Origin of the sequence: Pseudomonas sp. K2I15 (assembly GCF_002204795.1) — a bacterium.
Classification (GTDB): Bacteria; Pseudomonadota; Gammaproteobacteria; order Pseudomonadales; family Pseudomonadaceae; genus Aquipseudomonas.
Genome location: NZ_NIXO01000041.1, coordinates 1 through 56,937, shown reverse-complemented (window position 1 = coordinate 56,937; position 56,937 = coordinate 1). Strand labels below are relative to the sequence as shown.

The 56,937-nt window shown below is 59.8% G+C and carries 51 protein-coding genes and 1 pseudogene (1 of these 52 only partly in view); 15 read left to right on the top strand and 37 right to left on the bottom strand.

Going from position 1 to position 56,937, the window contains the following annotated elements:
- The 3 genes from CEC48_RS21890 to CEC48_RS32245 form a co-directional block, all read left to right on the top strand.
- Positions 1 to 335, top strand: part of the annotated coding region (locus CEC48_RS21890) for an RHS repeat domain-containing protein (RefSeq protein ID WP_141099707.1) (this coding region is incomplete at its 5' end). The annotated region extends 1,077 nt beyond the left edge of the window; 335 of its 1,412 annotated nt are in view.
- Complete coding sequence (locus tag CEC48_RS21885; RefSeq protein WP_088425643.1) at positions 332 to 976, top strand: hypothetical protein; 645 nt, start codon at positions 332 to 334, stop codon at positions 974 to 976. The genes CEC48_RS21890 and CEC48_RS21885, both read left to right, overlap by 4 nt.
- 242 nt (positions 977 to 1,218) lie before the next feature.
- Positions 1,219 to 1,629 carry a hypothetical protein gene (locus CEC48_RS32245; protein ID WP_088425642.1) on the top strand — a complete coding sequence of 137 codons (411 nt, stop codon included), beginning with the start codon at positions 1,219 to 1,221 and terminating at the stop codon, positions 1,627 to 1,629.
- Between the two features lie 82 nt (positions 1,630 to 1,711).
- Here the strand turns inward: CEC48_RS32245 and CEC48_RS21875 are convergent, their stop codons facing one another.
- Positions 1,712 to 2,149, bottom strand: coding sequence for a DUF3995 domain-containing protein (locus tag CEC48_RS21875; RefSeq protein WP_088425641.1), 438 nt, complete (start codon positions 2,147 to 2,149; stop codon positions 1,712 to 1,714).
- A 93-nt stretch (positions 2,150 to 2,242) separates the two neighbouring features.
- On the opposite strand from CEC48_RS21875, the gene CEC48_RS21870 reads away from it, so the two are divergent.
- A complete protein-coding gene (locus CEC48_RS21870) occupies positions 2,243 to 2,632 on the top strand; it encodes a DUF2946 domain-containing protein (protein ID WP_088425640.1) in 390 nt (129 codons plus the stop codon).
- Between the two features lie 95 nt (positions 2,633 to 2,727).
- Positions 2,728 to 4,854, top strand: coding sequence for a TonB-dependent siderophore receptor (locus CEC48_RS21865; RefSeq protein ID WP_088425639.1), 2,127 nt, complete (start codon positions 2,728 to 2,730; stop codon positions 4,852 to 4,854).
- A gap of 154 nt (positions 4,855 to 5,008) precedes the next feature.
- On the opposite strand, the gene CEC48_RS21860 is transcribed toward CEC48_RS21865, so the two are convergent.
- The 3 genes from CEC48_RS21860 to CEC48_RS21850 form a co-directional block, all read right to left on the bottom strand.
- Entirely contained in the window at positions 5,009 to 6,025 is a 1,017-nt protein-coding gene (locus CEC48_RS21860; protein WP_088425638.1) for an ABC transporter substrate-binding protein, read from the bottom strand.
- Between the two features lie 122 nt (positions 6,026 to 6,147).
- Entirely contained in the window at positions 6,148 to 6,345 is a 198-nt protein-coding gene (locus tag CEC48_RS21855) for a hypothetical protein (protein WP_088425637.1), read from the bottom strand.
- On the bottom strand, positions 6,345 to 6,794 hold the full coding sequence (locus CEC48_RS21850) for a hypothetical protein (RefSeq protein ID WP_176438758.1): 450 nt from the start codon (positions 6,792 to 6,794) through the stop codon (positions 6,345 to 6,347). The genes CEC48_RS21855 and CEC48_RS21850 overlap by 1 nt, the downstream gene beginning before the upstream one ends.
- Before the next feature lie 415 nt (positions 6,795 to 7,209).
- On the opposite strand from CEC48_RS21850, the gene CEC48_RS21845 reads away from it, so the two are divergent.
- The 3 genes from CEC48_RS21845 (at position 7,210) to CEC48_RS21835 (ending at position 8,158) form a co-directional block, all read left to right on the top strand.
- Positions 7,210 to 7,464 (top strand): hypothetical protein, encoded by a 255-nt coding sequence (locus CEC48_RS21845; protein ID WP_088425635.1) that lies wholly within the window; start codon positions 7,210 to 7,212, stop codon positions 7,462 to 7,464.
- A 143-nt stretch (positions 7,465 to 7,607) separates the two neighbouring features.
- The gene (locus CEC48_RS21840; RefSeq protein ID WP_088425634.1) at positions 7,608 to 7,838 is read left to right on the top strand and encodes a hypothetical protein; all 231 of its coding nucleotides are present in this window, start codon (positions 7,608 to 7,610) and stop codon (positions 7,836 to 7,838) included.
- Positions 7,839 to 7,921: 83 nt separating this feature from the next.
- Entirely contained in the window at positions 7,922 to 8,158 is a 237-nt protein-coding gene (locus CEC48_RS21835) for a DUF2789 domain-containing protein (protein ID WP_084250787.1), read from the top strand.
- Positions 8,159 to 8,162: 4 nt separating this feature from the next.
- Here CEC48_RS21835 and CEC48_RS21830 read toward each other — a convergent pair whose 3' ends face one another.
- From CEC48_RS21830 to CEC48_RS21820, 3 genes are all read right to left on the bottom strand, one after another.
- Positions 8,163 to 8,366, bottom strand: a complete 204-nt coding sequence (locus CEC48_RS21830; protein ID WP_088425633.1) for a hypothetical protein — start codon at positions 8,364 to 8,366, stop codon at positions 8,163 to 8,165.
- A 126-nt stretch (positions 8,367 to 8,492) separates the two neighbouring features.
- Positions 8,493 to 9,713 carry a methyl-accepting chemotaxis protein gene (locus CEC48_RS21825; protein WP_371917780.1) on the bottom strand — a complete coding sequence of 407 codons (1,221 nt, stop codon included), beginning with the start codon at positions 9,711 to 9,713 and terminating at the stop codon, positions 8,493 to 8,495.
- Positions 9,714 to 10,333: 620 nt separating this feature from the next.
- Entirely contained in the window at positions 10,334 to 10,738 is a 405-nt protein-coding gene (locus CEC48_RS21820) for a TraR/DksA C4-type zinc finger protein (RefSeq protein WP_010173153.1), read from the bottom strand.
- 382 nt (positions 10,739 to 11,120) lie between these two features.
- Here CEC48_RS21820 and CEC48_RS21815 point away from each other — a divergent pair, with 382 nt between their 5' ends.
- Positions 11,121 to 15,803, top strand: coding sequence for a dermonecrotic toxin domain-containing protein (locus CEC48_RS21815; protein ID WP_088425631.1), 4,683 nt, complete (start codon positions 11,121 to 11,123; stop codon positions 15,801 to 15,803).
- Between the two features lie 48 nt (positions 15,804 to 15,851).
- Here CEC48_RS21815 and CEC48_RS21810 read toward each other — a convergent pair whose 3' ends face one another.
- The 12 genes from CEC48_RS21810 to iolC form a co-directional block, all read right to left on the bottom strand.
- Positions 15,852 to 16,889: an ABC transporter permease gene (locus CEC48_RS21810; RefSeq protein WP_088425630.1), complete on the bottom strand. Its 1,038-nt coding sequence runs from the start codon at positions 16,887 to 16,889 to the stop codon at positions 15,852 to 15,854.
- Positions 16,890 to 16,949: 60 nt separating this feature from the next.
- Positions 16,950 to 18,509 (bottom strand): sugar ABC transporter ATP-binding protein, encoded by a 1,560-nt coding sequence (locus CEC48_RS21805; RefSeq protein WP_088425629.1) that lies wholly within the window; start codon positions 18,507 to 18,509, stop codon positions 16,950 to 16,952.
- A gap of 63 nt (positions 18,510 to 18,572) precedes the next feature.
- On the bottom strand, positions 18,573 to 19,508 hold the full coding sequence (locus CEC48_RS21800) for a sugar ABC transporter substrate-binding protein (RefSeq protein ID WP_088425628.1): 936 nt from the start codon (positions 19,506 to 19,508) through the stop codon (positions 18,573 to 18,575).
- A gap of 365 nt (positions 19,509 to 19,873) precedes the next feature.
- Positions 19,874 to 20,914: a Gfo/Idh/MocA family oxidoreductase gene (locus tag CEC48_RS21790; RefSeq protein ID WP_088425626.1), complete on the bottom strand. Its 1,041-nt coding sequence runs from the start codon at positions 20,912 to 20,914 to the stop codon at positions 19,874 to 19,876.
- Positions 20,915 to 21,045: 131 nt separating this feature from the next.
- Entirely contained in the window at positions 21,046 to 21,906 is an 861-nt protein-coding gene (locus CEC48_RS21785; RefSeq protein WP_088425625.1) for a sugar phosphate isomerase/epimerase family protein, read from the bottom strand.
- 142 nt (positions 21,907 to 22,048) lie between these two features.
- Entirely contained in the window at positions 22,049 to 23,059 is a 1,011-nt protein-coding gene (locus tag CEC48_RS21780; protein ID WP_088425624.1) for a Gfo/Idh/MocA family protein, read from the bottom strand.
- Positions 23,060 to 23,078: 19 nt separating this feature from the next.
- Complete coding sequence (gene iolD / locus CEC48_RS21775; protein ID WP_088425623.1) at positions 23,079 to 25,010, bottom strand: 3D-(3,5/4)-trihydroxycyclohexane-1,2-dione acylhydrolase (decyclizing); 1,932 nt, start codon at positions 25,008 to 25,010, stop codon at positions 23,079 to 23,081.
- Positions 25,011 to 25,020: 10 nt separating this feature from the next.
- Positions 25,021 to 25,836: a TIM barrel protein gene (locus tag CEC48_RS21770; protein WP_088425622.1), complete on the bottom strand. Its 816-nt coding sequence runs from the start codon at positions 25,834 to 25,836 to the stop codon at positions 25,021 to 25,023.
- A 25-nt stretch (positions 25,837 to 25,861) separates the two neighbouring features.
- Entirely contained in the window at positions 25,862 to 27,364 is a 1,503-nt protein-coding gene (locus CEC48_RS21765; RefSeq protein WP_088425621.1) for a CoA-acylating methylmalonate-semialdehyde dehydrogenase, read from the bottom strand.
- Positions 27,365 to 27,389: 25 nt separating this feature from the next.
- Positions 27,390 to 28,184: a 5-deoxy-glucuronate isomerase gene (iolB, locus tag CEC48_RS21760; RefSeq protein WP_088425620.1), complete on the bottom strand. Its 795-nt coding sequence runs from the start codon at positions 28,182 to 28,184 to the stop codon at positions 27,390 to 27,392.
- Positions 28,181 to 29,074, bottom strand: coding sequence for a myo-inosose-2 dehydratase (gene iolE / locus CEC48_RS21755; protein ID WP_088425619.1), 894 nt, complete (start codon positions 29,072 to 29,074; stop codon positions 28,181 to 28,183). Before iolE ends, iolB begins: the two co-directional genes overlap by 4 nt.
- A 163-nt stretch (positions 29,075 to 29,237) precedes the next feature.
- Positions 29,238 to 31,175, bottom strand: coding sequence for a 5-dehydro-2-deoxygluconokinase (gene iolC, locus CEC48_RS21750; RefSeq protein ID WP_088425618.1), 1,938 nt, complete (start codon positions 31,173 to 31,175; stop codon positions 29,238 to 29,240).
- Positions 31,176 to 31,478: 303 nt separating this feature from the next.
- Here iolC and CEC48_RS21745 point away from each other — a divergent pair, with 303 nt between their 5' ends.
- On the top strand, positions 31,479 to 32,375 hold the full coding sequence (locus CEC48_RS21745; RefSeq protein ID WP_076016234.1) for a MurR/RpiR family transcriptional regulator: 897 nt from the start codon (positions 31,479 to 31,481) through the stop codon (positions 32,373 to 32,375).
- A 139-nt stretch (positions 32,376 to 32,514) separates the two neighbouring features.
- Here the strand turns inward: CEC48_RS21745 and CEC48_RS21740 are convergent, their stop codons facing one another.
- The 12 genes and pseudogenes from CEC48_RS21740 to CEC48_RS21695 all read right to left on the bottom strand — a co-directional run bounded on the left by CEC48_RS21740 (position 32,515) and on the right by CEC48_RS21695 (position 46,753).
- A complete protein-coding gene (locus tag CEC48_RS21740; protein ID WP_088425617.1) occupies positions 32,515 to 34,218 on the bottom strand; it encodes an AMP-binding protein in 1,704 nt (567 codons plus the stop codon).
- 32 nt (positions 34,219 to 34,250) lie between these two features.
- Complete coding sequence (locus tag CEC48_RS21735) at positions 34,251 to 35,549, bottom strand: acetyl-CoA C-acetyltransferase (RefSeq protein ID WP_088425616.1); 1,299 nt, start codon at positions 35,547 to 35,549, stop codon at positions 34,251 to 34,253.
- Positions 35,546 to 36,436 (bottom strand): MaoC/PaaZ C-terminal domain-containing protein, encoded by an 891-nt coding sequence (locus CEC48_RS21730; protein ID WP_088425615.1) that lies wholly within the window; start codon positions 36,434 to 36,436, stop codon positions 35,546 to 35,548. The genes CEC48_RS21735 and CEC48_RS21730 overlap by 4 nt, the downstream gene beginning before the upstream one ends.
- Before the next feature lie 2 nt (positions 36,437 to 36,438).
- Complete coding sequence (locus tag CEC48_RS21725) at positions 36,439 to 37,782, bottom strand: 3-oxoacyl-ACP reductase (protein WP_088425614.1); 1,344 nt, start codon at positions 37,780 to 37,782, stop codon at positions 36,439 to 36,441.
- 23 nt (positions 37,783 to 37,805) lie between these two features.
- Positions 37,806 to 37,904: pseudogene (locus CEC48_RS32240) on the bottom strand (outer membrane lipoprotein carrier protein LolA); the annotation flags it as partial.
- A gap of 6 nt (positions 37,905 to 37,910) precedes the next feature.
- A complete protein-coding gene (locus CEC48_RS21720; protein ID WP_088425613.1) occupies positions 37,911 to 40,448 on the bottom strand; it encodes an acyl-CoA dehydrogenase in 2,538 nt (845 codons plus the stop codon).
- A gap of 285 nt (positions 40,449 to 40,733) precedes the next feature.
- Positions 40,734 to 42,149, bottom strand: coding sequence for an outer membrane protein transport protein (locus tag CEC48_RS21715; protein WP_088425612.1), 1,416 nt, complete (start codon positions 42,147 to 42,149; stop codon positions 40,734 to 40,736).
- A 93-nt stretch (positions 42,150 to 42,242) separates the two neighbouring features.
- Positions 42,243 to 42,746: a hypothetical protein gene (locus CEC48_RS31235; protein WP_141099706.1), complete on the bottom strand. Its 504-nt coding sequence runs from the start codon at positions 42,744 to 42,746 to the stop codon at positions 42,243 to 42,245.
- 112 nt (positions 42,747 to 42,858) lie between these two features.
- Positions 42,859 to 43,383, bottom strand: coding sequence for an alkane oxidation protein activator PraB (gene praB / locus CEC48_RS21710; protein WP_088425611.1), 525 nt, complete (start codon positions 43,381 to 43,383; stop codon positions 42,859 to 42,861).
- A 131-nt stretch (positions 43,384 to 43,514) separates the two neighbouring features.
- Positions 43,515 to 44,009: an alkane oxidation protein activator PraA gene (praA, locus tag CEC48_RS21705; RefSeq protein WP_088425610.1), complete on the bottom strand. Its 495-nt coding sequence runs from the start codon at positions 44,007 to 44,009 to the stop codon at positions 43,515 to 43,517.
- A gap of 147 nt (positions 44,010 to 44,156) precedes the next feature.
- On the bottom strand, positions 44,157 to 45,437 hold the full coding sequence (locus tag CEC48_RS21700; RefSeq protein ID WP_088425609.1) for an alkane 1-monooxygenase: 1,281 nt from the start codon (positions 45,435 to 45,437) through the stop codon (positions 44,157 to 44,159).
- A gap of 317 nt (positions 45,438 to 45,754) precedes the next feature.
- Positions 45,755 to 46,753 carry an alpha/beta fold hydrolase gene (locus CEC48_RS21695; protein ID WP_088425608.1) on the bottom strand — a complete coding sequence of 333 codons (999 nt, stop codon included), beginning with the start codon at positions 46,751 to 46,753 and terminating at the stop codon, positions 45,755 to 45,757.
- Between the two features lie 305 nt (positions 46,754 to 47,058).
- Between CEC48_RS21695 and CEC48_RS21690 the strand changes: the two genes are divergently transcribed.
- Genes CEC48_RS21690 through CEC48_RS21680 form a run of 3 tightly spaced genes read left to right on the top strand, consistent with a single transcriptional unit; the run spans position 47,059 to position 50,351 of the window.
- The gene (locus CEC48_RS21690) at positions 47,059 to 48,597 is read left to right on the top strand and encodes an NAD(P)/FAD-dependent oxidoreductase (protein ID WP_088425607.1); all 1,539 of its coding nucleotides are present in this window, start codon (positions 47,059 to 47,061) and stop codon (positions 48,595 to 48,597) included.
- Complete coding sequence (locus CEC48_RS21685; RefSeq protein WP_088425606.1) at positions 48,594 to 49,493, top strand: SDR family oxidoreductase; 900 nt, start codon at positions 48,594 to 48,596, stop codon at positions 49,491 to 49,493. The genes CEC48_RS21690 and CEC48_RS21685 overlap by 4 nt, the downstream gene beginning before the upstream one ends.
- A gap of 15 nt (positions 49,494 to 49,508) precedes the next feature.
- Positions 49,509 to 50,351: a metal-dependent hydrolase gene (locus CEC48_RS21680; protein ID WP_088425605.1), complete on the top strand. Its 843-nt coding sequence runs from the start codon at positions 49,509 to 49,511 to the stop codon at positions 50,349 to 50,351.
- 6 nt (positions 50,352 to 50,357) lie between these two features.
- On the opposite strand, the gene CEC48_RS21675 is transcribed toward CEC48_RS21680, so the two are convergent.
- Entirely contained in the window at positions 50,358 to 50,996 is a 639-nt protein-coding gene (locus tag CEC48_RS21675; RefSeq protein WP_088425604.1) for a ribonuclease T2, read from the bottom strand.
- Positions 50,997 to 51,032: 36 nt separating this feature from the next.
- Positions 51,033 to 52,013 carry a Gfo/Idh/MocA family protein gene (locus tag CEC48_RS21670; RefSeq protein ID WP_088425603.1) on the bottom strand — a complete coding sequence of 327 codons (981 nt, stop codon included), beginning with the start codon at positions 52,011 to 52,013 and terminating at the stop codon, positions 51,033 to 51,035.
- Positions 52,014 to 52,154: 141 nt separating this feature from the next.
- Here CEC48_RS21670 and CEC48_RS21665 point away from each other — a divergent pair, with 141 nt between their 5' ends.
- Positions 52,155 to 52,517 (top strand): NUDIX hydrolase, encoded by a 363-nt coding sequence (locus tag CEC48_RS21665; protein WP_088425602.1) that lies wholly within the window; start codon positions 52,155 to 52,157, stop codon positions 52,515 to 52,517.
- Here CEC48_RS21665 and CEC48_RS21660 read toward each other — a convergent pair.
- From CEC48_RS21660 to CEC48_RS21645, 4 genes are read right to left on the bottom strand one after another with little or no spacing between them, the layout of a single operon-like run.
- The gene (locus tag CEC48_RS21660; protein ID WP_088425601.1) at positions 52,514 to 53,227 is read right to left on the bottom strand and encodes a transporter substrate-binding domain-containing protein; all 714 of its coding nucleotides are present in this window, start codon (positions 53,225 to 53,227) and stop codon (positions 52,514 to 52,516) included. The genes CEC48_RS21665 and CEC48_RS21660 overlap by 4 nt on opposite strands.
- Before the next feature lie 59 nt (positions 53,228 to 53,286).
- A complete protein-coding gene (gene nadE, locus CEC48_RS21655; RefSeq protein WP_088425600.1) occupies positions 53,287 to 54,099 on the bottom strand; it encodes an ammonia-dependent NAD(+) synthetase in 813 nt (270 codons plus the stop codon).
- Position 54,100: 1 nt separating this feature from the next.
- Positions 54,101 to 55,327, bottom strand: a complete 1,227-nt coding sequence (pncB, locus tag CEC48_RS21650) for a nicotinate phosphoribosyltransferase (protein ID WP_088425599.1) — start codon at positions 55,325 to 55,327, stop codon at positions 54,101 to 54,103.
- Positions 55,328 to 55,337: 10 nt separating this feature from the next.
- Positions 55,338 to 55,985 carry a nicotinamidase gene (locus CEC48_RS21645; protein ID WP_088425598.1) on the bottom strand — a complete coding sequence of 216 codons (648 nt, stop codon included), beginning with the start codon at positions 55,983 to 55,985 and terminating at the stop codon, positions 55,338 to 55,340.
- Between the two features lie 147 nt (positions 55,986 to 56,132).
- Between CEC48_RS21645 and CEC48_RS21640 the strand changes: the two genes are divergently transcribed.
- Positions 56,133 to 56,840: an NUDIX hydrolase gene (locus CEC48_RS21640; protein WP_088425597.1), complete on the top strand. Its 708-nt coding sequence runs from the start codon at positions 56,133 to 56,135 to the stop codon at positions 56,838 to 56,840.
- Positions 56,841 to 56,937: the final 97 nt, after the last annotated feature.

Here is a 56,937-nt window from a genome sequence, read left to right as displayed (position 1 = left end):
ACGAAGGCGACGTAGAGCCTCCTAAAGGCTCCGATAGTAAGCTCTCAAGAAATGCAGCCTTTAGAAAAGCTAAAGAGATTGGCGGTATTCCACAAAGTACGCAGCCTATAGCGGTTCAGCGGGACAAGATTCGTGATCAAGATAAATATATTTCGGGAAGAATATACGTTTTCAGCCTTAGAAAAAATCATATCACCAAAATTTATGAACACTCCCTAGGTCATATAGAGGGCAATCACGGACCACACTTCAACACGAAAAATACAGTCAACGGATTAAAGGTACCGTTGAGGATTGGTGACGACTCACATACATATTTTAAGGGAAAACCATGAAAACAGCATATATTATTGAGACCGGAATAAAGCCTTGGGACCAGATAGAACAAATAGGCGACGCACAGTTTTCCACGCTAACCTTAATCGACCATGACTTTCGCTGCGTTTGGGATTCCTGGTGCAACGTGGCGGAGTGCTTAGTAGAAGAATGGCCGATCAAGCGGGAATGGCGGTCGATAGGATGGGGAGATTTTTGCTCCAAGACCGAGGAGTACCTACTAAAAAAAGAATTGGCTGGCCAGATAAAAAATGGAGACCTATTCGGAAAAAATGATAGCACCAACATATATTCCATAATAAAAAACATTCCAAACTGCCCCAGAAATATAATAAATTCCGCACTGGAAGGTTCAAGCGAAACAATTTTGATTATGCAAAAATCAGTCCCTTTAATAGAACAGCTTTGGACCGACATGACTATTTTCGAAAAAAAAGTGACCACCGAAAATATAAAAACCTTCCTTGAGATTCATCCACAAACCGTGGTTTGCAGGTTCTTTGATTCAGAAACGCATGCCGCCTCACAATTTATAAGCATGATTGATTTTCAAGAGAAATTAGTGAGCACAGTCAAAAAAAATGAAATCCGAGAAATTACCCAACAGGATGTCTACAAGTACATTCACACCAAATCATAAACCAACACCTGAATCCGCTATAAACGTAACAATAAAAAACGTTCCAACAAAGGAAATTTTCTCTGTAAAAATAATAAAAGATAGCGGGAACTTCGTATTTCAAGCCATTGCCAAAAAACCCCTAATAACGTTCAAAGTAAGATTCATATCTTTATCTGGCCATTCAGTCTACGTGAACGGACCATAGGATAATAAAATTTTCAAAAAATGAAATAGCCACACACAGTCAAAAGGTCAAGACAATGAAAAATAAAAACTTGGACAGTTTAATCCATGAATATCCAGGCCAAGTAAATAAGACGACCGATTTACTTGAGCACACATTCGGAACAAAAAACATTCTCCGGCTATGGCGTAGCGACAAACTCCCGCAACGCGGGAGGATCACTGATAATATCTCCTACGAACTACACGGAATTGGCTGCAGAGTCGATTTTTCCGGAATATGTATCGATTTCGACTACGGTCCACATGAAAGAGTGGACGGCTTCGATCCATGGCGGCTTTACATATACGCATGCGAAGTACCACATAGATATAAAAAATACACTAACCAGAACACACCAAAACTAGAATTCAATAATTATATAGCGCAAGGGAAAGCCGAAAGGCTCACCGACTCCATGTCCAACTTATACTTCCTAAAGCCTTGACTTCCTGCATGCCCCCTGACTTTTCGCTGTCAGGCGGGCTATCAGTTCGTACAGTTCAAGCCTTCATTCAGTTGCGGCCCGGTCAATTCCACGCCACCACCAACAACCCCGCCCCCAACACCAGACACAACGGCGAATAAAAAAACGTATCCAGTCGCGCAAACCGCGACCCGCCGACCTTCTTGAAAAACCCCACCAACTCCGAATCCCCAATCGCCCGGGCAAACATCACCAGGGCCACCGCGCTGATCCCCCATTGCAACGCATGATTGGACACCGGCTCGAAATACAACCCCGCCCGCAAACACACCAGCACCGCAATCGCCACCAACCCCACACCCACCAGCAATGTCCCCAACGCCGATGGCTTGAACGCCGGGCGTGGCCCGCTGGCGAACTCACCCGGCAGCTGCGGAATGGCCGCTGCCACACCCAATTTGCCACCGGCGGCCCAGTACAAATGCACCAGGCTGATAAAACCAAACACCCCGACAATCCATCGCGCGACTAAAAAGCTCATGACCGGATATCCTTGGAAAAGTCCGGGAGAGGATAGACCTCTTGAGATTTTTTGCAGGCAATTCGTCGGCGGCTGATGGTAAAGTGCCGCCCCATGAAACTCGCCCGTACCGACCGCTCGCTCATTGCCTGGATGCTCTACTGCTGCGTCCTGTTCAATGTGTTCGCCTGCAGCATCGGTCACGGGCAGATGGTCGGGATGCAGCTCAACGGCATCGGCGGCCAGTTCTGTACGGTGGACCCGCGCACCCAGGCCCCGGCGCCTTACAAGTCCACCGATGAATCCCTGCCCACGCTCTCAAAAGCCTTCGGCTGCCCACTGTGTTCCACCGGTGGCATGGGCCCGGCGCTCAGCTCCAGCCTTAATGTGGCCGTGCTGCCGCAACCCCCTGCGCCGCCGCCGGCAATCGTTGCCAGTGCCGACATTCCTGCCCGCTTCACCTGGCCTGCGGCTAATCCGCGCGCCCCACCTGCCTTCACCTGATACCTGCGCTTTTTTGATCTGCACCTGTTGCCGTCTCCCTCGGGAGTACGGGCGGCTGTGCGTTGTTTTCAAGCCATGTTTTTCAGGATTCAACCATGAAACATTTACCCCTTTTGGCGGGCCTGTTCGGCTGCGTGCCTGTCAGTGCCTGGGCGATTGAGTTGGCACCGACCACCATTGATGGCGAGCAAACCGGCGAACCCGGCCTGGCTTTGGATCAATCCAGCGGCATGGCTTCGCGCCTCGGGCTGAGCGTGCGGGAAACCCCGGCGTCCATCGCCATTGCCAATCGCAACGACATCGAGCGCCGAGGCGCCAAGACGTTTCAGGAGGCAGCCAATACCTTGCCCGGGGTCAACGCCAGTGCGCCGCCGGGGTTTGGCGGGTTTATTTCCTATCGGGGTTTTACCAGCAGCCAGATCACCCAGATGTTCAATGGCGTCGCCGTCGCCGGCGGCCTTGCTCGCCCAGTGGACGCGTGGATTTATGATCGGGTCGAATTGGTCGGTGGCCCCTCCTCCCTGATCAACGGCGCCGGTTCTGTCGGTGGCTCGCTGAACTACGTGACCAAGCTGGCCACCCGTGAGGAACAGGCCGCCGAAGGGCAACTGACGTATGGCAGCTACGACACCGCCGGCATGGCCTTCGGCCTGAACCACGCGCTGACCGAACCGGGCGCCGAGGTGCAGCATTACGCGCGCCTGGACGTAAGCCGCAACACCAACCACACCTACATCGATCGCCAGCAGCGCGATGCCTGGAGCGTGGCGTTTTCCCTGCTGAGTGATTTCACGCCCAACCTGTCCCATACCCTGGCGCTGGAATATCAGGACGAACACGAAGACAGCCCCTACTGGGGCACGCCGGTGCTCAACCCGAAGTCGGGCGAGTTGAAGATCGACAAGCACAACCGCTTCAACAACTACAACGTGGCTGACGGCCGTTATGAGCAACGCACGATCTGGGTACGCTCGATCATCGACTACCGGATCAATGACAGCACCACCCTGAAAAACACCCTCTATCACCTCGACAGCCAGCGCGACTATCGCAACCTGGAAACCTACCAGTACAACGCCGATAACAGCGCGGTGAATCGTTCAACGGCCTACCAGGTGCGCCATCAGGGCGAGCAGAACGGCAACCAGTTCGAGCTGCGCCATGAAGACACGTTCTTCGGCTTAAACACTACGTGGTCGGGCGGCTTTGAGTACAAGGTCAACAGCACCACCAGCAACCCACTGAACGTACCGGGCAAAAACACGGTGGACCCGAACAACTACGATCCGGGGCATTTCTATGATCTTCCCGGCACCAAACCCGGCTTCGACCCGGACAAGACCAACGCCGTCACCACCAAGGCGCTGTTCGTGGAAAACCGCCTGGGCCTGACCGACAAACTGTCGCTGCTCACCGGCCTGCGCTACGACGCGATTGACCTTGAGGTCACCAACCACCGGGACATCACCGCCAGCAACCCGCGGCACGTCAAACGCAGTTGGGAGCCGGTGACCGGGCGTATTGGCCTGACCTATCAGTTCATTCCCCAAGCCAATGTGTACGTGCAATACAGCACCGCCGCCGAACAGCCGACCAGCACCACCCAGGTGTTCGACGTGTCCACCGGCAAGCAGTGGGAAGTGGGTAGCAAGTTTGATTACCTGGATGGGCGTGGTTCGGCCACCGTCGCCGCCTACAAGATCGAGCGCAAGGACTTCGCCGTCACCGACCCACAGGACCCGACCAACAGCATTCCGGTGGGCGCGCAGTCGTCCAAAGGGATCGAGTTGGCCAGTTCGTTGCGGGTCACGCCCAAGCTATTGGTGGAGGGTAACTACGCCTGGGTCGATGCCGAGTACGAAGACTTCAACGAGAAAATCGCCAGCGGTGCCGTGGTGTCGCGCAAGGGCAATACGCCGACCAATGTGCCCAAGCAGGTGGGTAATCTGTGGCTGACGTATGACTTTGCAGAAGATTGGCAAGGGGGCGTGGATGCGCGGTATGTGGCGTCGGTGTATGCCGATAATGCCAACACGCTGACGGTGCCGGCGTATACCTTGTTCGGCACATTCTTGACCTACAAGGTGGATAAGCACACCTCCGTGACGGGCCGGGTGCGCAACCTGACGAATGAGGTGTATGCCGAATTTGCCCACGTGTCGCCGGCGTATTACCTCGGGTCGCCGAGGACGTTTGAGCTGGCGGTGCAGACGAAGTTCTAAAGTCAGCAAGTTTCAAGGTAGGAATGAGACCAGTGTGAGAGCAGCTTGCTCGCGAACGCGGTGCGTCAGTCAATATATCAGGCGACTGATCCACCGCGTTCGCGAGCAAGCCCGCTCCCACATTTTTGATCTCAATCGGGCAGTTAGATGGGGGTTACTTCAGGCTCGCTTGCACCTTCTGCGCCACATCCTCAGTCAACCACGCCTTCCAGATCTCAGGATGATCCTTGAGGAATGCCTGGGCGACTTCTCGCGGCTCGCTGTGTTTTTCGCTCATCTGCGCCAGCGCCTTGTTCAGCGGCTCGATCGGAAAGTCGACCTTGGCAAAGAATTCGGCGATCTGTGGGTGTTCCTTCTGGAACGGTGTGGACACACCAATGCTCAGCTTGGAGGCGAGGGAGCGCGTGGGTTTCGGATCAGGATTGTCCGCATCCGTCAGCGTCTTCCAGGCCTCTGCATCAAACGGCGGCTCTTCCAGCTGGATCAGCTTGTAGCGCCCCATCAGCGGCGTAGGCGACCAGTAGTAGAACAGCACCGGCTTGCCACGGCGGATCGACGAGGCAATCTCGGCGTCCAGCGCGGCACCTGAACCACTGCGGAAATTCACATAGCTGTCGTCAAGCCCGTAGGCCTTGAGCTTTTGCTTGTTGACGACTTCCGAGGTCCAGCCAATCGGGCTGTTAAGGAAACGGCCCTTGGTCGGTGCTTCCGGGTCCTTGAACACGTCCTTGTAGCGCGCCAGGTCCTTCACGCTGCGCAGTTCCGGTGCCAGGGGCTTGATGCCTTTGGCCGGGTCGCCCTTGACCACGTATTCCGGCACCCACCAGCCTTCAGTGGCGCCCTTGACGATATCCCCCAGGCCCGCCACTTTGCCTTCAGCCTCGGCCTTGACCCACACCGGGCTGCGGCCGGCCCATTCTTCGCCGATCACCTGGATGTCGTTTTTCGCCAGGGCGGTTTCCAGGGTGATGGTGGTGCCGGGCAAGGTGTCGGTGGGCAAGTCATAGCCCTTTTCGACAATCACCCGCAGCACCTCGGTGATCAGGCTGCCACTTTCCCAGTTCAGGTCCGCAAAATGAATCGGCGCCTGGGCGGCCGATACCGGCAGCGACGCCACCGACAGACTCAGGGTCGTCAGTGAGGCCGCCAACAGCGTTCGAATTCCTTTCATGCTTTGCACCTCATGCCTACAGCAATAGCGGACGGCTTTGCTGTAACACCGCGAAGCCTCTGAATACTTAAGTCAACTCAACTGTAGTAGAGGTTCCGGGGAACAGGGCATGTCGCCTGTTTTTACGGCGGATTGTTCAGGCGCTGCAACTCGCGGCGCACCATGCTGGCGTACTCGGCGGGCTTGAGTTCATACAACTGGCCGGCGACCCAGTTTAACCAGGCGCCCTGCAACTCGGACTTGCGGGCAAACAATTGAGCCGCCATGGCTTGGGCATCGAACAGGTGCTGCTCGTGGAACTGCGCCCTACCCTGGCTCATTACTCGCTGGCCTTGAAGGTCACGAGTTCACCCTTGCGCCATTTGGCGGCCTTGCCGGTGACGGCCTTCAGGGTTTTGGTCAGGCCTTCTACCAGTTGCTCATTGGCGGCGAACACCAACATCACGCTGTGGCCTTCCTTGAACACGATGCCCTGGCCTTCGGTCGAAGAAACAAAGGCGTAATCGCCCAGGCCATACACCGTCAACTTGATATCGCGAAACTTCAGCTCGAACTTGCCGCCTTCGCGACTGGGCAATACAGCAGCCCGGAAATGATCACCCACCTTGAGTTCCAGTCGTGGCTTGTCATCCACGACCAGAGCGGTTTCGGTATCGATCTCGGCGATGTAGATACCTTCTGGCGTCTGCTCAGTGATGTAGACGAAACGGGATTGAAACTGCTTGACCAACTTTGCGCGCAAATCACCCAGCACGAACAACGCGTGCATATCCAGATTACTGACTGCCAAGGAAACGCCCCCACATCAAAAGGGTGCTGTCCGCCCAAGCGGGCAGCACAAAAAAACGGCCGAAACGGCACGATCACACAACCAATCCACTGAAAAAAACTGAAGAAGATCACGCTGCCAAGCCATAAGACTAGTACAGGCGTGCCCGACGCACCTTACGCAGGTCGCCAGGCATTGCAGGAAATCACAGGTTTAACGGCCAGAGAATACTGGCCGACCTACTTCAGACAATAACCCTTTAAAAAATGCAGTTTTCCGACATCCAACACAGAAGCTAATGCTTTGGATGGAACCGGACGCCGGATACCGACGACAATACTAAAACAGCAACACGGGTTAAAACCACCCGAAATACTGCAAGCGGGTCCGCAAGATCGATCGACAGGAGCAGATTATGCAACGACCTCAACCGATTGCCACACCGTCCAACACGGGTTCATCTTTTCTGGATGACGGCCAATTCTACTCCCTATACACCCACGGCGGTTGCCTGCATTCGGTTCTGTACCGGGTGGTACCTGCCGGAAAGAACTTCTTCCATATCCTGGAAGTGCCCAGCGGGCGGATCAAAGGCTTTCGTAGTGGCCATAGCCAGGCTTGCGAACTGGCCAGACAATTGGAAGCGATCCTGTACGCAACCCAAGGGTGAACCCCGGCGTTGTCGTTTCGTCATCTGGTTGACTTTACTGCGCCGCCAGCGCGTAACAACTGCCATACTGGTCCGTCCATTGAGATTTGTCCCCTTGCGGTTCAGGTTTCATCAGCGCAATCACCTCCAAGGGAAGGCTATACGTGACGGAATTTGATATTGGCGAATTTTTCATCCATGGCGAAGCCAGGGAAGTAGACGGTGAGTTCCAGGCCGTGATTGTGATGCGGGCCAAGCCCCCCCTGACCACCGTGACGACCCACCAAGTAGAGAAGGACCGCTGGTTCAAAACCGTAGACGCCGCCAACACGGCTGCCAAAGATGCCGCAAAAGCCCTTAAAGCCGCCGTCGATTCAGGCGCGCTGACCTCCTGAGCACCCGGCGCGATAATCCGATCGAACTCTGCCCCGCCACAACCCTCCCATGCATACGATGATCAGCCTGCATGGAGAACGATATGGACGCGCCGACTTACACCCTCGAAGACTTGTTTGAACAACTTGGACTGGAGTCCTCCCCGGAGGCGATTGACGCCTTCATCGGCGAACACACCTTGGCCAATGACGTAAAGCTGATCGATGCGGATTTCTGGTCGCCGCAACAAGCCCAATTCCTTAAAGATGAACTGCGTGAAGACGCGGTTTGGGCGATCGCGGTCGACGAACTGAACCAGCGCCTGCACCAGCCACGCTGATCCCTCAATGCAGGCTGTCTGATTGCTCCAGGCGCAACAACGCCTCCCAGGCAGCCCTGCACTCTTCGGCTTCATTGCGACTGGCGAACGCCGTGCCGCGCTGCTCGCCGTTAAGCAACACCACCCAACAGGCCTTGCGCCCCAGCGCGCGCAGGGTGGGCGGTACGCCACTGCCAATCATCACGGCGACATCGACTTTGGTTTGCATGGTGAGCCTCCAGAGAATTAGTTAGCTGGCTAACTATGTTCGCCATGCTACGGTTTTCCTCCAGTTGGAAAAAGCTATCCCCGGAATAGCTCCCTTGCATAACCTGCAACAATCGCCCTCGATAAATCAGCGGCCCTCGGGTTTGTAGCCCAGGCGCAAGCCCCCCCAATGCCGGCCCTTGACCGTAATCGGCACCGACAAGTCATGCATCAGCTCGCCAGTATCGCGAGTGTAGGTTTGCAGCAACACCGCCTGCTGGTGGCTGCCACACCGAATGCCGGTGCGGTCTTCGAACTTACGCTTGGTGCGGTTTTGTACCGCGTCCACCTGGGCATCGCCGGTCAATGTTTGGGAAAACACCTTGTTGTGGGTCGGCACATAACCCTGTTGCGTGCAGGCAATTGCGAACACCAGCCCCTCATGTCGGGGCAATAAAGCTTCCTGAATGGCCGGCAGCACCTGGTCGGTGTAGCCGTCGAAACGCGTGTGATATTTGCTCGGCCGAGTGTTGGGAATGGGTGTGTAGCTGCGGTCGAACAGGTCATCGAGGCTGATTCGGTTTTGCAGCACGTCGGCTTCAAACTGCGCGGCGATACGGCTCGCCCCTTCGCGGGCCAGGTCATAGATGCGCTGGTGGTAGTCGTCCAGGCCGACTTCGGCGAGGCGCTCGCTGATGGTTTCGGCCTGCCCTTCCATTTGTATCGCGGCGGCGGCCAGCTGTTGGGTCTGCTGGTCACTGATAGTCAAATCACTGCGCATCTGCTCCACGGCATGGAACAGGCTGTCGAGTTGGGTGCGGTTGGTGTCGGCGCCTTGGGCGATTTCATGGACTTGCCCTTCCACATCCGCCGCCAGGGTGGCAATGCTCTCCAGTTGCTCACCGGCGTGCTCCACCTGTTCTACACCGGATTGCAAATCCACCGACAGTTGGCGGATCTGCTCCACCACCTGTGCGGTACGCTGTTGAATGTCCGCCACCATCACCCCGACTTCATCGGTGGCCGTGGCGGTTCGCCCGGCCAGGCCGCGCACTTCGTCGGCGACGACCGCAAACCCGCGACCATGCTCACCGGCCCGCGCCGCTTCAATCGCTGCGTTCAAGGCCAGCAGGTTGGTCTGGCTGGCGATCGACTGGATCACCAGGGTGACGCGCTGGATTTCTTCGCTGCGCTGGCTCAAGGCCTCGATCAATTGGCGGCTGTCGTTGGCACGCTGGCTGAGCTGATGCATGCGGGTGATCGATTGCGCCAGTACCTCACGCCCTTCGGTACTGCGCTGATGCGCCTGGCTGGCAGCGCCGAGGGCCTGGCGGCTCAGTTGCGAGGTGACCTTCTCGGTGCCAATCATCACTTCTGCACTGCTGACGATCTGCCTGGCCGCGCTTAATTGTGATTGCAACCTGGCCGCCAGCTGCTTGACCGAATAGGCCACGCCTGCGGCAGACAGCGCGTTATGGCTGGTGGTGTATGAGAGGTCGCGGGTCAGCTCGCCGATGGCATCGGTGGCTTCGGACGGTGCAACGCTTTGGGTGCGATATTTCAGGCGGGGCAGCCAGATCAGCAGCAAAGCCACCGGCAGGCACAGGTAAATCGAGAGTTGGGCGAACGCCAGGCCCAGCAGCAACAGCACCAGGGCGGTACTTTGCAGGAGCGGCGTCAACCAGCCGGGCAACTGTCGCGTCACCGTTGGTGGTGACACTGCTGCACCCATGAGAGATCCGTCTCCAGCCATGTTCGTTACCCCGCTGCTTGTCGTTATTTTGACTGCATTAGACGCCACTACGTAGCCATTATCCATGGGCCTTTAGTGGGGGGCTTGCAGCAGATCAATAGACAGGGGTAATACGGGCGAAATCTTATGTAGGAGCAAGCTTGCTCGCGAAGAACCTGAGAGCACCGTTGGGTATCAGGTTTCCCGCGTTATCGTTAACGACCTTCGCGAGCAAGCTCGCTCCTACAAGGACGGCATCAGGCTTGACGCTGGTGCTTGTCGATTTGCTCGTGGCGCTCTTGCGCTTCGATGCAGTACTTGGTGGTAGGGCTGATCAGCAGGCGCTTGAGGCCGATAGGCTCGCCGCTGTCATCGCACCAGCCGAAGGAGTCTTCCTTGATACGACCCAGGGCCTGCTCAAGTTGCGGCAGCATGCGCTGGTCGCGGTCGATGGCATTGACCAGCCAGGTACGCTCTTCTTCGACAGAAGCAGCGTCAGCCGGGTCAGCCGGGGTGTCCAGGCTTTCAATGGCGATGCGGTTCTGCTCGATGCGCTCGTGGTGTTCCACCTTCATGTCTTGCAACAACTGCTCAAAAAAAGCGTGCTGCTCGGCATTCATGTAGTCATCCGCCGGCATGGCCAGCAACTTTTCCTTTGTCATTGATTTCTCTATAAAAAATACGTGCATTAAGGCGAATAAGGGAGCGTTCCGGTAAGCCCTTGCAGGTCTCGGAAAGGCGCCGTCCATTTCAAGCGCCACCCGGCACTCAATTTACGAGGGGCGGCAGTCTAAGGCCGAGTTGAGGGCTCAGCAACTGAAATGACAGGCATTTTTTCCAAGATAACCCCCAAAAGCACCAGGACGGGCTCGGCGAACGGTCATCGGAGTGCGTTTATAGCAAGAAATTCAGTGTTGTGGAGCTATATAGAAGACAAACGGTTGAATCAGGCCATCAATTAGCCGGCAATAGGTAAGTACCCCCTGGCAGGAATCAGCACCGGTATAGATAGAGGCACCCCGTTTTTTGAAATAAGGATGCTTCATGCCTATCAACCTTAGCGCTGCTGCCAGAACGGTCAGCGCACAATTCGCCTCAAGACCGACGCTGGAAATCATCACCCGGCAACACCTCGCCGAGTTGATCAAGCAACGCTATCCAACGCTCTCAATCGACCTGTCCCACACCCAAGTGGCCACGCCCCATCCGGAGGGTGGCTGGACATTGCGCCCCCTGATGCCCGGCGTGCTGGGCTTTCTCGGCACCGGCACCGCGCTGGACCTGAGTGACCGTCACGGCCAGTCGTGCTTCTTGAGCGACGCCCCACCGGCCCGTCTCAAGCTGCCAGCGTCCGACGCCAACCACCTTGAGATGAGCGTCATCGACGGCTTGATCCAGGCGCTGCCGCTGACCTTGCCCCTCGCGCTGCAAGATGCCCTGGCCACTTACTGGTGGGAAGCGGCCGATACCGGCGTCACACGTTGGCGCTGGCTTGCCGATGTGCTGGCGGACAACCTCAGAATCGCTGCCATCAGCCAGCCGCTCCTGGAGGCGCCAGCGCGGGAAATGCTGGAGCAGCTTCTCAACTGCCCCGACCGCGACGAACGACTCAGCCGCTACGGTGCCGACACGGTGCATGCCTATTGCCCACAGGTGACGCTCAAGGGTGCAGCACAGACGCACACCGTACTGAGCCCGCAACTGCTCCTGGCGCAAGCAACCAATGGCAGCACACGGGTTTTATCGTGCAGGCCTGGCGGTCGCGTTGAGCGCTTTTCCTCTATGGACAGTTGCCTCGACACCTGGGGCCATCAGATCGCGCGGCCTTACCTGATTGAACAGGTCACCGCCCAACGCGTAGAGCCGGACGGCAACATTTTCGACACCCTCGCGGCGCTGATACTCAACCAGCAATTGGAAGACCTCGGCGCCCTCACCCTGCCCGCCCGTACGGGTTTGAATACACTGCGAGCGCTGTGCCTGGAGATCAGCGACCCCTCCGGCTATTTTCTGAATGCATCACCGCCGCCCTCCGACGCCCTGAACTCACTGCGCGGGCAAATGCCCGTGTGGTTGCAGAACGCGCCTGCCACCGACCGGATAAGCTACGGCCGCTACAGCCTCGCACTGGCCAGCGCAAAAAAGCGCAGCAACGGCCGTACCTACCTCAGCGACATTCCCGACATCCGCACCTTCACCACCGATGCACTGCTGCAACAGCTCAAGCGCGACGAAATCAGGTTCGATAACGTAACGCCCGGGCAGTCCAAAGCCGCGCAGTTTCATCCCGACGACCTGCAACTCACGTTCACCGTGGCCGCCGGCTACCCGGGAGGCGCGGGTTTCGTGGAACAGGTTCCAATGAGCCTCACCGACCTGGCAATCAAAAACCTGCAAGGCCAGCCCCACGGCCAGCTCACGGTAAAACACCGCCACGCCCATGCCCTGCCTACCTGGCTGACGCCCGACTACATCAACGCTCGGGGAGGCCTGATCGAACAGGTCGACATCGGTAAAAACTATCCCGCCTTGCTCAATACGCAGCTACTGGGTGACAGCGACCAGGCACGCCTGCGCGCCATACGTTTTGCCGAGCAAACCGTCGTGCAGTTGCCGCTGCTGGCACTTGAGCTGAGCCTTAAGGGTGAAAACGGCGTGTCCCACCTCGGCGCTCGCTACATCGCCGCGTTAATGGGCGAGCAGGCCAGGGACCGCCAGGTCGATGGCCAAGTGATCGTGATTCGCCCGTTGGCCCTGCGGCGTAAACCGCAGGCCACCCCGGATGTGGTGAACAGCATGTACATCATTGAACCGGAGAATGCCCTCGCCGGCCCGCATATCCTTTACCGGCCGTTATACCCCGAGATGCTCAGGCAATTCGCCACCCGCGAGGCGTTGCTGAATGCCATCGCCAGCCCTGGCGAGTTACAAGCCAGCGTATTGACCTGGCTAACCGACGGGGCCAGGCCGATTTATGACAACGGAGGGTTCCAGGAGCCTCATTACCCGCGCTTTGGCATGGGCGACGAATTCAGCGTGCCAGACGTTCCGAAACCTGCCGAACTGGCCACAGATGGCATCGGCGAAGAGCTGCTGCAATTTTTGTCCAACGGCCAATTGATGCAGTACTTATATGGCTGCAATGCGCGCGCGCTGGTTGATCAGGCGGACCGCGAATCGGTTTCCAACCATCAGAGCCGCTGGGGTGTACTGCTTGAAGGGGCCGGCCTGCTGTTCAACACACTGCTGCTGCCACTGGCCCGCGGACCACTGATGCTCACCGGCTGGCTGCTGAGCCTGATGAGCAGCGCCAGCCACGATATCCCGGCCCTCAACAGCGACGACCCGGTGACCCGGGAGCAGGCGCTGGTAGACCTGCTGCTCAACGTGGGAATGCTCCTGGTGCATCTGGCTCCTACGACCGCCCAGCCCGCCGTGCCACTGAGTGAAGAGGTCAAACAGCAAGCCCTGCGCACAACGATCGCCCGCCGCCCTGCCGAGCAATGGCCGTCACCTGCTGCCCCCGATATCCGTCAAGGCCCGGTCGCCCTGGAAAGCGACGGGAATTCGGTGTTCGATTTCGGATTTTCCAGCGCCCGCAATCAACTCACCTCCAGCCAGCGTGCTCGACTGTCGCGCTTCAACGCCCCCAGGCCCGAGCCATTGCCACCGCCGGAAGCACACGGTCTGCGCCAAGGGCTGTACCGGCACTTGGATGACTGGTACGCCCTGGTCGAAAACCAGTGGTATCTGGTGAACGTAGCACGCGATGCCAGCACCATGATTGTCGACCCCATCGACCGCAGGCGGCTGGGGCCGTTGCTGAAAACCGATGGCCAGGGTAACTGGTCGCTGGACTTGCGCCTGCGCCTGAGCGGGGGCATGCCCCGCCAACGCGTTACCGCCGAACTGAAGCGCCAGGCCGACAGGAGAAGGCAGCTTGATGAGGAGTACGACCTGTTTTTCGACGGCCAGCAAGCCGCGCAGAAAAAGGTCGACGACGCTGAAATGCTGATGAACCTCGCGGCGAACCAACCCAACTACTCCAACGCTGCCAGGGCGAGTACCCGCAAAGCCTTCCACAGGGCGCTGCAAAGCCAGCTGGAGGATTACCAGAAAATACTCGACAGCCTTGGCGAACGCGACAAATTGAATATCCCGCTGCCGAGTGCCGTCGGCGCGTCACTGCTGAGCAACAGCATCAATAACGCGCGCAAAGTGGTGGTGATCGCCGATAGGGACCGCCAGGCGTTAAATACCGCGAACCCGCGCTTCATTCGCGAAGACGCCGAACAGATAAACGCCGTGCTCGCCAACCAAGCCGGTTTTGTCCAATTCCTCAAGGACACCAGTGAGATCAATGAACGCCAGATAGACGCCCTGGAACTCACTGATAAATCGCTGCTTGAGCTGTACAAACTGGGCCGCCCCGGCCGGGAAGAATACAACCGCCTGACACTCAACCGCGCGCCGGAGTTGCGTGCCCTTTCGGTCAAATACTCTCAGTTGAAAAACCTGTTGTATTTGAGCATCAAGATATGGGGCTACGGCGCTTCCAAGGAACTGGGCTCGGTGGTTGAGCCCCTGCATTCTCAAGTACAGACCCACGCTGAACTCAATACCTTTGACCTGACCCCTGAAGATCGCCTGACGGTGCTCGACAGCCTGTCCCAACGCTACGGCCAGGCGCTGGACGCCCTGCAAGGCATGGCCATGGTGCATGCCGGCGACCTGCACATGGAGTATTTTCAACGCATACAAAAACTGCTGGAGGCACTTTACCAGGACGTTGTTCAACAATTGGCCCGAGAGGTCAAGCCTGAGCCCTCCTCCACGATTCGGCCCCCCAAGCGGCACCTTGCGGTCGCGGGCAGCCCGCAGAAAAAAGTCATCAAGACCCGTCGGCGCGGCACATTGATCGGCGACTTGAAACCCGCGAGCAGTACATTGCCGATCGAGGTCGTCGAGGTCCGCTCCGAACGGGACAACCAGTTGCTGGGCACCTACTCACAACACGGCGACCAATGGGACGAAATCCGCGAGGAACATCCCGCTGCGCCGCAGCCTGCGCCACGCACACGCGCATTGAACCTGGTCAAGGGTTACGCGCGTAAATTGCTCAAGGAACTCGCCCCGACCCTCAATCGCGAGGAAGGTTATGCACGGGTTTCCAGATTTCCGATTGAGGTCGAGGAGAGCCTGCAAAAAGAAGCCAATCGCTTCACTGAATTGGCCGACGAGCTTGACCGAGCTATTCAGGCACAGCCCGTAGCAGCAAGGTTACCCGCTGACCAAATACTGCTTGGCGACATGCGCAGAGCGGCAACGGAATTGACCACCAAAGGCCAAAGCTTGCGCGTCCAGCGGACACTGGAGCTGCCGCCGACCGACAGCCATGTCACCTACCTGCTCCAGCAAAATCGCGTGCAACTGGCCAGGCTGGGCTCACGCATCGCAATGGTCGGTGACCGGCAGGATTTCATCCAGGAATATGCGATCAATCATCAGGGCGGCGCGCCTTTGTGGTACGCGCACTTTCACTACCCGTTGGTTACAACCGCAAAAAATGACTACACCGTGGCCCACCTGAAAACCCAGGCCCAACGCAAACAGAGTTATTACTCGCTGCTGGCCAAGGCTCAGAACCCGCACATGATCGTCGATATCCACTACGGCAAAATCACCCGCGACACGGCGCAACTGCACTTCCTGCCCCTGGCCCCATAAACGGCAAAAGGGGGACATTACGTCCCCCTTTTGCTCAGGTTTCACCGCTCAGCGCTTGAGCTTGCGCTTGTTGCGATACTGGTCGATCACCACCGCCACCACGATGATCAGGCCCTTGATGATGTCCTGGATGTACGCATCCACGCCGACGAAGGTAAACCCGCTGGCCATCACCCCGAGGATCAAGGCGCCGATCACGGTGCCGGTGATGCGCCCTACGCCGCCCGCCAGGCTGGTGCCGCCGATTACCGCTGCGGCAATCGCGTCCAGCTCATACGACATGCCCATGCCCGCCTGCCCGGTTGCCGCCCGTGCCGAGGCCACCACACCCGCCAGGCCTGCGAGCAAGCCGGCAATGCTGTAGACGATGATCAGGTGACGCTTGACGTTGATGCCAGAGGTGCGCGCCGCCTGCATGTTGCCGCCGATGGCGTAGGTGTATTTGCCGTACTTGGTGTAGCGCAGCGCGATATGGAAGATCACCGCCACCACCAGGAAGATCACCACCGGCATCGCACCATGGCCGATCGCCGTGTAGGAATCCGAGAGCATGCTCACCGGCTGGCCTTCGGTGTAATAACGCGCCAGGCCACGGGCCGAAACCATCATGCCGAGGGTCGCAATAAACGGTGGAATCCCGGTGACCGCGATAATACTGCCGTTGATTGCCCCCGCCAGCAGCCCCACACCCAACCCCATCGCTACCGGTATCCACACCGGCAAGTCAGTCAGGGATGGAAACACCGCACGAGAAAAGTCAGACGTCTGCGCCAGGCTGGCGGCGATCATCGCCGACAAGGCCAGCACCGAGCCCGAGGACAAATCGATACCGGTGGTGATGATCACCTGGGTCACGCCAATCGCCAGCAGGCCGATGATCGATACTTGCAGGATCATCAACACCAGGCGCTGGGAGTTCATCAGGAAGCTCTGGTCGCGCACGATCCAGCCGAACAACTCAAACACCAGGCCGATGCCAATCAGCACCAGCAGGATGCTCAGCTCGGTGGGCATGCGTCGACGGTGCTTGACCGGCGCCGTGGCGGGCTTCTTTTCCTCGGGTTTGCTTTCCAGTATCGCGTTCATAACCACTCACCTTTTTTTATCGCGTTGCGTCGGCCGCAACGGGCCGGCGCCGTTTATTCGTTAGTGGACCGCCGTCATACCGGAAGCCAGTTGCATGACTTTTTCCTGGGTCGCATCCGCACGGTCCAGGGTGCCCATCAGGTCGCCTTCGTGCATCACCATCACCCGGTCGCTCATGCCCAGCACCTCCGGCAGCTCCGAGGAAATCATGATCACGGCCATGCCTTCGCTGGCCAGGTAGGAAATCAGCCGGTAGATCTCGGCCTTGGCGCCTACGTCGATGCCACGGGTGGGTTCGTCGAGGATCAACAAACGCGGGTTGGTCATCAACCACCGGGCCAACAGGGCTTTTTGCTGGTTGCCACCAGACAAGGTGTCGATGCACTGCTCCAGCGACGGGGTTTTCACCCGCAGTTTGGTGCACATGTCTTCACACAGCGCACGCAGGGCTTTTTGCTGGATAAAGCCGTTGCCGGAGTAATGCGGCAGCACGGCCATTTCCATGTTTTCGAGCACCGACAGGCAGGGGAACAGGCCGCTGAGCTTGCGGTCTTCGGTCAGCAGCGCGAAGCCCTTCTCGATCGCCATGTGCGGGTCGGTAATGCGCACGGTCTTGCCGTCCAGCTGGATCTCGCCGCCGGAGCTTGGGGTGATGCCAAAAATGGTTTCGGCCACGTTGGTACGGCCAGAGCCCATCAACCCCGCGATGCCGAGAATCTCCCCGGCGTGCAGGTCAAACGACACGCCCTGGAATACGCCGTCCAGGCGCAGGTCGCGCACCGACAGCAGCAGCTTGCCGATGGGCTTGTCCCGCACCGGGAACAGCTGGCTCAGCTCACGCCCCACCATCATCGAGATCAGGCTGTCGCTGTTCATGCTGTCGGCCCGCTGCAGGCCGATATAGGCGCCATCGCGGAACACCGCCACTTCATCGGCGATGGCGAACACTTCGTTCATTTTATGGGTGATGTAGATGATGCCTTTGCCCTGGGACTTGAGGTCGGCAATGATCGAAAACAGGTGGGCCACTTCCTTGTCGGTAATGGCTGAGGTCGGTTCATCCATGATCAGGATGTCGGAGTCATAGGACACCGCCTTGGCAATCTCGACCATCTGCCGCTCGGCGATGCTCAGGTTGCCGACGTGTTCTTCCGGGTCGAGGTTGATCCGCAGCCGCGCCAGCAACTCGGCGGTGCAGCGGTGCATTTCCCGATGGTTGATCATGTGCAGGCCGTTGAGCTGTTCGCGGCCGATCCAGATGTTCTCGGCGATGCTCATGTGCGGCATCAGGTTGAGTTCCTGGTGGATCATCGCGATCCCCGCCTTCTGCGCCGCCAACGGTGTTTCGAATTTGATCGGCTTGCCACGCAAGCGGATTTCACCGGCGTCGGGTTGATAGATGCCGGCAATGATCTTCATCAACGTCGACTTGCCCGCGCCGTTCTCACCCATCAGCGCCAGCACCGAACCGGGGCGCACCCGCAGCTGCACATCGGCCAGGGCCACGACGCCGGGAAAGCCTTTGCTGATGTTGGAGATTTCCAGCAGGTAGGGCTCGGCCAGCCCGTCAGGCTGGGGGCCCGGCAGCGGGGCTTGCGAAGCAGTCGCTTGAGCAAACATATCGGGTACTCCGTCAGCAGGGCCGCCGTGGCTGCCCTGCCGGTTTATTGTTGTTATTAAGGGCTACTTGAAGTCTTTGACGTTGTCCGGGGTGATCAGCTTGAACGGGATCACCACGTTCTGCTCCACCGCCTCGTGCTTGGCCATCTTGCGTGCCGCTTCCACCGAACCCACCGCTTGGCCATTGGCATCCTGGAAGGCCGACGCGGCCATGTCACCCTTGGTAATCGCGTTCAAACCGTCCGGCGTGCCATCAACCCCCGCAATCAACACGGTGCCCGGCTTGGTGCCCGCCGACTTCAAGGCCATGGACGCACCGATCGCCATCTCGTCGTTGTTGGCCAGCACCGCGTTGAATTCGCGGCCCTGGGTCAGCCAGTCATTGACCAGGGTCATGCCCTTGTCACGCAGCCAGACACCGGTCTGCTCCTGCTCGATGGTGATGCCCGGGTATTTGGCCAACACTTCCTTCACACCCTTGGTGCGGTTGGTGGTGGAGTTGTTCGCCAGGTCACCCAGCAGGATCACAATCTTGCCCTTGCCGCCGAGCTTTTCAGCGATGTACTGCATTTGCAACTGGCCGGCCTCGACGTCATTGGAGGTCACCGCCACGATGCCCTTGGGCAGATCTTTCTGGTCGGGACGGCGGTTGACGTACACCAGCGGAATGCCCGCTGCGAGAGCGGCCTTGCTGATATTGGCGGTAGACGCGGTGTCGACCGGGTTGACGATGATGGCGTCGACTTTCTGACTGATAAAGTTCTCGACCTGGCTCAATTGCTTGACCACATCGGCGCGGGCGTCTTCGAACTGCAGTTGTACGCCGTCACCCTTGGGGTAGGACTTGGCTTGCTTGTCCATGTCCTCACGCAGGTAGGTCAGGAAGGTGTCATCGAACGCCGACATGCTCACGCCCACCTTGATATCGGCGGCCGTGGCGAAACCACTGGCGAGCATCATGGACAGGGCCAGCGCGGTAAAACGGATCGGGGTCTTCATGAACGGTCTGTCTCCAATTTCTTGTTGGTTTTGTGGACGTTGCGTTTTTCAGAGCGAAGCTGTCGGCAGTCGAACGATCGGCGCCCCCGGAATGCAGCACACCAGGGAACCCTTGCTTTCGACGCACAGGACATTCAGGAGGGAAAAGTAAAACGGCCGGGCGCGGGGCAGACCGCGAGGCTTGAGGGCAGGACGTAAAATTCGCAGTACAGCGTTGAAGATTTTCATCTGACGGTACCTGGTTGTTTTGATCTTGTTTTTGTCGAGTCGCCCGAATCGAGTCCGAACGTACTTTATGCAACCTGGAATGACTTTATTGGAAAATAATTTCCATATCAACTTATTTTAGAATTTTATTCTATTTTTCATCCTTGGCTTTCCACGGTGTGCATTTCCACCACCTGCCGGCGCTCGGAACTGAGACGCGCCGCGTCGAGTACACGGGTGGTTTGCAGCGCATCCCGGGCATCCACCGGCAACGGACCATGGCCTTCCACCGCGCTTTGCAGCTGACTGTAGAACTGGTTCCAGCGGCCCTTTTCCGACGGGACCCGCTCGCGCTCCTCGCCTTGCTCGAACCAGCCCCAACGTCGGTGCTCTTCGGCGCCCCAGTGCTCGCCTTCGGTTTTCGGGGTTTTGCCGGCCATCAGCAAGTCTTCCTGGCCGTCCAGCCCTTCGACGGTGTAGCAACCGGCCGTGCCATTGACCCGAAAACGCGGGGCCTGGCTGTTTTGCAGGGCACTGCCCCACAGGTGCGAAATCACCCCGTTGGCGTGGGTCAGCGATACAAAGAAGCCGTGGTCGACGTTGGGCTCATCTGCGGTGTAGTGCAATTGCGCGAACACCCGCTCCACCGGGCCGAACAGCTGCATGGCCTGGTCCACCAGATGGCTGCCCAGGTCACGCAGGAACCCGCCGCCGCTGGCATTGCCCACAGCTTCAGGCTTGAAGCGTTCCACCCGGGATTCAAACCGGGTGATGGTGCCCAGGGCACCGGCATCGATCAGCTTGCGCAGGGTCAGGAAATCCGAGTCCCAGCGCCGGTTCTGGTAGACGCTGAGCAGCACGCCCTGGCGTTCGGCGGCGGTAATCAGGGCCTGGGCCTGTTCGGCGTTACTGGCGAAGGGTTTGTCGCTGACCACCGCCACACCGTGTTCGATGGCTTCCAAGACCAGCGCGGGGCGGCCCTTGAGGGTGGTGGAGATCACCAGGGCATCGACGCCGGCCTCGACGATCTGGCCGATGGTATCGAAGGCTTTTACGCCGGGATGCTCAGCGGCCAATTGCAGGCGACGCTCGGGTGAACGGGTGACGACGCCCACAAAGGTCGCCCCCGGCAGGCTGGCAATCAGCGGTGCGTGAAAAAATCGGCCACCGTGGCCGTATCCAACCAGTCCGATTCGCATACAGATACTCCTTGGTTAATTGTGGCGAGGGAGCTTGCTCCCGTTCGGCTGCGTAGCAGTCGCAAGCTTTTGGGGGCGCTTCGCACCCCAGCGGGAGCAAGCTCCCTCGCCACAGAGCAAGCCACAACGATCTAACAGCAAAGTTCGCGGGTGACCCGCTCCAGCATCATCCGGTTGGACTCATCCGGCCGGTCTTCCCAGGCAAACACCGACACTGTGGCGATGCCGTCGAACTTGATTTCCCGCAGGGTGTCGAAAAACGCATCCCAGTTCACCTCGCCCTGGCCGATGTCCAGGTGCTGGTGCACGGTGGCGGTCACACCCGGCGGGTTGACGATGTAGCGCAGGTTGGACGACGCCCGGTGGTTATAGGTATCGGCGATGATCAAGTGGCTGAGCTTGGAGCCTGCGTACTTGAGCATCGAGGCGATATCGCCCTTGCCGTCGTCGTAGAAAAAAGTGTGCGGCGCCGCGTAGAGGTAATTGATCCAGTCGCGGTCGAGGCCACGAATGATATCGACCGACTCGTTGTTGCGCTCGCAGAAGTCATACGGGTGCGCCTGGATATCCAGCTTGACGCCTTCGCGTTCGAACTCCGGCATCAATTCGTCCATAGAGCGCATGAACTGGTTTTCGCAGACCAGCGGGTTGTCGGACTGGCCGGTAAATTCAGTGTTGACCAGCTCGCAGTCCATTTCCACGGCGATCTGGATCGCGCGCTTCCAGTTGCGTACGGCGGCAACGCGCAGGCCTTCGTCGGCGGCGGCCCAGTGGTACATGGGCAACAAGGAGGAGAGTTGCACGCCGGCGTCGCTCAGGGCCTTGCGAAATTCCTTGATGCGCGCCCGGTCAACCCGGGCGGCCTTGTAGAACGGCAGGAAGTCTTCACGGGGTGAGAGTTCGATGTGCTGGTAGCCGAGTTCGGCGGCCTTGTCGACCATCTGGCCGAGGGGCAGGTGGCGGTACATGTAGGGGTCTAATGCGATGCGCATGCTTGAGATCTCCCGAATTTGATGCAGGAACTCGGTCAAATGTGGGAGCGGGCTTGCTCGCGAAGGCGGCGGGTCAGTCGATGCAAAGGTTGAATGAAAGCCCGCTCCCACACTGACTGCATTCCTTCAGTGAGGGTTGTGGTTAGCCGTAGAAATGTGGCCGCTCCGGCAAACCCACTTTCACAATCTGCCCACTGTTCTGCGCCTCGATACACGCATCCGCCGCCACCGCTGCCGCAAAACCATCCCACGCCGACGGCCCGCCTACCTGCCCTGCCCTCACACTATCGATAAACGCTTGCAGCTCAACGTCGTACGCCGCGATAAACCGGTCTTTCCAATCCATCAGAATCGCGTTCGACAGCTTGGCCCCGCTGCGCATCTGCACCTGGGACGGTTCCGGCAACTTGGCAATGCCAGTCTCCCCCACCACTTCACACTGAATGTCGTAGCCGTACTGGCAGTTCACAAACACTTCCACATCGATGCGCGTGCCCTTGGCGGTTTCCAGCAGCACGATCTGCGGATCACGCAAGTGCGCCAGCGCCTTGCTCGATTTGCGAGGGAACACCACCTGCACCGACACATAGTCATCGGCCAGCAACCAGCGCAACACATCCAGCTCGTGGATCAAGGTGTCGGTGATCGCCATGTCGGTCTTGTAGTTCTCACCCACCGTCGGGTTGCGGTGGGCGCAGTGCAGCATCAACGGCTCACCGATCTGGCCGCTGTCGATCACGGCTTTGAGGGCGCGATAACCCTCGTCATACGGGCGCATGAAGCCCACCTGTACCAGGCGCTTGCCGTGGGCCACTTCGGCCTCGACGATTTTGCGGCAGCCTTCGGCAGTCACTGCCAGCGGCTTCTCGCAGAACACCGGTTTGCCGGCGGCAATCGCGGCCAGCACGAACTCTTCGTGGCTCGGGCCCCAGGAGGTCACCAGGATCGCCTCGACTTGCGGCGAGTTGATCAGCGCGTGGCCGTCCGGGTAGACCTCGGCGGTGAGTTTCAGGTCAGCGACGACCTTGGCAGCTTGTTCAAGGTTGATGTCCGTCACGGCCACCACCTGGCTGTTGAGCAAGGTCTGGCTGCAACGACGAATATGGTCACGGCCAATGGCGCCAGTACCGATAACACCCAACTTCAAAGACATGGAAACACTCCTCTTGTTATTAGTACTGCCGGGCCTTGGCCAGGCGTTCATTGAGTTGTTTGGCCACCGCATCGGTGCGTTCGCTGGTGGACACCTGCGCCACACCGACACGCCACCACGACAGGTATTTGTGGATCATGGTTTTGGGCAGGACCTTGATATCAATCAGCGTCGACACCGTTTGCATGCGCGCATCGGCCAGCGCCGCCTGCAACTGCTCCACGGTGTTGACCTTATACGTCTTGCAGCCATAGGCCGCCGCGCTCATGGCGAAATCCACCGGCACAAAACCGCCGTCGAGCTTGCCGGTTTCAGGGTTACGGAACCGGAACTCGGTGCCGAAGCTGTCCATGCCGTGTTCCATCTGCAAATTGTTGATGCAGCCGAAGGTCATGTTGTCCAGCAGCACCACGTTGATCTTGCGCCGCTCCTGGATCGAGGTCGCCAGCTCCGAGTGCAGCATCATGTACGAGCCGTCGCCCACCAGCGCGTACACCTCGCGCTCAGGTTCGGCCAGCTTGACGCCCAGGGCCGCGTTAACTTCGTAGCCCATGCACGAATAACCGTATTCGACGTGGTAGGTGTTGACGCCCTTGCTGCGCCAGCTGCGCTGCAGGTCGCCGGGCAGGCTGCCAGCGGCGGCGACGATGATCGCGTCGTCGGCCAGGGTTTCGTTGAGCACACCGAGTACACGGCTTTGGGTCAGGCAGGAGCCGGTCAATTCGATGAATTCGCGCAGCACCGCCGGGTCCATGTGGTCGTTGATTTCCGGCACGAAGTTTTCGGTCTGGTATTCGGCCTGGTAGATGCGGTCGACTTCGGCGTCCAACTGCACCTTGGCATCCCGTGGTTGATCGCCCCAGCTGGAGCGGTAGTCGCCCAGCGCTTCGGCCAGTGCTTCCAGGCCCACTTTGGCATCCGCCAGCAATTGCACGCCATCAAGTTTCAGCGCATCACACGGGCTGATATTGAGGTTCAGAAATTGCACTTCAGGGTGTTTGAACAATGACTTCGACGACGTGGTGAAGTCGGTATAACGCGTGCCGATGCCAATGATCAGGTCGGCTTCCGGCGCCAGCAGGTTCGCTGCCAGGCAGCCGGTTTCACCCAGGCCGCCGAGGTTCAGTGGATGGCTGGAAACCACCGCGCTCTTGCCCGCCTGGGTTTCGGCGAAAGGAATGTCGAAGCGTTCGGCAAAGGCTTGCAACGCGGCATTCGCGCCGGAGTATTTGACCCCGCCGCCGCACACGATCAGTGGTTTTCGCTTGCCTTTGAACGCCGCTACGGCGTCGCCCAGCATCGCCTCGGTCGCCGGACGACGGTCAATACGGTGCACGCGTTTTTGCAGGAAGTAATCCGGGTAATCCCACGCTTCGCCTTGCACATCCTGCGGCAGGGCAAGAGTCACGGCGCCGGTTTCTGCAGGGTCGGTGAGCACACGCATGGCGTGGATCGCTGCCGTCATCAGCTGTTCCGGGCGGTTGATGCGGTCCCAGTATTTGCTGACCGCACGGAAGGCATCGTTGGTGCTGATGCTCAAATCGTGGAACTGCTCGATCTGTTGCAGCACCGGGTCCGGCTGGCGGCTGGCGTACACATCACCGGGCAACAGCAGCAACGGAATCCGGTTGGCGGTCGCGGTTGCCGCCGCGGTCAACATATTCGCCGCGCCCGGGCCAACCGAGGAGGAACACGCGTAAATCTTACGGCGCAAGTGCTGCTTGGCAAAACCAATCGCCGCGTGGGCCATGCCTTGCTCGTTGCGACCCTGATGCACCACCAGGTCGCCGCTGTCCTGCTCCAGGGCCTGGCCCAGGCCCAGCACATTGCCGTGGCCAAAAATCGTGAATATACCCGCGACAAATTTGCTCTGCACACCGTCGACTTCGATGTACTGGTTATCCAGAAACTTCACCAGGGCCTGGGCCATGGTCAATCGGGTTGTGGTCATGTGGTGCCCCTTATCGTTTCTGCAGGTGGGCGATGCTTGCGCCCAGCGCCTGCTTGATGTCCGCCAGGCCATGCACGCTTTCGGCAAATGGCTCAAACGACAGGTAACCGCTGTAGCCGGTGCTGAGCAAGGTGTCGATCTGTGCGGCATTGCCCAGAATGTCACCCTCGCCCACCAGCACGCGGTGACCGTCGCGGATCGAGTTCAGCGGCGCCTCGGCGTCTTCCACACCGGAGATGTGCACCAGCCCGGTCAGCTCGGGGAAAAACTCATGTTCGCTGGCCAAGTGGTGGTGAAAGGTGTCGTGCACCACGCGGAACACATCCAGCCCGCCAATGGCCTTGATCGCATCCACCGCCACTCGCTTGCGGCGCAGGGAGCATTCTTCAAAGCCCAGGGGCTCGACGAAACCGAGAATGCCGTACTCGCGCAGGATCGGCGCCAGTTCGCTCAAGGCAGTGCGCAAACCGGCTGCGCGCCGGGCTTCGTTGCGCGGGTCGGCGCGGTCGTTCAGCGGGCACATCACCAACGCCTGCGCGCCGCATTCGCGGGCATAGGCGGCCAACTTGATCGCCTGGGCACGGCGCTCGTCATTCCACACATCGAACGGGTACAGCGCGTTGATCGAGAGCACGGTGATGCAGTGCACCGCGCACAATTCGCGCACGCGGCTGGCAGGCGTGCCGTCTTCAATCTCGATGCCCTTGAGGTCGTTGCGAATCTCGATGGCGTCGCATTTGAGGGTCACCGCCAGCTGGATAAAGTCCGGCAGGGAAAGGCTGGGGGCGACCATGCGGTTCAGGGCAAAACGTAGAGGCGACTTCATTATTGTTGTGCTCCACACTTAAACATTACTTGGCGGTTGGCATGCTGAATTCAGGGCCCTTGGCGATGCTGTCGGGCCAGCGTTGCATAACGCTTTTGTAGCGGCTGTAGAAACGAATGCCTTCTTCGCCGTAGGCATGGTGGTCGCCGAACAGCGAGCGCTTCCAGCCACCAAACGAATGCCAGGCCATCGGCACCGGAATCGGCACGTTGATGCCGACCATACCGACCTTGATGTTGCGGGCAAACGCGCGGGCGATGCCACCATCGCTGGTAAAGCACGACACGCCGTTGCCGAACTCATGGGCGTTGATCAAGGCCACCGCGCTGGCGAAATCCGCCACCCGCACGATGCCCAGCACTGGCCCGAAAATCTCTTGCTGGTAGATGCTCATCTCGGTCGTGACGTTATCGAACAAGGTTGCGCCGACGAAGAAACCACCCTCCGCGCCCGGCACCTTGAAGCCACGACCGTCGACGATCAGCTTCGCGCCCTGAGCCACGCCCTGGTCGATAAAACCTTCGACCTTGGCCTTGTGTTCAGCGGTGACCAGCGGCCCCATTTCGCTGTCTTTCTGCATGCCGTTGCCGACCTTCAACTGGTCGATCCGTGGCAGCAGTTTTTCGATCAGCTTGTCACCGACATCGCCCACCACAACCGCAATCGAAATCGCCATGCAACGCTCGCCGGCCGAGCCGTACGCCGCGCCGATCAAGGCGTCAGCCGCCTGGTCCAGGTCGGCGTCGGGCATCACGATCATGTGGTTCTTCGCGCCGCCCAACGCCTGCACACGCTTGCCGCGCTGGGTGGCCTGCTGGTGAATGTACTCGGCAATCGGCGTGGAGCCGACAAACGAAATCGCTTCGATATCCGGGTGCTGCAACAGGCCGTCAACCGCGCTTTTGTCGCCCTGCACCACGTTGAACACACCGTCGGGCAGCCCGGCTTCGGTCAGCAGGCGGGCCATCAGCAAACTGGCGGACGGGTCACGCTCGGAAGGCTTGAGGATGAAGCAGTTACCGGTGGCCAACGCCAGCGGGATCATCCACAGCGGCACCATCACCGGGAAGTTGAACGGGGTAATGCCGGCGCACACGCCCAGCGGCTGGCGCAGGTTCCAGTTGTCGATGCCGCCGCCGATGTTGTCGCTGAAATCGGTTTTCAACAGGTTGGGTGCACCACAGGCGTACTCGACAATCTCGATGCCGCGGGTGACTTCGCCCTTGGCGTCGGAGAACACCTTGCCGTGTTCGCGACTGATGATTGCGGCCAGTTCATCGTGGTGCTGGTCGAGCAATTCCTTGAACTTGAACAGCACCCGTGAACGGCGCAAAGACGATTGTTCGGACCACGCCGGGAAGGCTTTCAGTGCCGAGGCCACGGCTTCATCGACGGTCTTCTGGCTGGCCAGCCCTACGCGGGCCTGGACTTCGCCAGTGGCCGGGTTGAACACATTGCTGAAGCGCTCGCTGGCGCTGTCCTGCACCTGGCCGTTGATGTAGTGGCCGATTACCGGGGCGTTGCTCATTGTTCTTGTTCTCCGTCGAAAGTGCTTAAAGATCCAGCAGCCAGCTGTGCTGCGGGTCGTTATGAAAATGCCAGGCGCGCTTGGGGCCGGCCATCACGTTCAGGTAGTAGGACTCGTAGCCATACGGCACGCTGACCGGGTGATAACCCTTGGGCACCACCACCAGGTCGCTGTTTTCCACGGCCATGGCCTGGTCGATGCTGCGGTCGTCGGTGTAGACGCGCTGGAACACAAAGCCCTGGGGCGGGTTGATCTGGTGGTAATAGGTTTCTTCGAGAAAGCTCTGGTGCGGCAAATCGTCGGTGTCGTGCTTGTGGGGCGGGTAGCTCGACGAGTGACCGGACGGCGTGCGCACCTCCACCACCAGCAGCGAATGAGCGGGCTCGCTGTCGGGCAGGATGTCGCACACATAGCGGGTGTTGGCGCCTTTGCCGCGTACGCTGCGCTTGCAGTGTTCGGGGCGGATCAGGCGTGGCGCCAGGCCCGCGTCAGTGGAACCGGGAGCCGCGCAGACGGCGATTTGCACGTCGCTGAGCGCGGTGACCTGGGCGTCGGTACCAGGCGGCAAGTAAGCGGCGAAGGGGGATTTGTCTTCGAAGACCGAGTGGCGATCGCCGAGGTTTTCCCAGTTGAAACCTTCACCCTGAATAGTCACCCGGCCGCTGAGCAGCACCAGGCACAGTTCTTTGTCACCGGCAGTCACGGGCAGGGTTTCGCCCAGGCTCAGGCGGTAGGCGGCGAAACCCACATATTCCAGGCGCCCCTCTTCCAGCGCGACCATGGTTTGCCCACGCTTGCTGCTTTTGACCAACAGGCTCATTGTCCGATCCTCTCATTGAGAAGAGCACGCAGCGTGTCGTAACCCTTCTTCGCATAGATGTAGCTCGGTGCCACCGCAGGATCCTGCTCAGCCTCCACCACCAGCCAGCCGTGGTAGTTGGCGGCCAGCAGCACGTCCAGCAGCGCCGCGAAGTCGATATCACCGTCGCCGGGCACGGTGAAGGTGCCGTTGACGATGCAGTCCGGGAAGCTCCACATCTGGTTGCGCGCCAGTTGCACCACCGGTTTGCGCACGTCCTTGAAGTGCACGTGGCATATGCGGTCGATGTGTTTGCGCAGCACCTCGATAGGTTCGCCGCCACCCATGTAGCAGTGACCCGAATCGAACAGCAGGCCGACTTCCGGGCCGGTGAGGCGCATCAGGGTGTCGATGTCTTGCGGGGATTCAACATAGGCGCCCATATGATGGTGGTACGCCAGGCGCACGCCCTGGGACAGGGTAAAGCGCGCCAGTTCGGTGAGCTTGTCGGCGTATTCCTGCCAGGCCTGTTCGCTGTGGAAGCGCGGGCGTTCGATCAGGCGTACCGGTGAGCCCTGGATCGAGTCGGCGACTTCGCCGTACACCAATACGGTGGCGCCGTTCTCGCGCAGCAGTTCGACGTGGCCGGCGATGGCCTCGATTTCTTGCGCCACCGAGCGCTGGGCCAGGCGGCTGGAGTACCAGCCGGAGACCAGTGCCAGGTCGTAGGGGCGCAATACATCGCCAACGCCTTTGGCGTCCTTGGGGAATTTACCGTTGAGTTCGAAGCCTTCGTAGCCGATGTCCTTGCCTTCGCTGAGGGCTGTGCTCAACGGCGTTTCGCCGCCCAGGGCCGGCAGGTCGTCGTTGCTCCAGGAGATCGGGTTGATGCCAATTCGGATAGCGGGCATGGCTGCACCTATTATTGTTTTTCAGAGTTGCCTGAGATCTGCTTTATGTGGGAGCTGGCTTGCCTGCGATAGCATCAACTCGGTCTATCTGTTAGACCGGGCCGCCTGCATCGCAGGCAAGCCAGCTCCCACATTTGATTGCATTCCAATCAACGACCGGCGGTTAACTTCGAGAGCTGCGCCAGGCATTGATCAATTGTTCGAATATGCCCTGCGCTTGTTGAATCAACCCCTCATCGTCAATCTCCCCCGCAAGCCATGCACGGCTTGGTTCCTGGAAGATCGTGCGGCCCACAGCGAAACCACGGCAGGTCTGGCTCTGGCTGGCTTGCCGGAAGCCATCGGCCAGGCATTCGGCGGAAGCGTTCAGGCCCAGCAGCACCACGCCCCGGCAGTAGGGATCGCGTTCCTGGATCAGCTCGTCGAGCTTTTTCCAGTCCGCGGCCGACTGCGTCTCGATCTTCCACCACGCCGGGTAGATGCCCAGGTTGTACAGGCGCTTGAGGCTGCGATAGAGCACGTCGGGGTAGCTGGACGGGTGATCCTTGGGCGGCACGACTTCCAGCAGCAGCTCATGACCGCTGACCAGGGACGCCTGGTACAAGCTCTTGAGTTGCGCTTCCTGTTCCAGGCGCAGCAGCGGCTCGTCGTCGGGGTGAAATTGCACCAGGCACTTGATGATCTGTTCCTGAGGCCAGGCGATCAGGTTGCTGCCCACTGAGCGACCGTGTTCAAAGACCAATGGCCGTGAGTTCTGGACTTCCACGGGACGGGCGATCCACCAGCCGCGACCGCTGGCAGCGTTCAGCGCGTCCTGGCCAAAGCGTTGATCGGCCAGAATCCCGACATCGGCCTCGACGCCCTGCTCGGCCAGTTTGCTTTCAACCCGTTCCACAGCCTGAATAAACAGTTGCTTGAGGGCGCTGATCCGCGCCAGGTCCTGGCCACCCTTTTGTGCCAGCTCTACCAACTGCCAGCGATGGTCGAAGGCAAACACAAACAGCTGCTTCCAGGCTTTGCGCGGCACACTGACCCGGTGCAGGCGTTGCAGCACGGCGTCCTGATCCGGGCGGGTAATCGGCACCGGGCTGTTGAACAGGTAATCGAGTTCGGCACGGGTCGGCATGGCCGGCGCGCAGGCATGGCGCGACACCACCAGGCCACCGCAGGCATTGGCCAGCTGGCAGCAGCGCTCGTCGCTGGCATCGATGAGCCAACCGCTGAGGAAACCGGACATAAAGGCATCACCGGCGCCCAAGACGTTAAGCACTTCCACCCGTACACCGGGATAGATGGCACCGTCTTCGAGACGCGCCGGGATGTCGCCGTGGACCACCGTGCAGCCTTGCGGGCCAAGCTTGACCACCAGGGTTGCCGAGGTCAGGCCGCGCACGGTGCGCAAAGCGGTGAGCAAATCTTCGCTGCCACCGGCAATCAGGAATTCTTCTTCGGTGCCGACGATCAGGTCAAAACGCGGAAGGATTTTTTGCACGTGCTGGCTGACATTCTGGTCGGCCACAAACCGGGTTTCGCCGTCGGCCTTGCCGGCCAGGCCCCAGAGCACAGGGCGGTAGTCGATATCGAGCACACGCTTGACGTTGTGCTTCTCGGCGTAGTCCAGGGCCTGGATGCTGGCCTTGTACACGCCGTCGGTGGAGAAGTGGGTGCCGGTGATCAGCAGCGCCTTGCTGGAAGCAATAAAGGCTTCGCTGATGTCTTCGGCGCGCAGGGCCATATCGGCGCAGTTCTCGCGGTAGAACACCAGCGGGAAGGTTTCGCGGTCCTTGAGGCCCAGCAGCACCATGGCAGTGAGGCGTTCCGGGTCGACCTTGATCCCGCTGACGTCGCAGCCTTCGCGGGCCAGGGATTCCAGCAGGAAACGTCCCATGTGGTCATCCCCCACCCGGCTCAACATCGCCGACCGCAGCCCCAGCCGCGCGGTACCGAACGCGATGTTGGCGGAGGAACCGCCGAGGTACTTGGCGAAGCTTGAGACGTCCTCCAGCCGTGCACCTACTTGTTGTGCGTAAAGGTCGACGCCCAGGCGTCCCAGGCAAATCAGATCCAATTGACGCCCACTGGCAAAACGAGTCTGGCCCATGCTGGCTCCTGTTATTTTTATCAGCCTGCGTGTGCCGTCGTGGTGGCGGCATACGCTCTTGGTGCAAGCAGACTAGAACGTCTGGCGACGCCAATCAATATTTATTCTATAAATATTTTTTGTGGAATATATTTTCCAATACGTCACCATCGGTGTGTTCCAGTCACGGTGCATCGTTTCAGCTGCACCGTGGCGCGGGATGCCGAGGTATTTTTTTGCGCCTACCCTGTAGACTTGCGCACATCGACTTATTGTCAGGGGCGCTGCAACGCGCCCTATAAGAACAAGCCAGAAGGATTCCCTATGTCCCAGAGCGCCCCGGAAGACGCACTCGCCAGCCCGCCGCTAAACGCCGAACGGCTGTTGCAGCTGATCACCGATGAATACGAGAGCCTGCCGCGCCAGCTCAAGCGCATCGCCAGCTACATGAGCCAGCAGAGCGACCGGATCATGGTCGACCGCATCAGCGATATTGCCCGCGAATGCGAAGTGCACCCGTCGGCCATCGTGCGGTTTTCCCAGCGTTTTGGTTTCAGTGGCTTCAGTGAGATGCAGGCGCTGTTCCGCGAGGCCTACACCCACAAGACCACGCCGGTACAGAACTACCAGCAGCGCATCCGCAGCATGATCGCCAACAAGTCGCAGAAAGCCAGCGGCGGCGACTTGGCGCGTGAGTGCGTGAATGCCACCCTCTCCGGGATCGAGCGCCTGGGGCTGGAATTGGACGACGTGGCCTTCGACAAGGCTGTGGACCTGGTGGTGAATGCCGACAATATCTACGTGGTGGGCGTGCGCCGCTCGTTCGCCGTGGCGGATTACCTGGTGTACAACCTGCAGCACACCAACAAGCGGATTCACCTGGTGTCGGGGTTGGGCGGCAGCTACCGCGAGCAGATGCGCAGTGTGCGGGCCAACGATCTGGTGATTGCCATCAGCTTTACGCCCTACGGCAAGGAAACCCAGCACTGCCTGCGGATTGCCCAGCATCATCAGGCCAAGACGCTGATTATCACCGACAGCAACCTGTCGCCCCTGGCCAAGCGGGCAAGCACGGTGTTGCTGGTGAATGAAGGGTCGTCGTTTGCGTTCAGGTCACTGAGTGCGACGCTGTGCCTGTGCCAGGCGTTGTTTATTGCCGTGGCGTATCGGCTGGAGTTGAAGGTCGATGAGATTCATGAGCAGGTGGGGTTCGACGACTGAATAAGCGGAAAACGCTGAACCCTGTGGCGAGGGAGCTTGCTCCCGCTGGAGTGCGCAGCGCTCCCGCTTTTTTTGGGTCTGCTGCGCAGCCCAGCGGGAGCAAGCTCCCTCGCCACATTGGTCCTAAGCATTTTCGGGATTAGCGCAACGCCCTCCGCAACACCTTGCCCACCGTCGTCTTGGGCAACTCCTGCGTACGAAACTCCACAAACCGCGGCACCTTGTACCCCGTCAAATATTCCCGGCAATGCGCCAGGATCTGCTCCTGGGTCAAACTCGGGTCTTTACGCACCACGATGATTTTCACCCGCTCGCCAGTCACGCCATCTTCAACCCCAATCGCCGCCACTTCCCCGACGCCCGGATGCAATGCCACCACGTCTTCGATCTCGTTGGGGTACACGTTAAACCCGGACACCAGAATCATGTCTTTCTTGCGGTCCACCAGGCGAATGAAGCCCTGCTCATTCATCACCCCGATATCCCCGGTAGACAGCCACCCTTCGGCATCCAGCACCTCGGCCGTTTCCGCCGGGCGTTTCCAGTAACCCTGCATCACCTGCGGACCGCGTACTTGCAGTTCGCCCTGCTCGCCCAGCTCCGCCAACTCACCGTCTTCACGAATGAACCGCACCCAGGTCGACGGCAACGGCACACCAATGCTGCCGGTAAATTCCATCTCGCGCATGCGTGAGATGTCGATGGGGCTGATACTCACCACCGGCGAGCACTCGGTAAGGCCGTAGCCTTCGATGATCGGCAAGCCGGTGACTTCCTTCCAGCGCTTGGCTACAGCGGTGTGGGTGGCCATGCCGCCGGCGATCACCATGCGCAGGTCGGAGAAATCCCGGGCGCAAAACTCCTTGTTTTCCAGCAAGCCGTTAAACAGCGTATTCACCCCGGCAATCCCGTTGAAGCGCTCCTTGCGCAGGATCATCTGAACCCGCTTCACGTCCCGTGGGTTGGCGATCAGGATGTTGCGCCCGCCCAGGCACATGAACATCAGGCAGTTCACTGTCAGGGAAAAGATGTGGTACAGCGGCAGCAGCGTGACGTTGGTTTCCTGTTGGTTCTGGTCCAGTTGATCACCCACCCACGCCTTGGCCTGCAACAGGTTGGCGATGATATTGCGGTGGCTAAGCATCACGCCCTTGGCGTCGCCGGTGGTGCCACCGGTGTATTGCAGAAAAGCCAGGTCTTCGCGATTCATCGGCACGGGCAAATGGGTCTGCACGCGCCCCTGTTTCAACACCTGGTTGAAGCGCACCGCACCCGGCAGGTTGAAGCGCGGTACCTGCTTTTGCACGCTGCGCAGGATGAAGTTCATCGCTGCGCCCTTGAACGTGCCGAGCAGGTCGCCGATGGCCGCGATCACGACGCGTTTGACGGTGCTGGCAGCAACCACCTTCTCTAGGGTGTGGGCGAAGTTTTCGAAGATCACGATGGTCTGCGCTTCACTGTCCTTGAGCAGGTGCTGAAGCTCCCGTGCGGTGTACAGCGGGTTGACGTTGACCACCACCGCGCCCGCCAGGATCGTGCCCAGCAGGCAGATCGGGTATTGCAAGCAGTTGGGCATCATCAGCGCCACCCGGTCGCCCTTCTTCACGCCCTGGGCTTGCAGCCAGGCCGCGAAGGCAAGGCCCTGGACCTCCCAATCGGCATAGGTCATTTCAGTGCCGATGCTGACGTAGGCCACGCGGTCGCGGAACGTGTGCAGGTGCTCCAGGAACACCTCGCGCAACGACGGGTACTCCTCGATGCCGGCGTCGATGTCTGCCGGTACGCCGGGCAGGTAAGCGTTCAACCAGAGGCGTTCGGTCTGTTCCAGGCTTACAGCGTTCATGGCAGTCTCCTTGTTGTTTTTATGGTTTGGCACTACTTCTCAACGATGGCGGTAATGCCCAACCCACCCGCCGCGCAGATCGAAATCAAGCCACGCCCGCCGCCGCGCTGGTGGATGGCCTTGGCCAGTGCTGCCAGTTGCCGGCCACCGGTGGCGGCGAACGGGTGACCGCAACCAAGGGAGCCGCCGTTGACGTTCATTTTGGCGCGGTCGATGCTGCCCAGCGGCGCGTCGTGGCCCAGGCGGTCGCGGCAGTAATCCGGGTCTTCCCAGGCCTTGAGGGTGCACAGCACCTGGGCGGCGAAGGCTTCGTGGATCTCGAAAAGATCAAAGTCGGCGAACGTCAGGCCTTCGCGCTGGAGCATGCGTGGCACGGCGTAAGCCGGGGCCATGAGCAGGCCTTCGGTGCCGTCGACGAAATTCACTGCCGCGGTTTCGCCGGTTCTTAAATAAGCCAATACGGGCAAGCCGCGTTCGGCGGCCCACTCTTCACTGGCCAGCAGCACCACCGAGGCGCCATCGGTCAGGGGCGTGGAGTTGCCGGCGGTGAGCGTGCCGTTCTGGCGGTCGTAGGCCGGGGACAGACTGGCGAGTTTCTCCAGGCTGGCGTCGGCCCGCAGGTTGTTATCCCGGGCCAGGCCGCGATGCGGGCTGATCAGGTCGTCGAAGAAACCCTGCTTGTACGCCGCGTCCAGACGCTGATGGCTGGTGAGGGTAAGCTCGTCTTGGGCCAGGCGCTTGATCTGCCAGCGCTTGGCCATTTCTTCGCAGTGTTCACCCATGGACAAGCCGGTGCGCGGCTCGCCATTGCGCGGCAGCAGCGGCTTGAAAAACATCGACGGGCGCACGCTCATCAAGGCTTTTAACGTGGCGCCGGTGCCCTTGGCGCGGTTGGCTGAAAGCAACGTACGGCGCAGGGATTCATTGATGCCAATGGGCGCGTCGGACGTGGTGTCGGAACCACCGGCGATGCCCACTTCGATCTGCCCGAGGGCGATTTTATTGGCCACCAGCAACGCCGCTTCAAGGCCCGTGCCGCAGGCTTGTTGCAGGTCGTAGGCCGGGGTTTCGGGAGACAGCGTGGTGGACAGCAGGCTTTCCCGGGCCAGGTTGAAATCCCGGGAATGCTTGATCACGGCACCGGCAGCAAATTCGCCCAGGCGCAGGCCGTGGAGGTTGTAGCGGTCCACCAGGCCTTGCAGGGCGGCGACCAGCAAATCCTGGTTGCTGTCATGGGCGTACACGGTGTTGGAGCGGGCAAACGGAATGCGGTTGCCGCCGATAATCGCCACGCGGCGGGTCGGGGCCGGGTTGAAGCTGTAGTCACTCATCGATCGTTCTCATTCCAGATAAACAGCCCACGCATATGGGGTTTGTCACCGGCGAAATTGCGCACTTCAAACTCACGGCGCGGGCCGGTGGGCGGGACGTTCCACAGGGCCACCTGGCCGGGCAGGAAGATCGGCAATTTGAAATCGCAATGGGCCTCGGCCTGATCCAGTCCACCCGGCGGTTGCTGGGCCGCCAGTGCGCGGCCAAGGGTCCACATGCCGTGGGCGATGGCCCGGCGAAAACCGAAGAGTTTGGCCCCGATCACCGAGGTATGAATCGGGTTGAAATCCCCCGAGACCTTGGCGAACCGCCGCCCCAGATCAGCCGGCAACACCCAGCGCTGGGTGCGCAGCAAACCCTCTTCCTGCAACGGCAACACGTCGTTCCATGGCTCACCGACCGGGGCGTTTACGTCACGGCGCAAGTACAGGCTGTCGCTCTCCCACACCAGGGTGCCCGCGCTGTAGGCACGGGTGGCGATGCTCAGGGCCTGACCTTTCGGATGAGCGACCCAGCGCTCGCAATACACCTCCAGGCGCAAGGCCTGGCCCTCCTCCAGCCGTTGATGCTGACGAATACGATTGGCCAGATGCACCATGCCGCTTGCCGGGTATGGGAAGCTCGGCCGGGTCAACAGCATCAGGTGCAATGGGAACGCCAGCACCTGGGGGTAGGACAGCGGCACGCCCTGCTCGCGGCGAAAACCGCAGGCCCGACCGTAGGCTGCAATACCTTGGGCAGACAGCTCGACCGCTGAACGCACCAGACGCTCTTTCGGTAACGTCGGTGCGCCTTCAACCTTGGGTTTGCGCAGCGCCAAGACGCCATCGAGCAACAGCCGCGAACGCGGTGGCGGCGGATCAATAATCTGCGTCACATAGTCCATGTTCAGGCTCCCAACAGGCTTTGGCCGCAAACCCGCACCACCTGGCCGTTGACCCCGCCGGAAGCCGGATGCGCCAGCCAGGCGATGGTTTCCGCCACGTCGATGGGCTGGCCGCCCTGGGACATGGAATTCATCCGCCGCCCCGCTTCGCGAATCATCAGCGGGATCTTCGCGGTCATCTGGGTTTCGATAAAACCGGGCGCCACGGCATTCACCGTTACCTGCTGCGCCGCTGCTTGCGGTGCCAGGCCTTGCACCAGACCGATCACTCCAGCCTTGGAGGTGGCGTAGTTGCTTTGCCCCAGGTTGCCGGCGATGCCGGAAATCGACGAGACACATACGATTCGCCCGCCCGGCTTCAGGCCCTGGCTTTCCAGCAGTGCCGTGCTCAGGTGCAGCGGCGCTTCCAGGTTGACCGCCAGCACGCTGCGCCAGGCGGCCTCGGTCATCTTGGCGATGGTCTTGTCGCGGGTGATCCCGGCGTTGTGCACCACCACGTCGAATGCGCCGTGTTGGCTGACATGGGTTTGCAACTGCTGCGCGGCATCAGTGGCGGTGATGTCCAGCGCCAGCGCGGTGCCGCCGACACTGCTGGCGGCCTGTTGCAGCAATTCCTGGGCCTGGGGCACATCCACGCAGACCACTTGCGCACCGTCACGGGCCAGCACCTGGGCGATTGCCAGGCCGATGCCACGTGAGGCGCCAGTGACCAGGGCGCGGCGGCCGTTGAGGGGTTTGTCCCAGTTGATTTCGGTTTGGGTGTCGACTGGTTTTTCGAGGCGCACCACCTGCCCCGATACATAGGCCGAGCGCCGCGACAGGAAGAACCGCAGACTGCTTTCCAGCGTGCTTTCGGCACCCGGTGCGACGTAGATCAACTGCACGGTGATCGCCCGGCGCAGCTCCTTGGCCAATGAGCGCACCAGGCCTTCAAGCGCGCGTTGAGCGACGGCTTGCGGCAAATCCTTGCACCGCTCCGGCGCGGTGCCGAGCACCACCACGCGGGCGTGTTGGCCCAGGCGCTTGGCGTTGGCGTGGAAGAATTCGTAGAGCTCGTCCAGTTGCTTGAGGTCGGCGATGTCGCTGGCGTCGAATACGGCGCCCTGAACCTTGACCGTGGAAGGCGCCTTGAGGGTCGCGGCGCTGGCGGTCACCGTGTCGGTGGCGGTGAAGATCCGCTGGATTTCAGCCGCCAGGCGCCCTGCCCCGGCCACGATCACCGGGTTGGCCAGACCGTGTTGGCCGCTGCGGTGGCGTTGCAGCGCCAGGGGTTGCGGCAGCCCGGCGGTCTGGGCCAGCCAGCGGCCCCAAGGCGAATTGACGAAAGAAAGGTAGCTGTCACTCATAAATGGGTCCTGTCGTAATTCTCTGTAGGAGCGAGCTTGCTCGCGAAAAACCGGAGAGCGCCGTTGGGTGTCAGGTTTCCCGCGTTATCGTTAACGACCTTCGCGAGCCAGCTCGCTCCTACAGTGGGTCAGTTGACCGTCGCGTTTTCGCCTTGGTTTGCACGCTTTTTCACACTGGGTTTGGCCGCCAGCTCCAACGCCTGTTGACGCTGTTGCAAGGCCTCCAGCAAGCCGAAGTCCTGCGGGAAGTCGTCGACCTGGATCGCGTGATCGCCGTATTCCACGTAACGCGCCAGCAAGCTGTCTTCGTCGTCGCTGATCAGGTCCAGCGCCCGCGCCTTGACCCGCCATGGGGTGAACGCAACACCGGAAATCGGCATCGGTTCGATCAGGCCCTGCTTGACCGCACCCTTGAGCCGCGCCTCGATCAGCTCCACTTGTGGCAACAGCCGGAACCCCAGTTCGCCATAAGCCAGCTTGTCGATTTCCGGCCGCGGAATGTAGGAATTACCCAGCAAGCGGTCGCGGGTTTCCCCCGGCACTTGCACCAACTCCGCCACTTGCGCCAACAGACGGTCAGACGGTTTGCGCAGTGGAATGCCAAACGGGAACGTCAAACCACGCACCACGGCCGCCGCCGCTTTCGACGGGTAGTTATCGAGCACTTCAGCCAAGGCCTCATGGGCGCGCAGTAACGCGTCCTGAGCGGCCCAATGCACCAGCGGCAAATCCGGCTGTGGCCGGCCATCGTCCTCAAAGCGCTTGAGCACGCAGGACAGGATGTACAGTTGGGACAGAATATCCCCCAGCCGCCCCGTGATACTTTCCTTGCGCTTGAGGGCACCGCCCAGCACGCCCATGGAAATGTCCGAGATCAACGCCAGCACCACCGACAGCCGATTGGCCTGGCGGTAGTAGGACGCCAGCGCCGGATCGGTCTTGCCCGGCACCGAAATCAACCGCCCGCCTGTCAGCGCATGCACCGCTGCACGTACGGTATTGGCCAACACAAAGCTCAGATGACCGAACATCGCACTGTCGAAATCCACCAACGCCTTGCGCCGATCCGTGTTGCGCGCCGCTTCCATCTCGCGGAACACGTACGGATGGCAACGAATCAGGCCCTGGCCGTAGATGATCAGGCAGCGGGTCATGATGTTCGCGCCTTCCACGGTGATGGCGATGGGGCTTTGCTGGTAGGCCCGGGCGAGGAAGTTGTTGGGGCCCATGCAGATGCCCTTGCCGGCAACGATGTCCATGCCGTCGTTGACGATGATTCGCGCACGCTCGGTGACGTGGTATTTGGCGATGGCCGAGATCACCGACGGTTTTTCACCGGCATCCAGTGAAGCCACCGACACCTTGCGCACCGCATCACAGGCATACAGATGCCCCGCCATGCGCGCCAGTGGCGCCTGCACGCCTTCGAACTTGCCGATTGGCAGGCCGAACTGTTTACGCATCGCCGCATAAGCGGTGGTACCGCGCACAGCGACCTTGCCCAGGCCGACGTTGGCCGACGGCAGGGAAATCGCCCGCCCGGCAGCCAGGCATTCCATCAGCATGCGCCAGCCGTTGCCCACTTGCTCGCGGCCGCCGATCACCCATTCCAGTGGGATAAATACATCCTTGCCGGTGGTCGGGCCGTTCTGGAACACGGCATTGAGCGGCCAATGACGCCGGCCGCTGTTCACGCCCGGATGAGTGGTTGGGATCAACGCACAGGTGATGCCCAAAGAGCCAGGTTGCCCCAACAGACCGTCCGGATCCTCTGCGCGAAAGGCCAGGCCAAGCACCGTGGCGATCGGTCCGAGGGTGATGTAGCGCTTGTCCCAGGTCACGCGAAAACCCAGCACTTCCTCACCTTCATGCAGGCCTTTGCAGACGATGCCCAGGTCCGGAATCGCCCCAGCATCGGAGCCGGCATACGGGCTGGTCAGGGCGAAGCACGGGATATCTTCGCCACGGGCCAGGCGTGGCAGGTAATAGTTGCGCTGGGCGTCGGTGCCGTAGTGCAGCAGCAGCTCGGCCGGGCCCAGGGAGTTGGGCACCATCACCGAAATCGCCGCCGCCGAGCAACGGGTGGAAAGCTTCATCACCACCTGCGAATGCGCATAGTGAGAGAAGCCTTTGCCGCCGTATTGCTTGGGAATGATCATGCCGAGGAAACCGGCGTCCTTGGTGTACTGCCAGCCTTCCGGGGACATGTCTTGCCAGACCTGGGTGGTTTCCCAGTCGTTGGACATGTCGCACAGGGTCTCGACTTCGTTATCGAGAAAGGCCTGTTCTTCAGTGCTGAGGCTGGCCGGTGCGGCTTGCAGCAGGCGCTCCCAGCGCGGCTTGCCGCTGAACAGCTCGGCGTCCCACCACACAGTGCCGGACTCGATGGCGGCGCGCTCGGTGTCGGACATCGCCGGCATGATGCTGCGAAAAAGGCCCAGGGCCTTGCTGGTCAACAGGGTGCGGCGCAGGGGTTTGATCGTCAGCAGCAGCGCGGGCAATACCACCAGCACCGCCACCACACCGGCGCCGAAACCGGCCACCACGTTGAACAGGTAACCGACCGCCAGCCAGACCAGGCCGGCACCTAGCCAGAGCGTCGCAGCGGCTTGTCGATACGCCAGGGCAATCGCTGCTGCGAGTCCCGCCAATAACCAGATAACCATGGGATACCTCTACTCAATTCAGGGTACGGCCAACGCCCAAGCAGATCGGAATGACCTGTGAGGTAAAGCCACATTACAAACTTGAAAAGATAAATTCAAATTTTGTTTTGAAATTTTTATTTAATGCTTGGGCGAAAAAATTAACGGCTGAGGGCGTCAACCGGGTTGATTAGCGGTAGAGGGATCGGAACGGGTCGCGTGGGCGACCCGTCGATGCAATGCCAGTTATAGACCGGGCAGAAAGATGCGCTGACTGCTGTCGGAAACAGGCGTTGCGACAGCAGATCAAAACTCGTAGGTGACCCCCAGGCTGACCACATCCCCATAAGCGTCCGCCTTGCCATCCAGGGTCGCTCCGCCCAGACGATCCTGGTTATGAGTCTGCAACTTGGCCTTCTCAACAAACTGGTGGGAGTAGGAACCGTCGATTCCAAGGCCCGGGATAGCCCGGATCTTATAACCGAAGCCCAGGGACGTGAAAATCCGGTCGCCGTCTGGAATACGTGGGTCGCGGGTGGAGTTACGGGTAGGCGTCTGGTCCGTAGCCACACCGGCACGCAGAGTGAAGTCGTCGGTGAGTTTGTAGTCGCCACCGAGGGAGACCATCCAGGCATCCTTGTAGTTATACGGAATGGCCACAATGGTGGAGCCATCGGATTTCAAGGTCAGGTTTTTGAACGATGACCACTGCGTCCAGGTAACGCTGGCACCCAGCGTAAAGCGGTCGGTGAACTGGTGCACCCAATCGAAGGACGCGTTGGCAGGGATGTCCAGTTGGGTTGTGGCGTTGCCGTTCATTTGAAGGTTAAGCCCGGGATACAAAGCGTTCGGCAACCCGCCCTCAACCAGGGCCTGCGATCCTGGATCCGCGTAGATGTTGTATTTCCCTTCAAGTTTATTCTTGATCTTGGCGTGGTAGTTCAAGCCCAGAGTGTCTTGTAGTGTTGGCTTCCAAGCCACACCGGCAAACCAACCTACCGAGGTATTGTCAACTTTGACGCGTATCAACGAATGGCCCACTCCCGAAGGAAACGGAATACCGACACCCGGAGCCAGCGCTGCCGCTGCATACAAGTCAATGTTCTGGCTGACGAAACCCTTGGTGTGCTGAACAATGGCACCGCCGCCGATGGAGAACTCATCATTGACCTTGAACGAAAGCGACCCTGTCACGCCAACGGTTTCGATACGCGTGTCAACGGCAAAGTCCCGGCCAATCCAGTCATCATCCCAGGTGGTGCGCGCGCCCATTGGCACCACTTGGCTCAGGCCGAAGGCGAAGCGATCGCCGATGGGCATGACCATGAATCCAGTGGGTAACCACGCCGTAAAGCCACCTTGCCCGCCAGTACCGGTGCGGGGTACAGACGTCATGTCACCAGTATTCGGGTCCAGGGTAACGGCAGCCGGGTCATTGCCCGCGTAGTCCTTGGCCGTGCCCTTGTATTTGATATTGATGCGCGCGTAGTCAATGTTGAACTGGGCGATATTGTGATCAATGAAGGCCATGGCGGCCGGGTTGTTATAAGCCGACGACGGGTCGTCCTTGAACATTGAACCACCGCCGAACGCTCGTCCCCAGCCCTCGGCACCAAACGTCGGGGTAGCAAACCCACCGGCCTGCGCATGACCTGCGGCGACTAATCCGCTCAGTATTGCCAATCCCAATAATGTGCGAGCGTGTTGTTTTTTATTATTCATTTGCCACTCCTAATTATTTTCAGCTCCGGATTGACCGGCATACCCTGTATTGCGAGTTGGCATCGTTAAAGCGGCCCGCCGCAGACCTCACCATCAAGGAGTAATGTGAAGATCCGTAAATTGCGCCGTTAACGATACGATGGTGCAAGATCCCGCCAGTGGTTGATTTAATACATTCAACTTATTAGGTAGCGAAGTCCAAAATCCAGACAGCGTACGTGGACCACAGTTACTTAGAGGCCCCGAAGGAAACCCTGATAGAGAGAACGGTGTGTTGCCGATACTGATATTTGACGAACCGACTGCCGTCATAGACCAAGCGGAAAGCGACACGACAACTTTTCGACATAAAGTGTTTGTTCCGGAGAGCGAAACAGTCGTTATATTCGCCACGCCATCCCCATCAACTACTCCATACAACGAAGCATCGCATGTGACCGCGGACTGGAATGTTGCCGGCGATTTGAAAACCATCTGGCCATTGACCGACAGGAACTGACCTGGCGGCGCAAACGTTGCCCCGAATACAAACGACGACATGAATGCAACCACGAAAATCGATACTGTTTTTATTATGTATCGCTTCAGGTATTGCATCACTCCTCCCTATGGACGCACCGCCGTCCAAATCCGTTTTCCCCGCAACAGGCGCCTTGTTACAGGCGCCTGCCTTGTAGCGGGTGATCAGCCCTTGGTTCTCAAGCCATCATCAAGGAACGATGACAACTGGCACTACCGGACCGGACGCTGGAACGTTTGCAACGGTCACGCTCAAGCTCTGCACTGTGCAACTGCCGGCCAGAGCCTGATTGGTAGCCGTCAGAACCTGAGAGGTGTTGTTGTACCCAACAGTGATAGTGGAAGGGCCGCAATGGGATGGGATCACACCGGATGCGGTAATGTTGTAGCCAACGTTGGTTACAGAACCACCCGCCGAGCCAGTCGCAGTCAGGATCCATGGCAAGCCGGTGATCTGAGGCAGGCTGCACAGGCTATTGGAGCCGGATACTGCTGCGCCGTTGATGCTTGCTACGCCGGAACCATTGATAGTCCCTGTAAAAGTCACGTTACAGGTGATCGGCAGTTGGAGCGACGAAGGCGACTTAACGGAAATCGTGCCTGGCGCGGTGAAATTACTGTTGATTGGACTAAGGCTAAAAGCGTTAGCCATCGAAGCAGCACCCATGCACACAGTCAAAGCAGTCAACGACACGAGGGTTTTCAAGCTTTTCATTATTTTTCCTCACATGTTATGGCGAGTCATTTCGCCAGGGGTAATGGCCATGATCGAGAGGTCACGGTGAATCTGCAGAACTTCCCTTTCCAGCCAAATTTCAATTCAATTACCGCTACAACATCCAACTGTTACTCAACAACTTTGAAACTCGGCGGCATCTTGATCGACACCGCTTTAATCTTGCAGTCTTCGCCGATAGGCACGTTGGCCGCTTCCAACTTGCCGGTGGCGTTATCCCAGGTGCCATCGGCAGTAGAAGGTCCGCACTTACCGCCCAAACCAAAGGCGTGCACATCGACGGAGATCTTCGACATCGAGCCGCTCTTGGTGTCTTTGGCCACCAATACCCAGGGCAAGTTGATCGCTTCCACCCGACTGCACTTGAGGCCGCCGTCGAATTCGACTTTGTCGACATTCACCGACGAGCCATCCGCCGCCACCTTGCCGGCGACCTTGATGGTGCAGTCCGCACTGATCAGCGCTCCCTTGGAAAAGCTGATGGGGCCTTGGGCAGTAAACGCGCTGCCGGCGGGTTCGATACGGGCGGCCTGGGCCTGGTGGTAAACAATCAGGCCCAGGGCGGCCAATACAATGTGCGTCGTGAACTTGGCAGGGTTTTGCATGGTGTAGGTCCTTCCCTTAATTTTATTTTTGTTCGGGTCAAACAAACTTTTCGCCACTAAGCCGTACTCGAAATCGGTAATCCCTTGGCGATAAAAACCTGCGCGATGCACAGATCCCGAGTACGTCCTACAACTGAATGCTTTACGTTAGAAGGTGCTGGTGGTGTTGCTGTACTTCTCCAAGTACTTCAAACGCTGTGAAGGTTGAAGATTGGTCAGGGTGATGTCCCCGGCATAATGATTAAGTACCCGGTGGTCCATCCGTCGTCGCCACAAGTACGGCACATACGCCCAGACAATCATACTGGCGTAACCGTAAGGCAGTTGCGGCGATTCATCAAAGTGACGCAGGGACTGATAACTTCTGGTTGGATTGGCGTGATGGTCAGAGTGACGCTGTAGCTGGAACAGAAAAATGTTGGTGACAATTCGATTGCTGTTCCACGAGTGCCGAGGCGAGCAACGTTCATAACGGCCATTAGGCAACTTCTGGCGTTTCAAGCCGTAATGTTCGACGTAGTTCACTACTTCCAGCAGCGAGAAGCCGTAGATACCCTGGATGATCAGGAATGGAATCACTGCTGCGCCCAACCAGGCAATCATCGCGCCCCACAACACCACGCTGTACATCCAGGCGCTGAGCACGCCGTTCTTCCAGTGCCAGGCGGGCAGGCCGAGTTTGCGCAGGCGTTCACGTTCCAGGTTCCACGCCGAGCGGGCGCTGAACCAGACCGAGCGTGGCAGGAAGGCCCAGAAGCTCTCCCCCAACCGCGAGCTGGCCGGATCTTCCGGGGTGGCGACCCGTACGTGGTGGCCACGGTTGTGTTCGGTGTAGAAGTGCCCGTAGAAGGTCGGCGCCAGGGTGATCTTGGCCAGGATAACTTCCAGCAGGCGCGGTTTGTGCCCCAGTTCATGAGCGGTGTTGATGGCGATGCCGGTGGCCGCGCCGGTGGACATCGCCATGCCCAGGTAAGTGAACCAGGTGATCTCGCCATGCAGCTGGGTGCGGGCGGTGATGTATGCGGCGGTTTTCGACAGCCAGCTCGACGGGTCCAACGCAGCGGTGGCGTGCAGCAGGCCACCGTTGATGACCCAGTCGATGCCGCCTGCCGCCAGCCACCCGGTAATCACCACCGAGGAGATGACAAACAGCACGCCGATGTAGACGATCCAGCGGTAGTAGCTTTGGGATTCGAGGTTGCTGACGGCGGATTCCGGCGGGTTGCTGACGTCTTCGCCCAGCAGGCCGTCGATCAATGGGATCAGGCCGAAGATCACCAACACGCCGACCCACCACAGTTGTTGTACACCGGTGGTGATGGCCAGGGAGCCAGACAGCAAAGGGGTTGCCAGCGGCATAATGCCGAGCCACCACAGATGGCGTTTGCCGTCGGTCCAGACGTTCGGGGCAGCCAGGGTCTGATTCATGGCAGCCTCCGCACGAGGCAGGTGGGCAGGGAGCAAAAAGCAACACTAGACAGGCACACGGAGCGGTGACTGCTCCGAGATTTCAACCATGCGATAAAAGGCGTTTTTTTCATTATTTTATTCGCTCTTAGGCATTTCAAAAATTATTTCAAATTAGACATTGAAATATTTTTTTAAATAAATAGCGCGGAATCGTTAGGTCGTCAACTAAATTCTTGAAGCCTTTTGAACGTGACCGGGCAGTCTCTTTTTCAGCCGTTTGGTCAGGTGTCTAGGGCAAGCATTGACGGGCTCGAACCGCGAGTTCAGTCGCACAATTATTTGCTCGCCAGTGCAAACGGCGGATGCAGAATCGTGGCGCTTTCAGGTGGCCGGACACGCCTGGCCACCTGCTCGACCACGGCCGCGACACGCTCGGTAGCGGTGATCGGCAACATATGCCCGCGCCCTTCCACCAACTGCAGCTTCAGGCCCGGCACCAGGCTGGCCAAGGCCTGGCCGTGTTTGCGAAAGTCCAGCACCTTGTCCTGCGCCCCGTAGATCAGCCCGATCGGCAAGGTCAGCTGCGAGTAGCGCTTGACCATATCCGGCAGGAAATCGTTGACCAGGTTGATCTCGGTGGAGGCCGCATGGAAGTTGTCGGGCCGCATGCCCAGCAAGCCGCCACCGCGGGTGGAGAAGTCTTCCGGGGCGGCGTCAGGAGCGAACACACCCTTAACCACCGAGCCTTTTGTCAGCAGGCCGATGGGCATGGTCAGGGTGTGCGACATGAAGCGCCGCAACCATCCCGGACGTATCGCCAACGACATAAACACCAGGGGCAGCATGCGCTGGGGATGGGTGAGCGGCGCCACCAGGATCAATCCGGACACCATGTGAGGATGGTCCAGCGCCAGCGCCAGGGAAATCGCCCCGCCGAGGGAATGCCCCAGCACCAGCGGCTTATCCAGGTCCAGCGTCTTGATAAAGCTCGCGACCTGCCGGGCCTGGGCTGGCAGGTCGGCGGCGGTGCCCGAACGCCGGGTGGAATAACCCGAGCCCGGACGATCCAGGGTGATCACCCGAAAGTGCTCACGCAACTGGGCAGACAAGGCGTACGTCAGGTTGCGACTGCTGCCCATCAGCCCGTGGATCATCACCAGCGGCGGGCCCTTGCCCTCGTCTACATAATGAAAGCGCTCGCCGTTGATCTCCAGAAAGCGCCCGTTGATCGGAACAGCCGCTTCTATACGCCGTGTCATCCGGGCACTGAAGCCCCACAACACTACGCTTATCCCTACAAACACACCCGCAGCGACAACCCACTCGACAGCCATAGCTCGGTCCTCTGCATCCCTGCGTTGCTGGCGGCCCGACCGGTATTGGTCAAGACCTCAGCCATCGTCCACACCCTGGACCTTAACTGCGTGCGTAAAAGCTCTCGTCCGTCGGATAAGTCGCACTTGAGGAACTGGGTCGTAGCCTAGACGACATTTTCAGGTAGATTATTTAAAATCTTTTTTAAAATAATTAATTCAATTTTCCTTTGCAATGGTGTTCTATCTAAAAAGCCAAAACAAAAACAAGGAGCACATCCGATGTCACAACCCGTAAGGCGCCACCGGCCCACGAGGGACAGCCTATGAATGCCCACGACACCGTCGACATCGCCATCATCGGCTCCGGGTTTGCCGGGCTGTGCATGGCGATCAAACTCAAGGAAGCCGGCTTCAGCGATTTCTTTATTGCCGAACAGGCGGATTCCCTCGGCGGCACCTGGCGGGACAACCACTACCCCGGTTGCGCCTGCGACGTGCAATCCCATGTCTATTCGTTTTCCTTTGCGCCCAACCCTAACTGGACGCGGCAATTCGCGCCCCAGGCGGAGATTCGCGCCTACCTGGAACAATGCGCCCGGCGCTTTGAACTCGCGCCGTTCCTGCGGTTTGGCATGGGCCTGGAAAAGGCGGTGTTTGATGAGGCGCAACAGCGCTGGAACCTGACGTTCAGCAATGGCCGCCAGGTCAGCGCGCGGGTGCTGGTGTCGGGGATGGGCGGCTTGTCGCGCCCGGCACTGCCGGACATTCCCGGCCTGGACAGCTTCAAGGGCAAGCGCTTCCACTCCCAGCAGTGGGACCACGAATACTCATTGAAGGGTAAACGCGTGGCGGTGATCGGCACCGGCGCCAGTGCCATTCAGTTCGTGCCGCAGATTGCGCCGCAGGTGGCCCACCTGGACCTGTTCCAGCGCACCCCACCGTGGATCATGCCCAAACCCGACCGGCCGATTTCTGCCGTTGAGCGCTGGGCCTTCAAGCACCTGCCGTTCACCCAACGCCTGATGCGCAGTGCGTTTTACTGGGCACTGGAAGGCCGCGTGGTGGGCTTTGCGCTGCACCCGAGCCTGATGAAAATGGTGCAGAAAATCGCCGTGCGCCACCTGCACAAACAAGTGGCCCGCCCTTCCCTGCGCAAGACCCTCACGCCGGACTACACCATCGGTTGCAAGCGCGTGCTGATCTCCAACGACTATTACCCGGCGCTGTCGCGCAGCAACGTGGAGGTGGTGACCGACAACGTGCAGCGCATCGAGGCCGACGGGGTAATCACCGCCGACGGCATCAAGCACCCGGCCGATTGCATCATCTTCGGCACCGGCTTCCAGGCCACTGATCCCCTGCCCCGTGACTGCATCATCGGGCGCAACGGCATCGACCTGATGGACACCTGGCAAGACGGCGCCCATGCCTACCTGGGCACCACGGTGCCGGGCTATCCGAACCTGTTCCTGATCGTGGGCCCCAACACCGGGCTGGGGCATAACTCGATGATTTTGATGATCGAGGCCCAGGTCACCTACATCCTCGATGCCCTGCAGCAAATGCAGCGCCATCGCATCGCCACGGTGGACGTCAAGCCGGTGGTGGAGCTGGCCTACAACGTCAAGCTGCAGGAAAAACTCAAGCGCACCATCTGGTCCACCGGCGGTTGCAAGAGCTGGTACCTCGACCCGCGCACCGGCAAGAACACCACCCTGTGGCCCGGCTCGACCTGGCGCTTCAAGCAGGTGACCCGGCATTTCGCCCTCAAGGACTACGTCGCCAGCCTGGTGCCGATGCCGTCTGCGCCGCGCCCTGCTACAGCGCCGCCCCACACCACCACAGAAGGGAGCCTGTCATGAAGTCATTCAACGGCCGCGTGGCGGCCATCACCGGCGCAGCTTCAGGCATGGGCCGCGCACTGGCACTGGCGTTGGCGCGTGAGGGCTGCCACCTGGCGCTGGCGGATAAAAACAGCCAGGGCCTGGAGCAGACGGTTGCGTTGATCAAAACCCAGGTCTTGTCTCCCGTGCTGGTCACCTCACACGTAATTGACGTCTCCGACCGCCAGGCCGTGGAAGACTGGGCCGCACGTTGCGCAGCCGAACACGGCCAGATCAACCTGATCTTCAACAACGCCGGCGTTGCACTCTCCAGCACCGTCGAAGGCGTGGATTACACCGACCTGGAATGGATCGTCGGGATCAACTTCTGGGGCGTGGTGTATGGCACCAAAGCCTTCCTGCCTTACCTCAAGGCCAGCGGCGATGGGCATGTGGTCAACACCTCCAGCGTGTTCGGCCTGTTCGCCCAGCCGGGCATGAGTGGCTACAACGCCACCAAGTTCGCCGTGCGCGGCTTTACCGAATCCCTGCGCCAGGAGCTGGACCTGCAAAAAAGTGGCGTCTCGGCCACCTGCGTGCACCCCGGAGGGATCCGCACCGACATCTGCCGCAGCAGCCGGATCGACGCCAACATGACCGGCTTTTTGATCCACAGCGAACAACAGGCGCGGGCCGACTTCGAAAAGCTGTTCATCACCGACGCCGACCAAGCCGCCAAAGTGATCCTGAACGGCGTACGCAAAAACAAACGCCGCGTGCTGATTGGCCGCGACGCCTACTTCCTGGACCTGCTCGCCCGTTGCCTGCCGGCCGCCTATCAAGCGCTGGTGGTGTTCGCCAGCAAACGCATGGCGCCCAAACAACGCAGCGCGCCCTCACCCGTCCTTGAAACCAACGAAGAGCACCGTCTCTGAACTGGAGTACCGACCATGCTACCGATTCGCCGCGACCTCCGTTTTGCCCTGCCGGCCGAACGCATCAAGAACTGGCACGAACAAGGCCCGTTCATTACGCACTTTTTCAATGCGCTGTCGTTGCTGTTTCCCCAGGGCGAACTGTTCTTCATGGACAGCGTGCGCCATTACCGCCAGCACATCGAAGACCCGGAACTGAAGAAAGAAATCCAGGGGTTCATCGGCCAGGAGGCCATGCACAGCCGCGAACACGTGGCCTACAACGACCTGCTGCAAGCCGCCGGGCTGCCGGCGCATACCCTGGATCGTCGGCTGAAGATGATCCTCGATGCACAAAAGAAATACATGCCCGCCTCGTTCAACCTGGCGGTGACCATTGCCCTGGAGCATTACACCGCAATGCTCGCGGAAATCCTCCTCAGCGACCCGTCGCGGTTCGGTGATTCGGTCAAAGGTTACCAGCAGATGTGGTACTGGCATGCCCTGGAAGAAACCGAGCACAAGGCCGTGGCGTTTGATGTGTGGAACAGCGTGATCAAGCCCGGGCCCAAGCGTTATTTGCTGCGCACCGGAGCCATGCTCATCACCACAGCGATGTTCTGGCTGGTGATCCTTGATTTTCACCTGCGCCTGCTGTTTGCAGACCGGCGTTCGGGCGGGCATTTGAAGGGTTTCTGGCGGATGCTCAAGTTTCTCTACGGGCCCAAGGGCGTGTTCCCGCGCATGGCGCTGCCCTGGTTGCATTACTTCAAGCCAGGGTTTCATCCCTGGGACCATGACAACCGGGCGCGCCTGGCGGGCATTGACCGTTTGGTGGAGGAGATCGAGCAGACCCATAAAGGTTATGGGCCTGCCTGAGTCCGCTTAGCGCTGGGTCGGGATACGAATGTCGCCATCCCGGCACTGGCTCTTGACGCTGCGCGGGCAGCCGGCAAATGCCAGGTCCTTGGTCAGGCACACGCGCACCTCGGTCAGCACCGCGCCCTTGCAGATCACCGCAAGCCCGTGGTTGCCCATGGCCGGGTTGCTCTCGCGAAACAGCGCTTCGATGTCCCGCGCACCCAGGTTGCCTGGGGCATTGAAGGGCTCAAGCTGTTGCGGGATCTTGACCACGCCCAGCGCTGCATCGGTCTTGTCCAGATAGGCTGACGCCTCAAGGCCACTGCAAGTGCCGTGCTTGGCCCACTCATGCTTGAGCAGCTTGGGCGACGGGAACAAGGTCTTGCCCCGGGCGAAGTCGGCATCTGATAACCGCGACTGCGGCGCACACGACGCCGGCCAGCCGCCCTTCGCGTATTGCGGCCATAGCCCATGCAGCACAAACCCGTAACCCTTGCCCGAGCATTGCTGGTCGTCCGGGTGCGTCAGGCAGAAGGTCGGCGACCAAGACAACGACAACACGTAAAAATCAAACTCTCCGGCCTGCCCCTGGGCTCGCGGCGCCGCCGTCGCGGCACTCGCCAATGCCAGCCAAAGCACAATCCAGGCTGCTTTCAATTTCATCCGTTCATTCCTTAAAAAGAGAAAATTAAAGCACCGCTAGACAGCCAGATTGGGGTTACGTTGTAGCACCCGGTCCATGACCCGGTCGGTCTTCAACGCCTCGATCGCCAGCGCCGGGTGTTTGCTCTCGCCGCGAATATGCGCATTCATTCCCAACACGTGGTGCCACTGGATATGCGCATGATTGGGCACTAGCACTTCCTCGCTGGTCTCGGCCTCAAGCCGCAACGGTGCCTCATCGAATACCGAGAACGTGATGCGGCCCTTGCTGCCAATCAGCTCCACCCGGTCTTCGCGCCGGTCGGCGACAAAGTTCCAGCAGCCCATGCCCAGTGCGCCCGAGGCGAAGGTCCAACAGGCGGTGACGGCATCCTCGGCGGCATAACGCCCGGCCTGGCGCGCAGTAAACCCGGCCACATCGACAATATCCCCGGCCAGGTACTGGAACAGGTCAAAGCCGTGGCTGGCCAGGTCGGCAAAATACCCGCCACCGGCAATCGCCGGGTCGGTGCGCCAGTTGGCGCTGCTCGCATCGTCCTCTGAGGGCGGCTTGCACAAGGTCCAGGTCAGATGGCGCAACTCGCCGATGCGCCCGTCCTGCAGCCAGTCCCGTACCTGCTGGAAGCGCGGCAGGGAACGCCGGTAATACGAGACAAACAGGTGCAGCCCGGCCTGTTCGAAGGTGCGCTGCATCAGCGCGCTTTGCTCGGCATTCAGCGACATGGGTTTCTCGACGCAGCAATGCTTGCCCGCAGCGGCCACCATCAAGCTGTATTCCAGATGACTGTCGGGCGGCGTGGCGATGTAGACCGCGTCCACTTCAGGGTCGTCGATCAGCATCTGGGCGTCGGTGTAGAACCGGGCGATGCCGTGGCGTGCTGCATAATCGCGCACGGCCTCCTCGCGGCGCCCCATCACGGCCACCAGCGCCGAACCTGGCGCTTTGTAGAAGGCAGGTCCACTCTTGAGTTCAGTGACATCGCCACAGCCGATCATGCCCCAGCGTACGGTGTTCATCGGTGTCTCCTTCATGTGGGTTTTTTTCGATGGGGCAGTATCGGCGTTTTCCGGTCCCCTCTCCACCCCGCCGGGTAAAGACTGAGCATGACAATTGCATTACACTTTTATGACAGTCATCCAGCTGCGGGGGCACAGACGATGAAAATAAGGGCCACGGTGATTTGCGAGCACGACGGGCACATCCTGTTCGTGCGTAAAGCCCGATCGAAATGGGCACTGCCCGGCGGCAAGGTCGAGCGCGACGAGCGGCCAGCAGGCGCAGCCGCACGGGAGTTGGAGGAAGAAACCGGGCTGAACGTGGACGGTTTGCTGTTATTGCAGGAGTTGAAGGCCAGCGACACGCTGCACCATGTGTTCGAGGCGTCGGTGGTGAATATCGACGAAGCCCGGCCACTGAGTGAAATCACGGAATGCCAGTGGCACCCCTACACTCGCGTGGAAGACCTGGACACCACCCAGGCCACCCAGCAAATCGTCAAATCCTTTATGCGCCGTCTCTAAAGCGCCGCCAGTTCCGGGCTTTGTCCGCTGCGCGATAAAGCTTGTTTTACCAAACCATTGGCTTTCTGGCGTTCGACAAAGGATTTGACGAACGCGGCAGCGGCTGTGTGCGCCACCGGTACCGCGACGGCCTGGCTGATGCTCATGAAGTCGTCGTCCAGCAGGCGCCAGCGCGCATCGACCCGGGTTCGCAGGTAATCCCGAACCCCGGCCGCAGCGTTCAAGCCTTGTTCGATGAACAGGTCTACGGCCCCCGCCGAGGTCGGTGCGCGTACCAGTTCGGCGTGTTGCACCGTGCGGCTCAGGTACAGGTCATATGCGGCGCCTTGGCCGACGGCGATACGTTGGCCGGGAGCATCGAGTTGCGCCACGCTGTTTAACGGTGACTCCACCGCCACCAGGTACGTGCCCTTGATGATCACGTAGGGCGCACTGAAGGCGATTTCCTGCTCGCGCACCGGCTCGATGGCCAGGAATGCCACGCGCCAGGTGTCATCAGCCAATGCGGTGAAGACCTTACCCGCCGCTTCAAACGTGATCAATTCAAGCCGCACGCCCAGCTCATCGGCCAGGGCCCTGGCCAGCGCCACCGACACGCCCTGGGGCTCGCCGCCCTCGCCGCGTTGGGCCAGCACCGGGTTGCCTAAGTTGATGGCAGCCCGGAGCACACCCCCGGGGGCCAGTTGTTGCAGTACCTGCGGGTCAATCATTACGCACTCCTTGTGGGTGGGAATAAAACTCCCATGTTTTATTTTCGCCGTTCTGAATACTACGGAACACCGGGCAGTGCACGCTTGTGAGCGGTCTTGAGGTAGGCGTTCTCGACGATTGCCTTCACCCGCTCACTCACCGCCTCGCCCATCAGGTAGCTGTCGATCTCGTCGTAGCTGCACCCGTACGCCAGCTCATCCAGTTTGCCCGGAGCCAGTTCTTCCAGGTCTGCAGTCGGTGCTTTCGCCACCAACTGCTGTGGCCCGCCGAGGGCGCTGGCGAGCAGGCGCACCTGGGTCTTGGTCAACCCGGACAGCGGCGCCAGGTCGCAGGCACCATCACCGAACTTGGTGAAAAAACCCATCAACGCCTCAGCGCCGTGGTCGGTGCCCACCACCAGGCCGTTGTGCAAATTCGCCACGGCGTATTGCGCCGTCATCCGCGCCCGGGCCTTGACGTTGCCCTTGATAAAGTCGATGCGTTCAGCGCTCACCTGCCCGGCAGACAGGCTGCCCATCAGCCCGTCAACGCAGGCTGCGATGTTCAGCGTCTCGATCTGGTCCGGCGCGATAAAGTCCAGGGAGGCCTGGGCATCGCGTTCGTCTGCCTGGGTTTTATACGGCAGACGCATGGCGATAAAGAGTGCCTCGTAGTCCTCGCTGCGCAGTTGCTCCACCGCCAATTGGCACAGGCGCCCGGCAGTCAGTGAGTCAACGCCGCCGCTGATACCCAGCACCAGCGCGTGGCAGCCGGACTGGCGCAAGGTGCCCTTGATGAAATCGATACGCCGTTGCAGCTCATCGCCCTCGCCACCCTTGCCGAGCAGCCGGTTGATATTCAGTTCCCGGGCAATACGTGCCTGAGTATCCATGTCACACCCCCAACTGTGGATTGACGTTGCTGACGTTGAACACCTGCGCCGCGTACTGCAAAAACGAGGCGTCTTCGCAGACGTTCTTGATCGGGTCATCGGAGAATTTCACCACCGGTTCGCCATGCACCCGCACCAGTTTCATGACGATGCTCAGCGGCTCCACACCGTCCACATCGCAGGCCAGGCTGGTGCCCATGCCGAAGCCGAACTTGGCCTTGCCCCGCACGTGCCGCAAGATCGGCAGGCATTTTTCGAAGTTCAGGCCGTCGGAGAACATCAGGTCCTTGGTCATCGGGTCGATGCCCAGTTCCTGGTAGCGGGCCAGCACCTTGTCGGCCCATACGATCGGGTCGCCGGAGTCCTGGCGCAGGCCGTCGTACAGCTTGGCGAAGTACAGGTCGAAATCCTTGAGGAAAAAGTCGGTGCTGATGCAGTCGGTCAGGGCGATGCCCAATCGGCCACGGTATTCGCGCACCCAGTTTTCCAACGCGGCGTTCTGGCTTTCCCGCAGCCGGCCGAGTTGCTGGTGCACCATCAGCCATTGGTGGGCCATGGTGCCGATCAGCGGCAGGTCGAATTCGTAGGCCAGGTGCGCATTGCTGGTGCCGATGAACTGGCCGGGAAAGTCGCGGCGCATGATGTCCACCACTTCGCGCTGGGCCTTGAACGACAGCCGGCGGCGGGTGGAGAAGTCCGACACGCGCAGGTCGGCCAGCTCGTCGCGGGTGAGGTTTTGCTCCAGCCAGTCGAACTTCTGGTAGAGCTTGCGGGTGACGTCTTCGAGGGTGACGTCGGGGTATTTGTCGCGGTTGCGCAGCTCGCTGACCAGGGCCAATACCGGCTGTTCGAACATGATGCAGTGCAGCATCGGGCCGACCACGCGGATGCTCAGTTGGCCGTCGATTTCGCTGACGTGGATATAGCGCAGGTTGAAGCGGAACAGGCCCAGGAAACGCTCGAAATCCGGGGTCAGGTATTCGCGACGCGGGTTGAACAGAAAGCGCAGTTCACCTTCGCGCATGTTGAGGCCGGCGAGCTTTTCCAGCTCCACCCGCAGCTCGGGGATCAGGTGCCCGAGCTTCTCTTTGGAGCGGACGATGAACTGGTATTCCACATCCACATTCGGGTGCTGGTGCAACACGGCCTGCATCATGGTGAAGGTGTAGTAATCGGTGTCCAGCAGGCCCTGGATCACAGGGGTGTCGTAGTCGTATGCACTTTCCATGAGGGACTCCTTAACGCGCGGCCATCGCGGCCAGTTCTTCCCGATTGCGGGTAATCACAACGCCAACTTGTTGCAGATGGTTGACTGCCTGCCCACCGCCCTCCTCGCTGATGCCACGGCACGCCGGCAGGTGCAGGATCACGTCGAAGTTGGCCTTGAGCAGTTGCAAGGCGGTGGTCTTGACGCAGTAGTCCAATGCCAGGCCGCCGACGATCACGCGCCGGACGCCCTGGGCGTTGAGGTATTCGATGACGCCGGTGGAGAGTTTGTCGTGGAGGTCGTGGTAGCAGGCGCCGTAGGGGTGCAGGTCGGGCTCGACGCCCTTCCAGATGAAGTAGTCGTAGTCATAGGGCGTGGGCAGTTCATCCAGCAAGGTGAAGCCTTCGGTGCCGGGCACGCAGTGGGCAACCCAGGTGACGTCGGCATGCACCAGCCCGGTGGGTTGCAGCATCTCGCTGTGTTGCTGCACGACCCAGGGTGCGTGCGGGGTGTGGGCGTCCTTGCTGCCGACGCGGCGCCCGGCGAGACTGGCCATGTAATTGAGCTCGGCGCCAATCTCGTCACCGCCGGCGACGGGCAGTTCGTTGGGGCACAGCGGCGTGAAGCTCTTCTGGGCGTCGACGTCGAATGAGGCGATAGCGTTTTTAGAGAAGGTCATGTTTGTGTTCTCCTGTGGCCTGGACACAAAAGTACACGTCATGTACTTTAATAGCAAGAAACATTTATTTATCTATGCTGGACCGAGTACACGACATAGTCGCCTGATCCGTTAGACTGTGCCCCACCGCCGCCAACAGGACCCGACATGCCAGACCACGCCCCCACACTCAGCGCTTACCTGCACACAGTGGACTTGTGCGTGCTGTTCTATTGCCGTGCTTCCGGGGATTTGAAGATATTGCTCAACCAGCGCGAAGCCGAGCCCTTCGCCGGGCACTGGGCCTTGCCCGGCGTGGTGGTGAATGGCGGCGTGCAAGATCTGAGCCTTCAGGATGCCGTGGAGCGGTTGCGAGCGAGTGACAAGGTCGGACTGCCGCTGGCCTGGAGCGAGCAAGTGGGGACGGTGGGCGATGCGTTTCGCGATCCTCGCTGTTGGTCGTCGTCCACCTATTACCTGGCGATCGTGGCTGAAGAGGTGACGCTGGCCGGGCATCAGCAGTGGTTCTCGCTGGATGCCGTGGCGGGTGGCGGGGTCAAGCTGCCGTTTGATCACAACGCGATTGTGGCGGCGGTACAGGAAAGGCTGTTTTCCAAGTCGCTGTACAGCAGCTTGCCGTTGATGTTTTTAGGGAATGAGTTCAGCGCGCCGGAGGCGACTACGATTTTTTCGTTGGTGTTGGCGCGGCCGGTGCTGAAGACCAGTATTCGGCAGCGGTTGTTGAAGCTGACCGAGGCCGGCTTTTTGCGTGAGACTGGGCGCAAGAAGAATGGTGACGGCGGACGGCCGCAGGCAACAGTGGAAAGTTTGCGACCTGGGGATTTGTATTTTTTTGATCGTAGTTTTTCGGAATAACGCCGAGCGTGATTTCCTGCACACTGAAGATCAAATGTGGGAGCGGGCTTGCTCGCGAATGCAGAGTGTCAGTCACCGAATATGTTGACTGATACAC

What these genes read in the sequence shown, in the direction of transcription:
- iolD (WP_088425623.1), bottom strand. Translation starts at nt 25,010, where the DNA reads ATGACCACAACCCGATTGACCATGGCCCAGGCCCTGGTGAAGTTTCTG.
- CEC48_RS21825 (WP_371917780.1), bottom strand. Translation starts at nt 9,713, where the DNA reads ATGATTGGCACCGAGAAGGTCACCTCGCAACTGAGCCGCCAGGCCCTC.
- CEC48_RS21670 (WP_088425603.1), bottom strand. Translation starts at nt 52,013, where the DNA reads ATGAACACCGTACGCTGGGGCATGATCGGCTGTGGCGATGTCACTGAA.
- CEC48_RS32245 (WP_088425642.1), top strand. Translation starts at nt 1,219, where the DNA reads ATGAAAAATAAAAACTTGGACAGTTTAATCCATGAATATCCAGGCCAA.
- CEC48_RS21720 (WP_088425613.1), bottom strand. Translation starts at nt 40,448, where the DNA reads ATGGTTATCTGGTTATTGGCGGGACTCGCAGCAGCGATTGCCCTGGCG.
- CEC48_RS21885 (WP_088425643.1), top strand. Translation starts at nt 332, where the DNA reads ATGAAAACAGCATATATTATTGAGACCGGAATAAAGCCTTGGGACCAG.
- iolB (WP_088425620.1), bottom strand. Translation starts at nt 28,184, where the DNA reads ATGAGCCTGTTGGTCAAAAGCAGCAAGCGTGGGCAAACCATGGTCGCG.
- CEC48_RS31235 (WP_141099706.1), bottom strand. Translation starts at nt 42,746, where the DNA reads ATGCAATACCTGAAGCGATACATAATAAAAACAGTATCGATTTTCGTG.
- nadE (WP_088425600.1), bottom strand. Translation starts at nt 54,099, where the DNA reads ATGGATACTCAGGCACGTATTGCCCGGGAACTGAATATCAACCGGCTG.
- CEC48_RS21870 (WP_088425640.1), top strand. Translation starts at nt 2,243, where the DNA reads ATGAAACTCGCCCGTACCGACCGCTCGCTCATTGCCTGGATGCTCTAC.
- CEC48_RS21855 (WP_088425637.1), bottom strand. Translation starts at nt 6,345, where the DNA reads ATGAGCCAGGGTAGGGCGCAGTTCCACGAGCAGCACCTGTTCGATGCC.
- CEC48_RS21640 (WP_088425597.1), top strand. Translation starts at nt 56,133, where the DNA reads ATGCCAGACCACGCCCCCACACTCAGCGCTTACCTGCACACAGTGGAC.
- CEC48_RS21680 (WP_088425605.1), top strand. Translation starts at nt 49,509, where the DNA reads ATGCTACCGATTCGCCGCGACCTCCGTTTTGCCCTGCCGGCCGAACGC.
- CEC48_RS21790 (WP_088425626.1), bottom strand. Translation starts at nt 20,914, where the DNA reads ATGCGAATCGGACTGGTTGGATACGGCCACGGTGGCCGATTTTTTCAC.
- CEC48_RS21850 (WP_176438758.1), bottom strand. Translation starts at nt 6,794, where the DNA reads ATGCACGCGTTGTTCGTGCTGGGTGATTTGCGCGCAAAGTTGGTCAAG.
- iolE (WP_088425619.1), bottom strand. Translation starts at nt 29,074, where the DNA reads ATGCCCGCTATCCGAATTGGCATCAACCCGATCTCCTGGAGCAACGAC.
- CEC48_RS21745 (WP_076016234.1), top strand. Translation starts at nt 31,479, where the DNA reads ATGTCCCAGAGCGCCCCGGAAGACGCACTCGCCAGCCCGCCGCTAAAC.
- CEC48_RS21770 (WP_088425622.1), bottom strand. Translation starts at nt 25,836, where the DNA reads ATGAAGTCGCCTCTACGTTTTGCCCTGAACCGCATGGTCGCCCCCAGC.
- iolC (WP_088425618.1), bottom strand. Translation starts at nt 31,175, where the DNA reads ATGGGCCAGACTCGTTTTGCCAGTGGGCGTCAATTGGATCTGATTTGC.
- CEC48_RS21865 (WP_088425639.1), top strand. Translation starts at nt 2,728, where the DNA reads ATGAAACATTTACCCCTTTTGGCGGGCCTGTTCGGCTGCGTGCCTGTC.
- CEC48_RS21780 (WP_088425624.1), bottom strand. Translation starts at nt 23,059, where the DNA reads ATGTCTTTGAAGTTGGGTGTTATCGGTACTGGCGCCATTGGCCGTGAC.
- CEC48_RS21725 (WP_088425614.1), bottom strand. Translation starts at nt 37,782, where the DNA reads ATGAGTGACAGCTACCTTTCTTTCGTCAATTCGCCTTGGGGCCGCTGG.
- CEC48_RS21815 (WP_088425631.1), top strand. Translation starts at nt 11,121, where the DNA reads ATGCCTATCAACCTTAGCGCTGCTGCCAGAACGGTCAGCGCACAATTC.
- pncB (WP_088425599.1), bottom strand. Translation starts at nt 55,327, where the DNA reads ATGGAAAGTGCATACGACTACGACACCCCTGTGATCCAGGGCCTGCTG.
- CEC48_RS21765 (WP_088425621.1), bottom strand. Translation starts at nt 27,364, where the DNA reads ATGAGCAACGCCCCGGTAATCGGCCACTACATCAACGGCCAGGTGCAG.
- CEC48_RS21675 (WP_088425604.1), bottom strand. Translation starts at nt 50,996, where the DNA reads ATGAAATTGAAAGCAGCCTGGATTGTGCTTTGGCTGGCATTGGCGAGT.
- CEC48_RS21805 (WP_088425629.1), bottom strand. Translation starts at nt 18,509, where the DNA reads ATGTTTGCTCAAGCGACTGCTTCGCAAGCCCCGCTGCCGGGCCCCCAG.
- CEC48_RS21835 (WP_084250787.1), top strand. Translation starts at nt 7,922, where the DNA reads ATGGACGCGCCGACTTACACCCTCGAAGACTTGTTTGAACAACTTGGA.
- CEC48_RS21690 (WP_088425607.1), top strand. Translation starts at nt 47,059, where the DNA reads ATGAATGCCCACGACACCGTCGACATCGCCATCATCGGCTCCGGGTTT.
- CEC48_RS21715 (WP_088425612.1), bottom strand. Translation starts at nt 42,149, where the DNA reads ATGAATAATAAAAAACAACACGCTCGCACATTATTGGGATTGGCAATA.
- praB (WP_088425611.1), bottom strand. Translation starts at nt 43,383, where the DNA reads ATGAAAAGCTTGAAAACCCTCGTGTCGTTGACTGCTTTGACTGTGTGC.
- CEC48_RS21735 (WP_088425616.1), bottom strand. Translation starts at nt 35,549, where the DNA reads ATGAGTGACTACAGCTTCAACCCGGCCCCGACCCGCCGCGTGGCGATT.
- CEC48_RS21860 (WP_088425638.1), bottom strand. Translation starts at nt 6,025, where the DNA reads ATGAAAGGAATTCGAACGCTGTTGGCGGCCTCACTGACGACCCTGAGT.
- CEC48_RS21660 (WP_088425601.1), bottom strand. Translation starts at nt 53,227, where the DNA reads ATGATTGACCCGCAGGTACTGCAACAACTGGCCCCCGGGGGTGTGCTC.
- CEC48_RS21810 (WP_088425630.1), bottom strand. Translation starts at nt 16,889, where the DNA reads ATGAACGCGATACTGGAAAGCAAACCCGAGGAAAAGAAGCCCGCCACG.
- CEC48_RS21740 (WP_088425617.1), bottom strand. Translation starts at nt 34,218, where the DNA reads ATGAACGCTGTAAGCCTGGAACAGACCGAACGCCTCTGGTTGAACGCT.
- CEC48_RS21800 (WP_088425628.1), bottom strand. Translation starts at nt 19,508, where the DNA reads ATGAAGACCCCGATCCGTTTTACCGCGCTGGCCCTGTCCATGATGCTC.
- CEC48_RS21875 (WP_088425641.1), bottom strand. Translation starts at nt 2,149, where the DNA reads ATGAGCTTTTTAGTCGCGCGATGGATTGTCGGGGTGTTTGGTTTTATC.
- CEC48_RS21730 (WP_088425615.1), bottom strand. Translation starts at nt 36,436, where the DNA reads ATGGACTATGTGACGCAGATTATTGATCCGCCGCCACCGCGTTCGCGG.
- CEC48_RS21700 (WP_088425609.1), bottom strand. Translation starts at nt 45,437, where the DNA reads ATGAATCAGACCCTGGCTGCCCCGAACGTCTGGACCGACGGCAAACGC.
- CEC48_RS21645 (WP_088425598.1), bottom strand. Translation starts at nt 55,985, where the DNA reads ATGACCTTCTCTAAAAACGCTATCGCCTCATTCGACGTCGACGCCCAG.
- CEC48_RS21820 (WP_010173153.1), bottom strand. Translation starts at nt 10,738, where the DNA reads ATGACAAAGGAAAAGTTGCTGGCCATGCCGGCGGATGACTACATGAAT.
- CEC48_RS21665 (WP_088425602.1), top strand. Translation starts at nt 52,155, where the DNA reads ATGAAAATAAGGGCCACGGTGATTTGCGAGCACGACGGGCACATCCTG.
- CEC48_RS21785 (WP_088425625.1), bottom strand. Translation starts at nt 21,906, where the DNA reads ATGCGCATCGCATTAGACCCCTACATGTACCGCCACCTGCCCCTCGGC.
- CEC48_RS21685 (WP_088425606.1), top strand. Translation starts at nt 48,594, where the DNA reads ATGAAGTCATTCAACGGCCGCGTGGCGGCCATCACCGGCGCAGCTTCA.
- CEC48_RS21845 (WP_088425635.1), top strand. Translation starts at nt 7,210, where the DNA reads ATGCAACGACCTCAACCGATTGCCACACCGTCCAACACGGGTTCATCT.
- CEC48_RS21695 (WP_088425608.1), bottom strand. Translation starts at nt 46,753, where the DNA reads ATGGCTGTCGAGTGGGTTGTCGCTGCGGGTGTGTTTGTAGGGATAAGC.
- CEC48_RS21830 (WP_088425633.1), bottom strand. Translation starts at nt 8,366, where the DNA reads ATGCAAACCAAAGTCGATGTCGCCGTGATGATTGGCAGTGGCGTACCG.
- praA (WP_088425610.1), bottom strand. Translation starts at nt 44,009, where the DNA reads ATGCAAAACCCTGCCAAGTTCACGACGCACATTGTATTGGCCGCCCTG.